A 57,671-nucleotide genomic window follows, 5' to 3' on the forward strand; every position below is an offset into this window, starting at 1 on the left:
AGAACGAATTACAGGGACACATATAGAAATTGGCAATGCATGTGTTCCATAGAAGAAAACAAGCATCTTCTTCTCGCTGAATACCAACGGTATATCCAAATCCGAATACTTCTCGTAGCTGAATGCCTGACATAATTCACTCGGTAAGTCAGTAATTCATTAAGTCAGTACGACAGACGCTCTGATTTTTTCTCCCGAAAAGCGTAATCCGACATTCGCTTTTCGGGAGTTTTCCGTTTGCACAACCCGTTTCCTGTCCCAAACCATTGAAAGTTTTTGTTTCGGGGGCTATTTGTCACCATTCTGCCGTGTTTTGCATAACAACCTATCCGATAATTGATTATATTTTTGCAGCTGGTAATTTTCAAACTTAAAACCATTTGATTATGTCAGCTATCGAACAACAGGACAGCCACAGACCGCCATCGGATGGCGGCATGGCAAAGGAAGAGTTTATCCGAGTGGGGACAACGCTCTATAAGATTGTGGAGCAGCCCAAACTGAACGGAGGGTATATAAGGAAACGCATCGCATGGAACAACGAGACCCTGCGACAGGATTACGGCAAGGATTACATCGGCAGAGTTCCCAAGTATGACGGCTTCTGCACAGTACCCGAACACATCGGCTACCGTTCCGTGGTCGGCAAGTTCCTTAACCTCTACGAACCGATAGACCACCGACCGCAGGAGGGCGATTTATCGCATATCCAATCTTTGGTACGGCACATCTTCGGGGAACAGTACGAGTTGGGGATGGACTATCTGCAACTGCTCTACCTGCAACCAATTCAGAAGTTGCCTATCCTGCTGTTGGTGTCGGAAGAACGCAACACGGGCAAAAGCACCTTCCTGAACTTTCTGAAAGCCCTTTTTCAGAACAATGTGACTTTCAACACCAACGAGGATTTCCGCAGCCAGTTCAATTCCGACTGGGCTGGCAAGCTCCTTATCGTGGTGGATGAGGTGCTGCTCAACCGCAGGGAGGATAGCGAGCGGTTGAAGAACCTCAGCACCACACTTTCCTATAAGGTGGAAGCCAAAGGCAAAGACCGTGATGAGATTGCGTTCTTCGCCAAATTCGTGCTGTGTTCCAACAACGAGCATCTGCCCGTAATCATAGACGCAGGGGAAACACGCTATTGGGTGCGCAAGATAGACCGCTTGCAGTCCGATGATACCGACTTCCTGCAAAAGCTGAAAGCGGAGATACCCGCCTTTCTCCATTTCCTGCAACACAGAAAACTGTCCACCGAAAAGGAAAGCCGGATGTGGTTCAACCCCACATTGCTGCATACAGAAGCCTTGCAGAAGATTATCCGTAGCAACCGCAATCGGCTGGAGATAGAGATGTCGGAACTGCTGCTTGACATTATGGTTGCAATGGATGTGGATAGCGTTTCATTCTGCCTTAACGACCTTGTCGTACTGCTGGTGCACTCGCAGGTAAAGGCGGAAAAGCACCAAGTGCGTAAGGTGGTGCAGGAGTGCTGGAAACTGACACCTGCACCAAACGGGCTTACCTACACCACCTATCAGGGCAATTACAACAGAAGTTGTCACTATGAGCCGATAAAGAGGGTGGGACGCTTCTACACCGTCACAAGGAAGCAACTCGAATCCCTGTAATACTATCATTTTTCTGTTGAATTGTTGAATATGGGTATAAATACACTGACAATAAACGATATACATTCTCAACAAAATCTCAACAAGCCAAAAGAGAAGTTGAGAGACCACCGACACCCGTTTGTGGATTTCTCTTTTGGCGAGCGGTTTGTTGAGAAGATGTTGAGAGGTTACGAGGCTGTATATAAACATATTACATTGACAATTCATCAAATCAACAAATTTTCATCAACTTCAAAACCGTATGTAATATGACAATCCAAGATGTAAAGCAAATCAAACTGGCAGACTATCTGCAAAGTCTGGGCTATACGCCTGTAAAGCAACAAGGCAGGAATCTGTGGTACAAATCACCGTTACGGGAAGAAACGGACGCATCGTTCAAGGTAAACACCGAGCTTGAAAAATGGTATGACTTCGGCATCGGCAAAGGCGGAAACATCCTCGCATTGGCAGCGGAACTCTACCGTTCGGAAGATGTAGCCTATCTGTTGAGACGCATAGAGGAGCGGACAGCATACATCCGCCCTGCATCGTTCTCTTTTGGCAGACAGCATTCCGACAATCGTACTTATCAGGGATTAAAGGTTGGAGAATTGTCCTCCCCTGCTCTTATAGCCTATCTGCAAGAAAGGGGAATAAACATCGGACTTGCCAAAAGAGAATGCAGGGAGCTTCGGTTTATGAATGCCGACAAACCCTATTTTGCCATCGGCTTTCCGAACATGGCAGGAGGATATGAAGTGCGCAACAGATACTTCAAGGGATGTGTCGCCCCGAAAGATATCACCCATATCCGACAGCAGGGCGGACAACGATGTATGTGTTACCTGTTCGAGGGGTTCATGGATTACCTTTCATTCCTTACCATCCGAGTAGAAAACAATCCGCAACACCCGCGATTGGACACACAGGACTATATCATATTGAACTCCGTTTCCAATCTTGCAAAAGCGGAAAGCATATTGGAGACCTACACCCAAGTCGGCTGTTTCCTTGACAACGACACGGCAGGACGGAACACTTGCAAGAAGCTGAAAGAGAAGTTTGGGGAACGGCTGCTTGACAAGTCAATGTACTATCGTGAGTATAAGGACTTGAACGACTACCTGTGCGGTAAGCCCTTGTCCCAATCGGCAGAGCCGATAAAGGAGAAGAAGCAAGTCCAATCCGCAAGGCGGATGATGCAGCCACCGAAAAAGAAAGGGGGATTTCATCTGTAATGTGCTCGTCTGCTTTCCGAAAGGTATTTAGACAGAAATACCATAGCTCAATAGGGCGTTTTCTTCACGCATTACTCCGTAACGCTAAAAACACCCTATCGAGCCAAAGGGAAATCCCTTTGGAAACCCTGTGCAAACGAGAGCAGAAGCCAAACTCGTTTGGATTATGCCGAGTGCAGCAAGGGTTCATTTGCATAATAAACCCTGTGAGCCGATGCCACAGGCAGAGAGAAGAAACATAACGATAACCGCAAAATAGAAATAAAATGGGATATTTTTCATTGGACATTAAGAAAGCAAAGGGTACATCGGACACCACTCAGTCCGACCATATAGAGAGAAAGATAATACCTAAAAACGCAGACCCGACAAGGACACATCTGAACAGGGTGCTTGTCGAATACCCCGATGGCGTTCACGGCAGGGATGAAGCGATTGCCCACAGACTGAACACGGCAGGCATCAGACGGAAAATCACACACGACCAAGTCCGTGTCGTTCGGGTGGTTTTGTCGGGTACGCACGAGGACATGATGAACATACAGGAAAAAGGAGAACTCGATGAATGGTGCAACGACAGCATCCAATGGCTGCAAGCCACATTCGGCAAAGACAATGTGGTTGCCGCACATCTGCACATGGACGAGAAGACTCCGCACATCCACGCAGCCGTTGTTCCCATCGTGACGGGTGAAAGGCGCAAAGCCAAGAAAGAGCAAACGGACGGTAAGCGCAAGTACCGCAAGAAAACAAATTCCGTCCGCTTGTGTGCCGATGACCTGTTCAACCGCCAGACCTTGGTCGCCTACCACGACAATTACGCAAGGGTGATGGCGAAATACGGATTGCAGCGTGGGGTACGGGGTTCGGAAGCACGGCACACCACCACCATGCAGTATTATAGGGACTTGAAAAAGAAGAATGAAGTCCTCGAAACTGAAACCAGACTGTTGCAGGAGAAGAAAGCCGAGGCGCAGGAGGAACTGAAGCAGGTGAAAGCGGAAATCCGTACCGACAAGCTCAAAAACGCAGCCACCGATACGGCAACCGCCCTTGCAAGCAGTGTGGGCTCTCTTTTCGGAAGTGGAAAGATGAAATCGTTGGAGCGCAGGAACGAGGATTTGCAAGACCGCATCCTTGAACTTGAAAACGAAGCCCGACAACGGGAACGGCAACAAGCCAAGCAGATACAGGAGATAAGAAACGCTTACGAGCAACAGCACCGCAAGCTGTCGGAGTTTGCGGATTTTGTCAGACGCTACTTTCCATATGTGGAGAAGCTGATGCCTATAATAAACTTCCTGCGTGACCGATTGAAGTTCAATGACGGAATAATCAGAAGACTGTGCGAGTTCAAGGAGGTCGGGATAAAAGGCGAACTCTATTCTTCCGAATTTAACCGAAGTTTTGATACCCGACACTCCGTCTGCTCTATCAAACAGGATGAAAACGGTAAATTCGATTTCAAGATAGACGGGGTTTCTCACGTGAACTGGTTCAGAAAGAAGATGAATGAGTTTAGAGAAGCCATCGGAATACCGAAGCCAAGACAGAATAGAAGTATGAAACTGTAAATCAAAAAAATCCGTGATAGTAGAATGGTATATCACGGATTTTTCATACTTTTGTATTGGATTGAGGCTACTCTTTCCAAAACATATTAGAATTAAGAAGAAGCGTTATGCTTATCTTGTACTTGAAAACGTAGGAAATTTTCAATTAGATGCAAGGATAGCATAGTGGTTCTCACGCATATAGCGTGGGCTACTATTGTTACATCTGCATCTATGGTTTCCTACGACCTTCAAGTAAGAGTGTGGCTTTGTAGTTCACGCTTTTTCGTAGGTTGGACTAAAATGTTTATTAAATATAATACAACAAATTATGAAGAAGTTGATTGTATCATTCGCATTTGTTTTAATTGCTTTGACATCGTATGCTCAAAGTAGTTCCGAACACCTTACCTTTAAGGGAATTCCCATTGAGGGAAGTATGACTGAATTTTGTCAGAAGTTAAAAGCTAAAGGATTCACTTCTATTGGCAGTGAAAACAATCTTGCATTGTTTATGGGAGACTTTACAGGTCGTAATGCAACTATAGGTGTAACAGCTACAGATGATGGGAAAAGTGTATTTGCCGTAGCTGTGTTGTTTGACCCAAGTGGTGAATGGAATACGCTTGTTAATACTTATAACTATTATAAAGATTTATACACCCGAAAATATGGCAATCCGACTATTTCAAAAGAGAAGAACCCTGCCCATTCGGATTCCAATACAGCTTTAATGGCAGAAGTTCATCAAGGAACTGTTGTTTGGGGTAGTGCTTGGGAGGTAACAGGAGGAAACATTGAATTATCGATAGAAAAAACTTCTGGTATTTATGAGGGTATGGTAATGATTCGTTATCGTGATTCTCAAAATGTAGAAACTAAAATTCAAAAAGATTTAGAGGATATTTAGTATCCAATGTATGCGACTTATTCAAAATGTATCTGGTACATGAATAAGAAATACAATCCGTTAATTGTCAAATAATAACATAACAGAATTATGAAAAAGCTTTTCGTATTATTCGCTTTAATGGTTATAGCTTTTACATCATATGCTCAAGTCTATAAAATGTATAAGACTCGGAACTATCATAATCAACTTCGCTTAAATACAATGACAGGCGAAGTACAACAAATTCAAGATGATGGTCAGTCTTGGGAAATTTGTAGTGCGAGAGAAATTTTAGGAGATAAAGAAGGACGATTTCGCCTTTATGAAACACAGAATATGTGGACATTCATAATGCTTGATACATATACAGGTAAGAATTGGCAAGTCCAGTTTAGTGTCAAGGGTGAGGATTACATGTTTGCTGCACCAATCAACATATTTTCTCTTGCATATCCTGAGAAGTCGTCAAATTGGACTAATAGATTTCAGATGTTTGCCACTGACAACATGTGGACATTTATATTGTTGGACTCATATAATGGACGACTATGGCAAGTTCAATATAGTACACAAGATTTAGACAACCTATTTTGTATTCCTATAAATAAATACGAATTAGTAGAAAATAACGAAAGGTGTATATTCTCTATTCAGCCACTGACAAGTATGTATCAATACTATCTTATAAACGATAATACAGGTGATATGTGGAAATTTCAGTGGAGTACTAAGGGGGATGATTATAGATGGATTGAAAGATTCAGATAAATATTACTTCCAATATGCAGCCATTGTTCATTTGGGTAATTTGTATAATTGCTATTTCGGTTATTGTAATAGCGATGGTACGAACATGCCTAAAAAACAAATCCAAAGAGCTTGCAGAAAAGCTAAACCATATATCTGCATATAGCGAGAAATCAAATTATGAGCAAGCAAAAGAGAGATTATCGGCTCTTAAGGAGGGGGCGTTTATAGATATTCCCTCAGACTTAAATAATGGCTTTTATGGCAGGGTAATCTCCGCAACGCAAGAAAAAGATTTCATCAATCATTATAAGGTACATTTCCAAGAGGCATATTCACTTCTGAAGAAACTTAAAGCCTTTAACATCACTCCATCAGAAACCATATCCAAATTCATTAACGACTTTGGAAGAATCAACAAACTTGTAAAACAACATAATGATGGTGTTATAACCTTTCTACTTGACACGCACAGGGACTTTTTCGACCATTGCCTAAAATACCCATTAGACAAGCAACAAAGACGCTCAATTGTTTCAGAAGAGGATAATTGTTTAGTAGTCAGCAGTGCAGGTAGTGGTAAAACCTCTTCAATTGTCGGTAAGGTTAAATATCTCACCGAAATCAAGGGTATAGCACCTGAAAGAATTTTACTTATCAGTTATACCAACAAAGCAGCAGCCGAACTAACCGAAAGAATGGCGACCAATGGATTGAAAGGTTACACATTCCATAAGTTAGCCATTGATATTATAGGCAAAACGACAGGTACAAAACCATCTATTTGCGACAATACAGATTCATTGTTTGTAGATATATATCACAAATTGTTAGATAAATCGTCTTTCAAGAAAAGTATAGTGGAATACTTTATTGATTACCAAACGAATGAAGCTGATTGGGAACAACGCAAGAATGAAAGACGGGAGCAATTATCAGGACTAAAGAATGTGCAGCTAAAGGCGATGTTCCCCGATATGGACGGCAGAGCCATATATGTGAGAAGTGAACAAGAACAAAAAATATGTTTTGCTTTGTCCTCGCTGGGAGTGAAATTCAGATATGAAGAACCATACGAACATCAATTAGCAGATGAGATGCACTCACAATATCGTCCCGACTTCTCAATATATTTTAAGCAAGGAGGAGTAACCAAACGCATCTATCTTGAACATTTCGGAGTTGATGAACACGGGCTTGTTCCTGCTTGGTTCGCAAAAGATAAGGGTATAACCTACGAAGAAGCCAATCAGAAATACAATGATGGTATAACTTGGAAGAAAACTGCTCACGAGAAATTTGGCACACAACTTTTAGTAACATCAAGTGCAGATTTCCATTATTCTGATATTAGGGATAAACTCCGTAAACTATTAGCTGAAGCAGGTGTACCAATTCAAGAAAAGACCGATGAGGAGTTATACGATTTAGTACTACCCAAAGGCAGCAAGCAGGAAAAGGCGTTTATACGACTTGTTGTTACTTTCGTTACATTGGTAAAATCAAGTTGTAAATCAGTTAAAGAGGTTTTAAAACAAGCCAAAAATGCAGATGATGAACGAAGTGTGTTTATCATCAAGAATATATTTCAACCTGTATATGAACGCTACATAAATGCGTTAAGCGATAGTAACCAAATTGATTTTACCGATGCTATTCTTCAAGCCACTGAGATATGTCGTACTTCACACCCTGTTGAATATGATTATATCATAGTGGATGAGTTTCAAGATATATCTGTTGACCGTTACAACTTCTTGAAAGTATTGCGAGAGGGTAATCCTCCTGCAAAGTTGTATTGTGTGGGTGATGATTGGCAGTCTATTTATCGTTTTTCGGGAAGTGATATGGCTCTATTCAATCAATTCCCCGAATATTTTGGAGCAACGGAGATAAACAAGATTGAAACTACATACAGGTTTGGAGAGCCTTTGGTTTCTTTATCGTCGAACTTTATACAACGCAATAAAGCCCAAATACAAAAGAATATCCATTCGTTCAGCTCAGAAATGAGAACCGAGTTGGAATTCTATGCTTATGATAGACGAGATTACTGCAATACGATAGGGCAACTTGTGGCTTCTATTCCATCGGATAAATCAATATTCCTATTGGGGCGTTACTCTTTTGATGATTACTACCTCTCTTTTATGTACCAATCAATTAAAGAGGGTAATAGATTCTACTATGTGATAGGAGGACGAAAAATAGAGTTTTTAACCGTACATAAGTCAAAAGGTCTTGAAGCGAATTATGTAATACTCTTACAATGCAATAAAGATACATACGGTTTCCCATCACAGGTGAGTGACGACCCTGTGCTTAACTATGTGCTCACTAAGAGCGACCAATTCCCATACGGAGAAGAAAGAAGATTATTCTATGTTGCAATAACAAGGGCTAAGATAAAAACGCTTGTATTATACGATAAGCGTTTCCCGTCTGTATTTGTGGATGAATTCTTGCACCCCGAAAAGGTGTCAGAAGAAAGCTATGTAAAGCACCCTAACGCCAATAAAAGATGGACAAGAAGTGCAGACCAATTTTTATTGAAACTGCACAATGAAGGTAAGAGTGTCAAATATATTGCAAACAAAATGGGTAGAAGTCAAACTTCGATTGTAATGCGATTAAACAAACTAAAAAAATAGTCGAACTTTTTCTTTGATGTACCTTGTGTACATCGGACTATTCTATTATTTTTGTACACAGAAACGAGTTACTTGAAAGCAATTCAAGGTAGAACGCAGCAGATTGTACCGTTGCCAAGTCATTACCTCAAAAACGGGTAATTATCCCAAAGTCCTTTGTATAAGGTACTAACAGAAGTTTTCCAGAATTACATAAATTAACGGAAGAACGCCGTATGTTCTCCCGTTTATCGGTAAGGTTACCGCCTCGCCCGTTCTTTCTCCTCATCGCGCTGCATGCGCAGGTTCAGCCGCTCACGCAGCTTGTCGAGGAAATAGGTGCGGCTCTCGCTCTTGCAGCGTTTGATGTCCGTATAGGCGTTATAGCAATGGCTGTCCTTTATTTCCAGCCCGAATATCTGACCGAAAAACGCAGCCAGCTCCTTGATGTCGTTCTCTCCGTCGTTGATACAGCCGATCTCGTCGAACGCATAGATGATCTCCACCAACTCGACGAGACTACCCGTCCAGCGGAAAGGCGTGTCCGGAATATCGGATTTTTGCGCCGACAGCGGAGGCGTCTGGGTTTGGAGGTATCGAAACATCCGACGCACGAACGTCAGGGCTTTGCGGATAGGAATTGTATGGGAAGATTCCGCCTTGTGAATCTCGTGCAGACAGCCCAGTTCCTTTTCGATATAGGCGAGCGTGAAGATAAGGTGATGCCGCTGGGATGGCGGAGCGCAGCATACGGTGCAAACCTCTTTGATGAACTCGTTATATACCGACGGCGTTATGGTGCGGGCGTCGGCTCCGTCATTGATCAGACGGAAAAATTCGTTTTTTGTAAGTATGAGGAAATCCATTCAGTTTCTGTTTTTCGGGTTGTTGTACTCCGTGACTAATTACGTGTTGCGCACGCTTCACATAAGAACAACCCCCTTTCCTGTGGAATGGATCGTATCGGATTGATAATTTATAAGTTATTGGATTGATTTTCGTATGACGAGCCGTTTCCACCCCGCAAGGGTCATAGGGTCATCCCTGCGATTGCGTATGCGAAAATACTATTATACCCCCTGCGGCTTGCAGCCGCAGGGGGTACAACGAAAACGGATAGCCCTGCCGCAGAGCGGCTATTCTTTCACGGGCCGGACGGAGAAGCCCCAGCTTTTCCCACTTGAAGGGCTCGGGCTGATTCCATTTTTGCTTATCATGAACTGACGCCCAGAATGGGTCGCAGTCGCTTGTCCCGTCCAGTAACCGTATGTATATCCGTCGTAATATATTACGTGGCCATCCGTATAGTACCGTATTCCTTGGCCTGGAATAAAGATCGTGCTTCGCCGTTGAGTGATACACGCTTGCGCGGCGAGAGTTTCGACGTCCGCCCCGTTCGAGAATAACAAGAGAGCGGAGCGGCCGGGCATCCGTTTCCGTTGTACCCCCTGCGGCTGCAAGCCGCAGGGGGTATAATAGTATTTTCGCATACGCAATCGCAGAGACGGCCCTATGACCCCTCATTTGTGTCCTTAACGGAGAAAAAAGAAAACACCCAAACTTACATTTTAGGGTGTAAATCTGGGTGCTATCCTTGTAATTCGCTGACAATCAGCCTTGTTTGCGGAGAGTTAGGGATTCGAACCCCAGGAACCACATAAGCGGTTCAACAGATTTCGAGTCTGCCCCGATCGACCACTCCGGCAACTCTCCTATTGCGGGTGCAAAGTTAATCAACAATTCTGATTATCGAAAATTTTTGGACTAAATCTTTTATATTAATAATATTTCCACTTATCCTTTCTTTGCAAAGTGGAGCGACCGATTGTTCTCCCAGGGAAACCGCTTGAAAAACGGGAGATATCGATTAATAATCCAAACAAGCACGGTAATGACAGCAGTTGCAATAACCGCAATTAAGAAATCGATCACGTAATAATGAGGAATGTTTATTTTATTCAGTATTTTTGACAGAATCAAAATCACGCCTCCATTTAGAAAATAATACAATATTGAGTTCCGACCGATATATTCAAGAACAGGTTGATTGCGGATAAATTCCGACAATTTTAAGATAAACACAATCCCGCTCCCTGACAAAACCAACGATTTAAAACTATCGATCATAATTCCATCGTATTCTGAAACGGGCGTGTATCGAAAAATTGCAAACAAGGCTATATAAAGCGAAGTAAAGGCCAACAGGCTGTATTTACCCGACAAAGTTTTCTGAATCACGTTGTAGTGCAGGCTCCAAATATATCCCAAACAAACAAATATCAGATTGACGAAAGCTTCTTTATAATACCAGAAAGAAGGTGCAGGATCCACACGTTTCAGATAAGTGCCCAAAATTAAGAGACTGAGCCCGCAAATCAACAGGATGTATTCATTTCGAAAGAGTTTGTAAAAAATGTAGAAAAGAATTTCGCAGACAATAAGGGCTGCAACAAACCAAGACGCTGTTCCTCCCAGAACATCATATAACATGCTTTTTATTGTCACGTCATTTCCGTGGGCAAATGCTTTCGGTAGCCAAATAAGGGTTGTAAATATCAAATAAGGCCAAACCAGAGTGGCAAATATTCGTTTTAATTTCCGAAGAAAAGAGAGCGGCGCAGTCTCTTTGACGATATATCTTCCTGTTATAAAGAAAAAAGTTGTTAGAAAAAACGGTGCAAAAAATGGTTGGATATGTATGCTCGTAGGAAAATAACATTCCGAGTGATAGAGCATCACGAGAAACATACAAATGCCTCTTGCTATATCAATGCTGTTATTTCTCTGGGGAACGGGCGATACGACAACCGTAGAGGAAACGGTATTCTTTATCAAATTGAAACTAAACATATTTTGCATAGGTTATATTGTAAAAGGTCTGTACACCACGTTTCGAACCCGGTCACTCTCTTTCCTGTAGGTCCGGTCCAAAGGTAACACTTTCCGGGATATATTTTCCATCGCGGACGTATTTTTCTGAAAAACAACCCAGGCAGTATGCCCACCGGAACGCACATTATTTTCATTATTAGGCCGCATCGTCCCGAAAAAAAACTATCTTTGCCGTGCAAAGGTTTCCGCATCGCGCTTTCGACCGCGATCAGGGAATTAAAAGGGAATGCCGTGCGAATCGGCAACAGTCCCCGCTGCTGTAAGTTTCAGTTCCGAAAGGAATAAAATGTTTCGACACTCTTGGCCACTGACATCGAGTCGGGAAGGCGCCGAAACGGAAACGAGTCAGAAGACCTACCTTTGCTTTACGGATTTTACAGTCTGCGGTGAACAGACGAAAATCGACGGAATTTCCGGCTGACCTATTTGCGCACGATGCCGCCCGCTGTAAAACCGAATTGGATTTTTTAACGATCAACGAGCGGCATGGAACGTATTCCTCCCATTTATCTCTTCCTGTTTATGTGTTGCCTGACACCGGCGGCGCTTTATTCGCAGAACGGCTCCGACAGCCTGACACGCAAAGCGTATCCGGACAGCCTACGCCATTACAGCATCGACGAGGTGACCGTATACGGACAGAACCAACCGTCCCGGATTATCCCCGCCCAGGAACTCTCCGGCAAAGAACTGCAGCGACTCAACGCCCTGTCGGTCGCCGATGCGGTACGCTATTTTTCCGGGGTGCAGATCAAGGATTACGGCGGAATCGGAGGACTCAAAACCATCAATATCCGTAGCATGGGCACCCAGCACGTCGGCGTTTTCTTCGACGGCATCCAACTCGGCAACGCACAGAACGGGCAGATCGACCTGGGACGCTTTTCGCTGGACAACATGGAATCCATTTCGCTGTACAACGGGCAGAAAAGCGCGGTATTCCAGCCGGCTAAAGATTTCGCATCGGCCGGTTCGATTTACATGCAGACGCGAACGCCCCGTTTCGACCGAGACGGAAAAAACAACCATTTCGGCGTGTCGATGAAAACCGGCTCTTTCGGCACGGCCAACCCGTCGATCCTGTGGGAACACCGGTTCAACGACCGGCTCAGCAGTTCGTTCAACGTCGAATACCTGTACACCACGGGCCGCTACAAGTTCAGCTACACGAAAAAAAACGGATACGACACGACTGAAGTGCGCCGCAACGGCGACGTGCGCGCCCTACGGGCCGAAGGCGGCCTTTTCGGCCTGGTACGCAACGGCGAATGGAAAGCGAAAGTCTACTTTTACAACTCGGAACGGGGCTACCCGGGCGCTTCGGTGCGACAGGAACCCGGACGGTTCCGGCACGAAGACCGGCAGTGGGACGACAACTTTTTCGTACAGGGTTCTTTCCGGAAAACCTTCAGTCCGTTTTACAGTCTGTTGCTGAACGGCAAGTACGCCTACGATTACCTGCACTACCTGTCCGATCCGCGCCTCGACGAGAGCACGATGTATGTCAACAACCACTACTACCAGCAGGAGACGTATTTCTCGGCAGCCAACGAATTTACGTTTTTCAAATGGTGGAAAGCCAACCTCGCCGCCGATTTCCAATGGAACACGCTGGACGCCGACTTGGTCGATTTCGTCTATCCGCAGCGCTATTCGGTACTGACGGCCGCGGCGACCTCGTTCGAATTTTCCCGGGTCAAAGTGCAGGCAAGCCTGCTGCACACTTATGTCCACGACCGGACGAAAGCCGTCGGGGGAAGCGCCGGCGACAAAAGCGAATTCACGCCCACCTTCGTAGTCTGGTACAAACCGTGGAGTCGGCCGGAGCTGAGTTTCCGCGCATTCTACAAACGGATTTTCCGGATGCCTACGCTGAACGACCTGTACTACACGTTCATCGGCAACAAATACCTGAACCCGGAATACACCACCCAATACAACATCGGCGTCACCTATGCGAAAAATTTCGACGGCGTCCTGCGGCGGATCGACTTCCAGGCGGACGCCTACTACAACGAAGTGGACGACAAGATCGTCGCCATGCCCACCAGCAACCAGTTCCAGTGGACGATGATCAACCTCGGTCGCGTGGAAATACGAGGGATCGAAACGACCGTGCAGACCAACTGGCTGTTCGGTCCGGTAACCTTCAACGCCCGGCTGAATTACACTTACCAGAAAGCCCAGGACGTCACCGACCGGACGAGCGAATGGTACGGCGGCCAAATCCCCTATATCCCGTGGCACAGCGGTTCCGCCGTACTGAATCTCGGCTACCGGGGATGGGATCTGAATTACAGCTTCCTTTACACCGGAGAACGCTACGAATCCGTCGCGAACATCCCCGAAAACTACGCGCGGCCGTGGTATACGCACGATATGGCGCTCTCGAAATACATCCCGTTCAAAAAAACGGCGCTGCGCATCACCGCCGAAGTGAACAACATCTTCAACCAGCAATACGAAGTCGTACAATGTTACCCGATGCCGGGCACGAATTTTAAAATCAAAATAAACTTTACGTTATGAAAAAACATTTGACAAAATCACTGCTGCTTTTGCTGCTCAGCGCAGCCGTCTGCAGCCTCAACTCCTGCCGGAAAGAAGAAACGGGCACCCCTTCGTCCGGTTCGGGCGGCGGAGAGGGAGAGACCGCCGGTACGGTGAAAGGATTCTTCCTGCTGAACGAAGGCAATCAAGGCAGCAACAAGGCCTCGCTCGACTATTTCGACTACGAAACGGGCGTCTACACAAAAAACATCTACCCCGAGCGGAACCCGGGCGTAGTCAAGGAATTGGGCGACCTGGGCAACGACCTGCAGGTTTACGGCGAAAAACTGTATGCCGTGATCGGCGGTTCGGGACTGGTCGAAGTAATGGATGTCAACACGGCCAAGCACGTGGGGCAGATCTCCGTTCCGAGCGGCCGCCGACTCGCATTCAAAGATCAGTACGTCTACATCAGCTCCTACGCGGGCCCGCTTAATTTCGATCCGAACGCCCGGAAGGGTTACGTGGCCCGGGTCGACACGGCGCAACTCGGGAAAGTCGATACCTGCGTGGTCGGCTATCAGCCCGAAGACATCGTCGTCTCCGGCAACAAACTTTACGTTGCCAACTCCGGCGGATACCGGGCTCCGGTCTACGACAGCACGGTTTCGGTGATCGACCTGAGCACATTCAAGGAGATTTACAAAATCAACGTAGCGATCAACATACAGAAGATGAGGCTCGACCGTTCGGGCAACCTCTGGGTGTCGACCCCGGGGAACTACTACGACATCCCGTCGCGGACTTTCGTGATCGACACGAAAACGGACAAAGTGACCGACACGCTCGAAGTGCCGAACGCCAACATGGCCCTGCGCGGCGACTCGCTGCTACTGTACAGCGCCACCTGGGACATGACCACCGGAAAAAGCGCCTATTCGTTCACCTTCATAGACACCCGGACGAAAAAAGACGCCGGGCAGAATTTCATCAAGGACGGAACGGATAAAAATTATACCGCAGCCTATGAAATCGCGGTCAACCCGGACAACGGAGACTTTTTCGTCACCGATGCGAAAGACTATATAACGCCCGGAAAGATCTATTGCTACGGCTCCGACGGACGTACCAAATGGTCGGCCACCACGGGCGACATTCCGGGGCACATCGCATTCACGCATAAAAAGCTGCAACCGCTGAAATAACGGCTCCCGCCGCAAAACGACAAGCTCCGGAACCTCCGTTCCGGGGCTTTTTTCCGTACCGTCCGCCGCTTTTCCCGCAATAAACCGTATTTTTGTAAAAACACGACGATCATGGGCAACAAAGGATACATCCATGTGTACACCGGGGACGGGAAAGGAAAAACGACGGCCGCTTTCGGGCTCGCGGTACGGGCGCTCTGCGCCGGAAAAAGCGTCTACGTCGGACAGTTCGTCAAAAGCATGGCCTATCACGAAACGAAAATAGCAGAAATGTTCGACAAACTCCGGATCGAGCAACTGGGTCGCGGCTGTTTTATTCGCGAGGAGCCGGAACAGACCGATATCCGGATGGCCCGCGAAGGACTGGACAAATGCGCCGCGCTGATGGCCGGCGGCGACTACGACGTAGTGATACTCGACGAACTGACCATCGCCCTGCACTACGGATTGCTGACCGTCCGGGAAGTGCTCGAAGCGTTGGACCGCCGCCATCCGTCCGCCGAGATCGTCATCACGGGCCGTTACGCCCCGCAGGAACTGATCGACCGGGCCGACCTGGTAACCGAAATGCGCGAAATAAAACACTATTACCGGCAGGGCGTACGCTCGCGCGACGGGATCGACAAATAGCGACTCCGCACGCACGGAAAAACGATTTTCAAATTGAAAACAACGCGGCAACCCGTAAGCGAAGCCGCGCGGGAATTTTACTCCTCGACCTGCTGCATCTCGATCAGCCGGGCATAGATGCCGTGCCGTTCCATCAGTTGTTGGTGAGTCCCCTGTTCGGCGATCCGGCCCTTTTCGATCACGATGATCCGGTCGGCGTTGTGGATCGTGCTCAGACGGTGGGCGATCACCAGCGAAGTGCGCCCTTTCAGTAAGGCGTTCAAAGCCTCCTGCACCAGTTTTTCGGACTCGGTATCCAATGCCGAGGTCGCTTCGTCGAGAATCAGTATTTCCGGATTTTTCAACACGGCCCGCGCGATGCTCAACCGCTGGCGCTGGCCGCCGGAAAGCTTCATGCCCCGGTCGCCGATGTTGGTCTGATAGCCGTGCTCGGTCTCCATGATGAAATTATGCGCATTGGCCACGACGGCCGCCTGGCGGATCTCTTCGTCGGTGGCGTCCTGCTTGCCGAGCCGCAGGTTGTTGGCGATCGTATCGTTGAACAGGATGGTCTCCTGCGACACGACGCCCATATACTCCCGCAAACTTTCGATGTCGTACTGACGAATATCCACCCCGTCGATCAGGATCGCGCCGCCCTGTATGTCGTAAAAGCGCGGGATCAGATCCGAAAGCGTCGATTTGCCTCCGCCGGACGGACCGACCAGCGCAACGGTCTCCCCTTTCCGTATTTTGAAGTTAACGCCGCAAATTACCTCCTTATTATCGTAGGAAAAACGCACGTCGCGGAACTCGATTTCGTCGTGCAGTCCGGTCATCCGGACTGCATCGGGCGCATTGGTGATCTTGCTTTTCTCATCGAGCAGCGCCAGCACGCGCTCCCCGGCCGCAATCCCCTGGTTGATGTTGGCGAACGAATCGGTAAACGAACGCAACGGCCGGGTGATCTGCGTAAAGATCGACAGGTAGGCGACGAACGCGCTCGCCTCCAGATCGCCCGACAACACCAGGCTGCCGCCGTAGACCATCAACACCGCCGCCGCGGAAATCCCGAGAAACTCGCTCGTCGGCGACGCCAATTGCTGCCGCCGCGCCATGCTCAGCGAGATCCGCGAGAAAAGACCGTTGATATCGTGAAACTTATTGCGGATATAGTCGGTCGCATTGTACCCTTTGAGGATTTTGATCCCGGTCAGCGATTCGTCCATCAGGCTGACCATATCGGCAAAACGTTCCTGCGCAGCCGTAGCCGACTTGCGCAGCCGCTTGACGATCGAACCGATCACCAGCGCCACGACCGGCAGGAAAATCACCGAAAAAATCGTCAGCTTCCACGAAATCATCACCAACGCGATCAGGAAACCGACGATCATGAACGGATCGCGGAACGCAACCAGCAGCGTATTGGTGATGCAGAACTGCACGACCTGCACATCGGACGAAATTTTCGAAATGATGTCCCCCTTGCGCTCGTTGTTGAAATAACCGACATGCAACCCCATCACGTTATCGTACACCCGGTTGCGGAGCCGCTGCAACGAACGCACGCGCATGGTCTCCATCACGCGCTGTCCGAGATAACGGAACAGGTTGCTCAGAAACGACATCAGGATGATGAATACGCTGAGGAAAATCAGCACGTCCATTTTCGAATAATCGGTTCCGAAGACACGGTATATCAAAAAGTTGACGAGGCTCCTGAAATAATCCGTATTCAACGCGAACGACGGCAGCGCGGTCACCGGCTCGAGCAGTTGGTCCTCAACGAACAACGTGTTGAGCAACGGCATGATCAGCATGAAGGTGAACGTATAGAATATCGTGTAAAAAAGCGTGTAGAAAAAATAAGGGATCGCGTACTTTTCGATGGGTTTCGCAAAGCCGAGCAGCCGCCAATAGGTATTCATTCGCTGGATTTCATTAGATTACTTCGGACAAAAGTAATCCATTTTCCGATATATCCTTTATCTATTTTGCCGGAAAGCTGCCTGTTTTAGGGTAAAATTCGTAAATTTGTCTGCTGAAATCTCCGGGATTCACCGATTCCCGGCATGTCGAATCCGGACAACACATTCGCATTCAACCGAATCTGTTGTCGATAAACGGCGCGTTGCGCCAAACGTTTAATTATGGAAACTGTTGTCAGTGGAATACGGTCTACCGGAAACTTGCACCTCGGAAACTATTTCGGGGCGCTCAGGAACTTTGTCAAAATGCAGCACACGGAACGGTGCTTTTTCTTCATCGCCGACTACCATTCGCTGACGACGCATCCGGATCCCAACATGCTGCACGTCAACGTCAAGAACGTGCTGTCGGAATACCTTGCCGCAGGGCTCGATCCGGAGGCTGCCACGATCTACGTGCAGAGCGACGTTCCCGAAGTAGCCGAACTGTCGCTGCTGCTGAGTATGCACGCCTATGTCGGCGAGCTGGAACGCACCGCTTCGTTCAAAGACAAGATCCGCAAGCACGCCGACAACGTCAACATCGGTCTGCTGAGTTACCCGGTATTGATGGCCGCCGACATCCTGCAGCATCGCGCCACCCGCGTACCGGTAGGCAAGGATCAGGAGCAACACCTCGAACTGACACGCCGGTTTGCACGCCGGTTCAACCAGCTTTACCAGGTCGAATTTTTCCCGGAATGCCAGCCTTACACGTTCGGCGGCAACCTGGTAAAAATCCCCGGACTGGACGGAAACGGCAAAATGGGCAAATCGGAGGGCAACGGTATTTTCCTATCCGACACGGACGAGGCGATTCGTAAAAAAGTAATGAAAGCCGTGACCGATTCGGGCCCGACCGCGCCGGACAGTCCGATGCCGGAGGTGATCGCCAACCTGTTCACGCTGCTGAAAGCCGTTTCGACCGAAGATACGGTACGGCATTTCACCAACCTGTGGAACCGCTGCGAGATCCGCTACGGCGACCTGAAAAAACAGCTCGCCGAAGACATGATCAAGGTCGTGGCCCCGATCCGCACCCGCATCCAAGACATTATCGGCGACGACGCCTACTTGAGCCGGGTCGTCAAACAGGGCGCCGAAAAGGCCCGCGAAAGTTCGAGCCGGACGCTGTCGGACGTTCGCCGGATCATGGGTATCAAACCGTTCTAAACCGCAATCCCTTAAACTCTGCGACGGCCATGCCTAAGCTGAGAAACAAAATAGCGCTGCTGTACCGCTACCTGATCATCGCTACCAAGCGGCTGACCGATAAACAGTTGATGATTCTGCTCGCGATCGTGGTCGGTCTGGCGGCGGGGTTCGCTACGTTCGTATTCGAACGGGCGCTGATGTTTTTCCGCTTCGTGCTGACCAGCTGGTTCGACATCGACACGGCCAGCGTTTTCTACCTGTTCTATCCGGTCATCGGAATCATCATCGCCACACTGTTCGTCAAGTACGTCGTGCGCGACAACATCAGCGAAGGAGTGACCCGCGTACTGTACGCGATGAGCAAAAAAGGGTCGCGCATCAAGCCGCACAACTGCTATTCGTCGATCGTCGCGAGTTCGGCGACGATCGGTTTCGGCGGTTCGGTCGGCCCGGAGGCGCCGATCGTACTGACCGGAGCGGCCGTCGGATCGAATATCGCCCGCTTCATGCGACTCAATTACAAGAACATCACGCTGCTGCTGAGTTGCGGCGCGGCGGCGGCCCTGTCGGCCGTATTCAAGGCGCCGATCACCGGAGTCGTCTTCGTGTTGGAGATACTGATGCTCGACATCACCGTCGCATCGATCATCCCGCTGCTGATTTCGGCCGTGACCGCCACGACGCTGATGTTTTTCCTGAACGGTTTCGATCCGGTTTTCAACCTCAATATCCTGCACTCGTTCGAACTGGAACACCTGCCGTACTACATCGTCCTGGGCCTGATATGCGGGCTGATGTCGTACTATTTCACACAGATCAACTCGAAAATCGGGCAATTGTTCGCCCGGATCAAAAGCATGTACCGCCGTTGGATCGCGGGCGGCCTGATCATCGGCGTCCTGATCTTCCTGTTCCCGCCGCTTTACGGCGAAGGGTACGAATCGCTGGCCGATCTGATGCACGGAAACGTCGATGCGCTGTTCAACAACTCGATGTTTTTCCAATACCGGGGCATCGGCTGGGTCGTCATGCTGTACCTGATCGCCACGCTGTTTTTCAAGGTGGTCGCGATGTCGGCCACCAACGGAGCCGGAGGGGTCGGCGGCTCGTTCGCCCCGTCGCTGTTCGTAGGCGCTTTCACCGGCGCGACGATGGTCTATGGGCTGAACTATTTTTTCGGACTCGAACTACCGATCATTCCGTTTACGCTGGTGGGCATGGCAGGAGTCATGTCGGGCGTAATGAACGCCCCGTTGACGTCGATCTTCCTGATCGCCGAACTGACCAACGGCTACGCGTTGTTCGTCCCGCTGATGCTGGTCGCCGCGCTCTCTTTCGCGCTGGACTACTACCTCGAACCCTATTCGATCTACACGAAAAAGCTGTCGCAAAGCGGCGAACTGCTGACCCACAACAAAGACCGTTCGGTACTGGTATTCCTCGATCTGCCCGCCTTGATGGAGACCGATTTCTACAAAATCTCGATGAACACGACGCTCGGCGACGTCGTGAACCTTATCTCTACCGTCCACCGGAACATTTTCCCGGTGGTCAGCAAAGACGGCACCCTGCTGGGCATCGTTCAACTGGACGACCTGCGGGCCGATATGTTCTCTCCGGAAAAATACGGGACGACGATCGACCGCTACATGATCGCGCCGCCCGACCTGATCTACCAGAACGAGCAGATCGGCAGCGTACTGGACGCTTTCGAAGATTCCAAAGCCTGGATGTTGCCGGTCGTTACGACCGATAAGAAATACCTCGGATTCATTTCCAAATCGCGCATTCTGGCCGCGTACCGCGAACAACTCCGCGCAATCAGCGAAGAATAACCCATCGGAAAACAAACAAAACCGATCCGTCCGCCTTACGGAAACGCCACGCGAACCGGCCCCGATCTAAATTAATCTCATTTTTTTTACATTCTCTTGTTCGTTTTATTTTTTTTATTTAATTTGGTCCGAAAGAAAATTTTCATTAATTATGTCTATTATCAATAACTATTTTATAGTTCGTAAACAGCACGGAACGAACACGTCGAAATAAAACCAATATCCTATTTTGTTTAACTAAAACACACTGATTATGAAAAATTACCTAAAACTGAGTGCATGGTTGTTTTTGATTCCGGCACTGATGTTTTCATCGTGCAAGGACGACGACAAATCGGACGGCGACCCGTTGCTGGCTCCGAGAAACCTTGTCGGACTGGCCGGCGACGGGCAGGTCATCCTGAACTGGGACGCTCCTTTGAGCGGCGAGGTGAAAGAGTACTCCGTAACCTGGACTCCGGGCAACGGCAGCGCTACGGTAAACGGCATGGCATACACGGCGACCGGACTGACCAACGACACCGAATACACTTTTTCGGTGAAAGCCGTCTACGCGTCAGGGTCGTCCGACGCCCTTACGGTCAAGAAAACGCCGAAAACCGAAGCGATCAACTACACGGCCTGCACGGACGTAGCAGCCCAGGCGGGCTATAAGGCGATCACGCTGACATGGGCCGTTCCGGAAATCGTTCCGAAAGCCGAATTGTCGGGTTATACGATTACCGTTGCGCCGGGTGAAATGGAACCGATCAAAGTTGCCGACCCGCAAGCCGTTTCAGCGGTTATCGACGAATTGGCCAACGGCACCGAATACACCGTAACGATCATCGCAGACTACAAAGACGGCGGCATGTCGGCAGGCGTATCGGTCAAAGCGACTCCTACCGAACTGATCTCAAAAGTCGAATCGGACAATGTCTCCAAAATAAGCTTCGACAAAGAGAATGCAGCCATCGAACTGTATTATACCAGACCGGTGGATGTAGAGGCCATTCCGGTAACCTTCACGCTGATCGAAGGCGCAACGATAGATAACGAGAGCGGCGCCGTAAGCAAAACGCTGAATCTGAAGGATCCCGCCACGGTCGATGTCGTTATGAACGATTTCACGATTCCGTATCAGGTAACCGCCGTAGTCGATACGCTCGTAAAATCGCTTCAGGCATCCTACGACGGCACGACGGTCAACGGAAAAGTCGATCAAGCGACCCGAAAGATCCTGATCGACTTCGGAACGACCCAGATCGACAAATCGGCCATCGAAGTAACGATCGACATCTCCGAAAACGCAACGTTGGTAAATCCGTCGGCATCGCCGGCCACGATGAATCTGTCGAGCGAAAACGCCGCGATCAAACTGTCGGATAAATACGGAAACGAGGTATCCTACGGCGTAACCTGCCTGGGCGCGGATCTTCCCGTTGTGGAAGGATTCAACCCGAAGGACATTACCGGAAAAGACATTCCGGCCGATTGGGTACGCCTCAACCGGTTTAACGGCAAAGATATTCCCGCTACGATCGCAGTCTATGAAATCCCCGAGACCAATTCTTACGTGGTCATGTGGAAAAAAGGGTCCGATTTCACGACCTACCACCTGGGAAAAGACGCCGTTCCCTTTGCGGATTACAAAGCGGATTATGCGGATGAAAACACTATCCTGGTTTCGGGAACGCCCAACCTCCAGAACGCATTCCACGCCTCTCAGGTCGTTGTAAAAGGCGGTCAGGGCCCGATGTTCGCCAAACAAACTAACGGCAACTGGGTACACTATACCGGCGACTGGGACGGCGACACGTTCTTTAACTTCGACACGAAAGAGAATCCCTGGCCTGTAGTTGAAGGATTCACCGGTAACGGATTCTACCTGAATCCGGGAGCGCCGAACGGATACACGTCGGCTGCGCCGCACACCACCACAAAGAAAACGCAGTGTTTCTTCGCATATCACGGGGAACCCTCCGATGCCGACCTGGCCGGATTCTTCGTCTCCGGCACTGCCTCTTTCACCCAAGACGAAGTCTGCGAAAAACTGATCAGCATCGGGCTTACCAGAGGATTCCCGATCAACTCGATCGACCAGACTACGGATAACATGAACGTAGGTCTCACCATCAATGGAGGAGATGCCGTCAACATCACCGTATCGGGAGGTCTTGATCCGGTATATGCCGTAGGAATCAGCGAAACGAAATAATCTTTCTATCCATTTTCAAAAAAGAGGAAGCGCAAGGCTTCCTCTTTTTTTAGATCCCATATTTCGCTTCATTCGCTGAAATCGGGAGCTCCGAAAACGTAACTTTCCCGGTACCGGTAGCCGACGACCGCCATCAACAGCACGATCGCAGCGTTCAGCACGAACGGGAAATCGGCCGAACCGGACTTCCCGAACAGCCCGGTCAGCAGATCGACGATAAAAGGGCACAGCAGGATCGCCAGGTAATTGACCGACATCACCAGCGCCAGCGCCAGCGTCGTATTTTTCGAATCGGCCGTCCGGACGCTCTTGTCGTAAACCAGCGGCTGGATAACCCCGTAGCCGATCCCCGCGACGAAACATCCCAACCCGATCGTCCACTCGTATTTGAACAGGTAGATTAGCAGCAGCCCGGCGCAAATCAGCAGCAGCGGCAGGAAAACGGTCGCATTCTTCAATTTGCGGATAATCCAGGTGATAAACAGACCGGGCAGCATGATCGCCAGGAAAAAAAGCGAAATCATCACGCCGGAAGCCGAACTGCTCAGCGTATAGTGCTGCATCAGGAAAGGCAGGTTGAACGTGACCACGAGTACGACGTAAGTAGCCAAAAAATAGAGCAGCATCAATCCTACGAGCCGCGGCACGTCGATCCCGGGCAACCATTTTACAGCCCCGATAGCCGCATCCGTCGGAGAAGCGGGAACCGCAGGTATCGTCGCGGCCTCCCCCCGATCCGGCTTGTATTTCCGCAACGAAAGCGTCATCAGCAGCGCGACTCCGGGCAGCAGGTAGACCAGAAACGGGTAATGCCAGTCGACCGTCGCCAGCCAGCCGGTCAGCGACGTGGCGAGCACCAGCGTAACGTTGCTGATCGACGAACTGATCCCTAGCTGACGGGTACGGTAGGCTCCGGTGAAATGGTCTGCGATCAGTCCGGTCGACAGCGGGATCACCATCCCGGCTCCCACCCCGAGCACGCAGTTGATAAAAATCAACAGCACGATGTTCTTTGCGAACAGGCTGAAAAAACCGCTGATGCAGAACAACGCGAGTCCCGTGTAAAGAATCAGCAGCTTGTTCCTGCTCACCGACAGCTTACCGGCCAGCAGGACGAACGGAATGATCAGCAACGACGGCAGCGAGGTAAGCATCTGGATTTCGAGATCGGTCGCGTGTTTGAAAATTTTATCCAGATCGCCCAGAATCGGCGATATGGCCAACCCCGGCAGGGAAACCACCGCCGAAACCGACCAGATTGCCACCAGTACATTCAGGGGAATCGTACCCCGTCCCGTTTGTATTTTCAGCATAACCTTCGTCGCTAATTAAATAAGATTTAAAAATTGTACTGCACGATCGCCTGAACGCGGTTGGCGTGCCCCTGCTCCTTGTCCATGTTCCGGCGCGTTCCGTAAAGGTAAGCGGCTCCCAATTGACAACTTTCGGTCAGGTTATAGAACAGATTCACCGACAAGTAATTGGCTATCTGATAAGTATTCGCGTCGCGGTAGTCGTTCCGACTGAAAACCTTCACGCCGCTGTAAGCCGCGGTGGCCAACCATTTCGAAGAGAACATGTACTGGGCCCCGGCGATCCAGCTCATCATCGGCAGCGCCTGCAGACTGTTCGGCCGTTTGGGATTGACCACCAGGTCGAGTCCCGTGCCGGCTATATCCTGAATATAAGCCGCGATCCCCTCGCCGTAGAGGAACTGCATGTAGGTCGTCAGTCGTTTGCCGGCCTGGATCGAGCCGCTCAACTGGGTTCCCCATCCGAAAACCGATTTGGTGGCATCCGACTGGTCGTCGTAATAGAACATATCGCGGAAAATGGCCGATGCGCGCAAGTGGCTCCGCCCTTTGTTCCAGCTATACTGGAAATAGAGCGGGAAATCGGGCATCCGCTGCGGGATCGAACTCATATCGCTCGCCAGCGACGCGCTGAGATTCGGCATTTCGGCGGCGACCGCCATCGACCAGTGATCGTTGAATTTCCGGGTATAACGGATCATCGTGTTATACACCATCGGATAGCCGTTCGGCCCTTCGAAGTCTACCGTCGAAGGCGATGCCCCGAGGTCGCAGAACGTCGTGAAACGGCGTCCGATCGAGAATCCGGCCAGTTCGATATAAGCCATATTCAGACTGAACCCCAGGTTATTCGATTCCCGGAAATCGGCCTGAATGTAACCGACGATCGGTCCGAGCCTGCCGGCATGGGCGATCGCCTTGAAATACAGGGTAGAAGTCGACGGATCGAGCTGGAACTGCTGACGTTGTTTCGGCGAATTCGGCACGGGAATGGCCGACGTTACGAAATCGAGATCGTTGGCGATCCCGTCGAAATCGTACGAAAGACGCGTGTTCACGTTACCGCCGATACCGAAGATCATCTTCTGGTCTTTACCCGAAATGATGAACTTGGGCAGACCGGTCTGGCGAAACCCCTTTTCGATCGTCGAATAGTACAGATCGATCACCTGGGTCGCCGACATCGTGTCCACTTCGGCCCCCCGGCGGTTGATAAAAAGCACATCGGGTTTCGCATTGTTCTTCAGCACCTGGGCCTGCAGGCCCTCCGAAAAGAAACATGCGATGATCGCTGCTGCAAAAAGTATACAATGTTTCATAATTATGGAATTTAAATTGGTTTCGGGCATACGCGTCCTCGGACGGTCTCCGTAAACTCAATTATTGTGCCGATCCCCGCCCCGCAAATACGAAACAGGGCGTCCCGACAAGAACGCCCCGGATAATAAATTATTAAAGAATTACCGCTGTACGGCAACTCCGGCCGACAGCAACGCTTCGTCGGGAGCAAAAGGAATCGTCTCGAACTCCCGGCGGTCGCCGAACCCGAAACGCAGGTAGGTGATCGGCAGCCCTTCCTGCAAAAAACGCTGTTCGTAAGTGGTTTTGATCGACAGCACCTCGTCGGCGAATCCCGTCCCGTAAATATCGTCGCAGCAGGCGGCGACCGGAAGTCCGTTGCCCCGGGCCAGATTTTTCGTATATTCGTGCAGGTGAACCGAATCGGTCTTCAGATTGATCATGCCGCCCTCGCGCAGAAAGCGGGCGTACATAGCCAGAAATTGCGGGGCGGTCAACCGTTTTTTGATCCGGTTTTTGTTCAGTTGCGGATCGGGAAACGTGATCCAGATCTCATCGACTTCGCCGGGAGCGAAACACGAATCGATGAATTCGATCCGCGTACGCAGGAAAGCCACGTTCTTCATTCCGTTCTCCGTCGCGGTCTTGGCCCCGCGCCACAAGCGGGCGCCTTTGACGTCCACCCCGATAAAATTCCGTTCCGGGAAACGTTCGCCCAACGCCACGGTATATTCGCCGCGCCCGCACCCCAATTCCAAAACGATCGGTCGGTCGTTCCCGAAAAAATCGCGGTTCCACTTCCCTTTTAACGCATAATCTTTCCGGAAAACCTCCTCGAACCCAGGCTGAACGACACAACGGAACGTGGCATTCTCCGCAAAACGTCTGATCTTATCTTTTCCCATTCGATCCTCTTCGACTGATCCGGAAACCGATCCGGTATTCCGGGAATCTCTACTCAATAAATATCCATTCCGACGGCAGCAACGCCCTCCACCTCTTCGCCGGGCATCAACGGCTCGAACTGAAACAGGTAACTGCCCGGCCGCGACAGGCACACCCCGCTGCGGTAAGCCTGGCTGACGTCCCGGTAAAGCCCCAACCCCGGATGCCCGTCCGGCACGTGCACCACCACCGTATCGCGCCAGCGATACCCGGCAGGCGTTACGGTGGTCACGGCCAATACCAACCGGTCGTAACTGAAATTACTGCCGTACCGCACGACGACATCCATCGTCCGCAGCGACGCGGTATCGGTATTCTCGAAACTGACGGCGACCCGCTCCGACCGGTTCCATCCGTACTGATCGGTTTCCGCCACCGAAGCCTGCTGCGGCGCGAGGCATGACACCATAGTCGCCAGGCAAACCAGTCCCGGCAACCTCCGGACAATCTTACTCGCCGGCGCCACCTTTTTCCTGTTTTCCGCCGCCGGACTGCTGTCCGTCGCGGTTCTGTCCTCCGTTCGGATTGCGACGGCGATTACGGCCGTTGTTGCGACGCGGCGCATCCTCGCGGGCCGCCGGAGCACCCCCGGCCGCATCGGCCGGAACGCGCTGTTTGCGGGCAGGTTGCTGACCTGGCGCCGGTTTATCGGAACGCCGGTTTTCCGGTTTCCCCGAAGCCGGCTTCTGCTCCCTCGCCCCTTTCGGCGATCCGGAACGGGTATCGCCGCTCTGACTCGCTCCGGCCGGCGCTTTCCGCTTTTTACGGTTTTTGCGCCGTCCTTGCTGCTTATCGAAACGGGTCAGGCTCTCTTCGCCCACCACGTTGGCAAACGTCGGTTCGATATCGACCGATACGGGCGAAGCGTCGCTCAACCGTTCCGGCTTGTTTCCTTTCTGGTTCATCCGGATCACCTCGCGCACCCGTTCGACCGGCAGCGCAACCAGATTCGCCTGCGATCCCGGATCCGTCGCAAACCACATCGTGCGCTCCAGAATATCGCTTTTCACCAGGAAGTAATCGCCTTCGATCGTCTGCAACGGCTGGTTGACGCGCGGGAAATCCTTGCGGGCGTCCAGGTACGTATCCAGTTCGTACACCAGACAGCACTTCAGCTTGCCGCACTGTCCGGCCAGTTTCTGCGGGTTCAGCGAAATCTCCTGATGCCGCGCCGAGTTGGTCGTCACCGATACGAAATTCGAGATCCACGACGCGCAACACAGCTCCCGGCCGCAGGACCCCAGCCCGCCGATGCGCCCGGCCTCCTGCCGCGCCCCGATCTGCTTCATCTCGACCCGGATGCGGAACTGCTCGGCGAAGACCTTGATCAACTCGCGGAAATCGACCCGTTCGTCGGCGATGTAATAGAAAATAGCCTTGATCTTATCGCCCTGGTATTCGACGTCGCCGATCTTCATATTCAGGTTCAGGCTGGCCGCGATCTGGCGCGAACGGATCATCGTTTCGTGCTCGAGACCGATCGCCTCCTGCCACTTTTCGATGTCGTAAGGTTTCGCCTTGCGGTAAATTTTCTTGAATTCGCCGTTCTGCGGATTGAACCCCACGCGCTTCATCTGCCGGGCTACCATATCGCCGGTCAGCGACACGATCCCGATGTCGTGTCCGGGCGAGGCCTCGACGGCCACGATGTCGCCGCGCTTGAGCGGCAGGCCGTTGACATTCCGGTAATAACTCTTCCGCGTATTCTTAAAGCGCACCTCGAAAATATCGTCCGGAAAAACTTCCGGCATGCCCTCGAGCCAGTCGTAGGCATGCAACTTAAAACAGCCCGAACAGGGCGACGCCGAAACCTCTCCGCCGCACCGGCAGAACTCGCAGCCCCGTCCGATGTCGAGCGTCGATTTCGCATCTTTATTTTTACACTCTTTGCAATCCATCCGAATATATGTTGTTAGGCTCTTCCCGGATCATTTCCGGCCGGGAACGTCTTTCGTAAAAAGACCGGCCGGAGCACCGAAAGCGCCGGTAATTTGCACCTTCTGCCCGCAATAGCACAAAAGTAATAAATTTTTCCGGATTGCCGTTTTCCCGGCGATCCGGAAAACGGAGAACCGTTTGCGAAAACCCGATTTTCGCTTATCTTTGGGAAAGCGGCACACCGTTTGCCGCGACGACTTTAAAAACTGCGCTTATGGAGATCATTCACGACACACAGCGCCGCCGGTTCGAAATCGACGGCGAAGGACACCGGGCCTACCTCGAGTACGTCCCGGTCGAAGGAGGGATCGACATCGTCCACACGATCGTATCGCCGATGCTCGGAGGCCGCGGCTACGGCTCCCGGTTGGTACGCAACGCGCTCGACTACGCCCGCGACAACGGGCTGAAAGTAATCCCGTCCTGCTCGTTCGTCGGAGTCTATCTGGAAAGACACCCGGAGTACAAGGCACTGCTGTTTAAATAGGCTCTCCCGACCGGTTCTGTTGCGTATCGAAAAAACGCCGGAAAAAAAATAGATGGTACTCGACCGCGCTGCGCCAGTAATCGTGCGTATGTTGTCCGGGCCGCACGATGTAGTCGTGGGAAATGTGATAATACAGCATCTGCTCGTGGAGTTGCCGGTTGACCTCGAAAAAATAGTCTTCCGTTCCGCAGTCGATCACGATCGCCAATTGTCCCGGCTGCAAGCCGTAATCGACCGGCCGGGCTTTCGTCGAGGCCACCTCCCGGTTCGCATCGGTAAACGGCACCACGCGGTACAGTTGACTGAGTACGGTATGTTCGTCCCACACCGCCCGGTTTTCGGCATACGGACCGAGTTGCTCGCTGATTTTCCAATTGTTCGGGAAAGGCCGGATATCGACTCCGCCGCTCATCGACCCGCACGCGCCGAAAACGTCCGGATGCCGGAAAGCGAGCCATAGAGCGCCATGCCCGCCCATACTGTACCCCGTAATCGCCCGCCCGCGGCGGTCGGGCAACGTCCGGTAATGCGCATCCACATAAGCCACCAGTTCCGTCCCGACATAAGTCTCGTAACGGCTGCGGGGATTGACCGGACTGTCCCAATACCAGCTCGACTCGCCGTCCGGACACACGACAATCACCCCGAAAGCGGAAGCCGTCTGCGGCAGTTCGGGCTTCGTTTTACGCAACCAGCTGTCGTACCGATTATTATACCCGTGCAATAGATACACCACCGGGTAACGGCCGACGGCGTTCCGACCGTACCCGGCCGGCAGGATCACGACGTTTTTGATCTTCTTGTCCATCGAAGGACTGTAAACCTCCACCGTATCGACCGTCTGCGCCCGCACGGACGCCGCGGCCAACAATACCGCCGCAAACAGGACGGCGCATTTTCGCATACTTTTCATACCGATCATTCCGATTTTGTCGGCAAAAATAAGAATTTACCCTCGAACGGCATCGGATCGAAACGAAAAACCCGCTTCTGATGAAGCGGGTTTTTCGAAAACGGAACGCACAAACGTTACCACATATAGATCGCCACATCGCCCGGATCGACGTTCATCGCCGGAGTATAATCTCCGGCCGATACGATCGAACCGTCTTTCAGAATACGTTTTACGGACGGATCGGCCGAGAAGATCAGCCTCATCGGCTGCTGATAATCGCGGTTGACGATCACCAGGAACGTGCGACCGTCGTTTTCCAGCAGCGAAATCACGGCTCCCAACCCTTCCGTTTCGAGAACGTCGACCGGTTCGGGCAACTTGGTCAGCCGCTGCGTACCGCGCGGAATCGTTTTGCCGGTATGGCGCACCCATTTGACCTTCGCCCCGGCGAAAACGCCCGACAGCGCCTTGATCTCCCCGTTCACCTGCCGCACCAGATCATAGGCGACCGTCCGCCTGCCGTCCAGGCCGATCGGTCCGAACTCGTAGTCGAAACCCTCCGAATTCACGGGCGTCCAGTAAGTGAAATACTGCAGGCCTTGTGCGCCGTAAGCCAAGTCGCTGAACATCTGCAGCCGCAGCGTGGCGAGGGTCGGATGCGGGTATTTCCAATGCTTGGTAGCCATGGCGAACGCCCAGAAATCCTTGCCGGCCTTTTTCGATTCGTCCGAAAACTCCTCGAGGTTCTCGTACCATTCCGGCTTCATGCCGTCGTACGTGATCGGATAGTGGTCGAACGACAGGAACTGCATCGGCACCTCCCGATCGAACCGCGACACGTACTCGCGGTAACTTTGAACGCCCAGCGCATCGAGATGCTCCTTGCCGCCGTTCGGGAACAGGTTCAAATAACAAAAATGCTTGTCATCGACCGCCTGCACCTTCCGGGCCCATTCGCCCAATGCGGGGAAATCGCTGCTGAGCGGTTCGTCGCGCAGGAAATATCCGGCCAACGCCGGATGTTTCATAAAGCGTTTCACGGTAGCCTCCGTATCGTTGCGTAATTCGGGACAGGCGGCGATTATCTTAACCCCTACTTTTTGGGCCGCATCGAGCGCCTTCACGACCTCGTCCGCATTGGAATACCCCCTGAAATTGAGGGTAAATCCGGCGTCCTTGAGCTCCTGGAACCGTTCCACCTTAGCTTCGTCGGCCGGAATGCCGTACCAGGCCAAGATCGGAATCTCCTTCTGCGGCAGCTTCGGCTGGGCGCCGAGGATTCCGGCCCCCAGCAGCGTCGCGGCACAACACAGCAACAGCGTATTTATCCGTACTCTTTTCATCCTATTGCAGCATATAAATTACGGCATCCCCCGGCTCGACCATCAACGTCGAAGAGTAGAGCGACGCCGGAACGATCGAACCGTCTTTCAGAATCCGCTTCGCCGACGGATCGAGTTCGATATCCAATTGCATCCGGTCGTTGAAATCGCGGTTGACGATTACCAGGAACCGGTTGTCTCCGTTCTGCAATTCGGAAACGACGGCGCCGGTTCCGGTCGTTTGCAGCTTCTTGACCGACGCGGGCAGCTCCGCCAACGGAGTAGTTCCCTGCGGAATCGTATCGCCGGTATGACGTACGGACAGCACTTTCGCACCGAGGAACACGCCGGTAAGCGCCTTGATCTCACGGTTCAATTCCGTCACCTTGTCATAGACGTCGGTACGCTTGCCGTCCAGACCGATCGGCCCGTGGTGGAAATTCCAATTCGGGTTCTTTCCCGGAGTCCAGTAAGTAAAATACTGCAACCCCTGGGCCCCATAAGCCAGGTTGCTGAACATCTGCAACCGCATCTGGGCCAGATCCGGGATCGGATACGGATCGTGCGCGGTCGCCAGCGAGAAGGCCCAGAACGGTTTCCCGGCCAGGCGCGCTTCGTCCGAGAAGATCTCCAGATTCTCGTAATAATCCGGACGCAGCGTCCGGCCTACGACCGGATAATGGTCGAACGACAGCAACTGCAACGGCACCTCCTGATCGAAGCGGTGCACGTAATCGCGGTAGCTGTCGGCTTTCAACGCCTCCAGGGAAGCGTACGTGGGCAGCAGGTTCAGGTAGCAGAAATGCGCGTCGTCGGTGGCGCGGATCCGTTTCGCCCACTGGCCCAGCTCGGCGAACGACTCGGTGTTCGGCTCGTCGCGCAGGAAATAACCCGCCGTCGCCGGATGGTTCATAAAGCGTTTCACGGTCGCTTCGGGTTCCTTTTCGAGCTCCGGGCACGAAACGATCAGTTTGACGCCGGCCGCCTGCGCCGTATCCAGCGCCCGCTGCATCGCATCGGCATCGGGGTAACTGGTAAAACTGTGTGTGATCCCGGTTTCCTTCATTTCGCGGAAACGTTCGAGCGTCGTACAGTCGGACGGGATGCTGTGCCAAGCCAGGATCGGCATTTCGCCGGTCGCCTGCAGTTTCGGCCAGACAGCCTGTTCCGCCACCTGCTTCTGTCCGGAATTACAACATCCGGCCAGACCGGCAGCCAATAGAGACAGCAAGAAGATTTTTTTCATCGGTCTAAGTTTTAGTATTTTATGAATATTCTGATTTCAAATTTAATAAAATTTCCGCAATCGACGGAATAAACGCCTCATTTTTATCTCCATACAAAAACGGAGGCGTTTACATGCCTCCGTTTCCGTCGATCGCGACCGTCCGGGCTATTCCACCGTAAAGGTATATTTGCCCGAACGCACCGTATATTCGGCGTAATCGTCCTTCATGCCGTTATAAACGATATTCCCGTCTTTCTTACCGGTTCCGTCCGTGCGAACGGCCGAAGGGGCTTTCGCATCCGGTACGCACACCGTAGCCGTACAGCCTACCGGCACTTCGACCGTCATCGTAAACCGACCGCCCCGTTTGCTCCAGTCGACCGACGCTTGCCCGTAAGGAGTCGCCGTGGCGTACTTCGCCCAGTCGATCTGCGATACCGGCTGCGGGCGAAACACGATATGACGGTAACCGGGCTGCGACGGGTCGGCGTTCAGGCCGGCCAGTTTGCGGTAGAACCAGGTCAGTGAACCGCCGAACATCGGATGGTTGCGCGAATTTTCGCCGTTCCACTGTTCCCAAGTCGTCGTGGCGCCCTGGTCGATCCAGTGACCGAAACTCGGATAGTCCCGTTTGTTCATCGCTTCGTAAGCCAATTCGCCCAATCCGTTCTCGGCCAGCACCTCGAAGAAGAACTGGGTGCCGAAAATGCCGGTATCCAGATGACCTCCGTTATCGAGAATATCCTGCCTGAGCGACGCCACTACCCGGTCGCGGTATTCGTCGGGAACCCCGATCCGCAATGCGAAAATATTTCCTCCGTAACGGCCGTAAGTTCCTTTCTGCGGATCGTAGAAACGCTTGTGGAAAGCGGCAGCCGTCCGGTCGGCCAGCTCACGGTAGGCCTTTGCATCGTCCGTCTTGCCGAGCGCTTCGGCTGCGCGGGCCGTGTAATCGGCGCAACGCCACAGGTAGAACGTATGCACCATTTCCGCAGGCGGAAAATCGAAGGCCGGACACCAGTCGCCGAGGTTCATCCACTGGTTCGGCGTTTGCATCAGCATGACGCCGTCGTCGCCCACCCAGTTCTGCATGAAACGGATCTGCTCCTTCATCGCGTCGTAATTGCCGGCCAGCAGGTCGCGGTCGCCGTAGTGCACGTAGAATTCCCACGGCATGATATTCATCGCGGCTCCCCACGCCACGCCGCCGCCGCAGCCGGGCTGCCACGGCGCGCCGTTGGGCACGTAACCCGTCTCCGGATTCTGCGCCCCCCACATGTCGCGAATCCACTTGTTGTAAAATGCCGCGGCATCAAGGTTATGCATCACCGTCACACACGCGACCTGCCCGTCGCCCGTATAGGCCGAACGTTCGCGGTGCGGGCAATCGCTGGCCACGCCGCCGTGCATGTTATCGGTCTGACTGCGCCACCAGATTCGGTTAATCGTATTGAACAGCGGGTTGGAACATTCGAAACGTCCGGTAGTAGCCACGTTCGAATAGACCGCTTCGGCTGTCACCTGTTCGGGGGTCAGTTCGCCGGGCCAGCCGCTGAGCTCCACCTCGCGAAATACGTACCAGGTAAAACGGGTGTGGTACGACTCGGGGCCGCCGCCCTTCATCGTATAACTGTTCGAACCGACCGGCGATTCGCAGATATAACGGATATCGATCTTCTGCCCGGATTCGCCCCGGACATCTTTCAAATGCAGCCAACCCGAAATTTCCTGGCCGAAATCCACTTTATAACGGCCATCGCCGAGTTTTTCGATCTTCACCGGTTCAAGCCGTTCCATCACCCGGTCGGGCGGACCGTTCTGCGCGACGAGCTTCCCTTCCGGCGCTTTGCGCAACGCGACCGGCTGCCAGGCCGAGTCGTCGAATCCCGGAGCGCACCACCCCGGTTGTTCGCGGCGGGCGTCGTACTGTTCGCCGGAATAGACCCCGTCGGAGACGATCGCGCTTTCGGACGCTTTCCACGACCCGTCGCTCAATACCACGTCCTGCGTTCCGTCCGCATAGGTTATATGCAGTTCCCCGAAAAAGCGGGGCGACCCGAACGCCATTACCCAATGGATCTTCGCATTGTAGAAACCGTTGCCGAGAATCGCTCCGAGCACGTTTTCGCCGCGGCGCACCCGGTCGGTCACGTCGTATCCGACGTACATCACCCGGTACTCCCTGAAATTATCCTCGACCGGGATTCCGCGCTTTTCGAGCCCGGGACGCTTGCCGTAATTGGTCTGGTTCGGAGCCAACACGTCGTCGCCGACCTTTTCGCCGTTCATATACAACTCGAAATAACCGAGGCCGGTTCCGTAGAAGTAAGCCGAAGCGACCTCCTTATCCACGCCGAACGACTTGCGCAGCAACGGGGCCGGGGGCGGCACATCCTTGCCCAGGGCCTCCAGCGACTCCTCGCCCTGCCACGGCGCGCCGATCCAGCGGCATTTCCACTCCGACGGATCGAGGATACCCATATTCCAGCGGGCCGGTTCGCTCCACGCCGATACGTTGCCCTTCCCGTCCCACACGCGCACCCGCCACCAGCAGGTCTCGCGCGACTGCAACGGCTTTCCCGCATATTTCACCAGCGTGGACTGCGGACTTTTTACTTTCCCGCTGTTCCACAGATCGGCCGTCCCGTCCCGCAACGCTTTTTCGGTAGAGGCCACCTCGATCTGGTATGCCCGCTGCTCCTGGCCGCGAAGGCCTGCGGCAGCGGTATTGATCCACGACAAGCGGGGATGCCGCGCGTCTACGACCGACGGGTCGGTCTGGTATTCGCAGGTCAGCTTTCCGGGAACGATTCCGGCGCTTCCGCGCGCCGCGGACGACGCGCCGGAAACGACCAGACAGGCCGCCAATAGCAGGCCCGCAACTTTTGCACTCGGTTTTTTCATAAATTCGGTTATTTAGGTTTTCCGCATCCTCCCGCGGTCATAAAATCGGGGAGTTCGACAAAATTACCATTTTTCGCGGATTTTCCGAACGATTTCGACAGGCATAAAAAAACGGAGGGAAAAATTTCCCTCCGACAAACATTATTTTCGAAAACAGCGACGAAGCTTTCGAAATACCCTACCACTCTTCGCCGTCCGGCTCGGGCTTTCCCGGCAATCCGTCGCGAAACCCCATCGAAGCGTGCGTCCCGTCGCAGTACGGCTTGTTGGACGACTGGCCGCAACGGCACAATGTCACCCGGTTGCGGATCTCGTAGACAAACCCGTCTTCGCGTTGAATCGGAATGCCGCCGCGCACCCACAACGCGCCGCTGCACCCGCGCTGCGGATCTTCCAACAGGCCGAGCGAAGGTTCGAAATGCGGTTCGTGCGGATGGCTGGCGTCGAGCCACGCCGAAAGACGTCCGGCCGGACAACGGTCCGCCTCGCGGATCGTCAGGTCGCGGGCGCGTTCGCCCTCCTCCTCTACCAGATTCCACACCTGCCCCTTCGCATCGCAGAAACGGGCGAAAGCGCAATACTCGCGGTTATCGGTCAACGCCACTTCCGGACCGCCGAACGACTCGGCTTCATCCAGCAGCGGTTCTTCCGATGCGGTAAGCGACGGGTCCCAGTCGGTATGCACGTGCGAACCGTCGCAGTACGGCTTGGTCTTCGACGCGCCGCAACGGCACAGCGCCGTCGGTTCGTCTTGGGTAGCATACTCTTTGCCCGCCTTGTAATACCAGATTTCGCCTTCGCGGTTCGGCAACATGAATTGTTGTTTCAGTGGCGGCTGTCCGTAAACCAGATAGGGCCCTTCCTCCATAACGGTGATATGAAACCGGTCGGGGGCCACTTTCGTGCCCGGTTGTACATTGAACTTTTCCATGTGATTGATGTGTTTAAAAATCGTTTACGGATTTTCGAACGTGCAACAATCATACCCGTCGGCCGGAAGAAGGATAAAATACGCGTCTTTCGCTGCGCAGGAACAGAATCGCCACAACGGCCGCCAGCAGGTCGGCGGCCGGGATCGATAGCCACACTCCGGTCAGGCCGAACCAGCGCGAAAAGAAATAGAGCGCCGGGATCAGGAAAATCACCTGTCGGGACAACCCCATGAAAACGGCCTTCTGAGCCTTGCTGATCGACTGCAGGAATACCGAAACGACGATCTGAAAACCGTCCAGAAACAGCAGGCAGTACCCCAGCCGCATCCCGTGCACGGCCATAGCCGTCAGATCGGGATCGTCGGTAAAAGCCCTGACGAGCCAGCGGGGAAACAGTTCGGAAGCGAGGAAACCGACCGTAACGATCAGCGTGGCGATCCGGATCGTCAGCAGCAGCACATCTTTGACCCGTTTGTGTTTTCCGGCGCCGTAATTGAAGCCGACGATCGGCTGCATCCCCTGGCAAAGCCCGAGCACGCACATCACGATCAGCATACCGAAGCTGTTGATGATGCCGAATGCTCCGATCGCCAGGTCGCCCCCTTCGCGCACCAGTTGGTTGTTCATAATGATGTTGACGACGCTCGCCGCCAGGTTCATCAGGAACGGGGCCATGCCGATCGAAACGATGTTGCGGATGATCCGGGCTTTCGGCCGGAAGCAGCCGACCCGGAAATGCACCTGGTGTTTGGTGTTGAAAAAGTGACTCATCACGAACAGCATGCTGACAAACATCGAGATGACCGTCGCGACGGCCGCCCCCTCGATCCCCATATTCAATCCGAAAATGAAGATCGGATCGAGGATCACGTTCAGCCCAACGCCGATCAGAATCGTGTACATCGACTTGCGCGGATAACCGGTGGCCCGCATCACCCCGCTGAAACTGTAACTGAGGTTCGACAGGACGCTCCCCGGAATCACGATCCGCAGGTAATCCTTCGCATACGGGATCGTCTGCGCGCTGCCGCCGAACGCCAACAGGATATCGTCCAAGTAGAGCATCGAAAAAGTAATCAGCACCGCCGAAAACAAAAACGTCAGCACGAAAGCGTTCCCCAGGATATTACGCGCCCAACGCACATCATTCATTCCCAGCACGATGGATATCCGAGCCGACGCGCCAACGCCGACCAGCGTACCGATCGCCATCACGAGCGTCATCAGCGGGAAAGTCAACGCCAGCCCCGAAATCGCCAACGGGCCCACGCCCTGCCCGATAAAAATTCTGTCGACGATGTTGTACAACGACGCCATCACCATCCCGATCACCGCCGGAATGGAATAATCGAGTAATAACTTCCCTACGCGCTCCGACCCGAGCCGGGCCGTCGCTTGATCCATCTGCACTGCCATATTTCGTTTTTTTCTGATACGCCGTTCCGGAGAGGACGGCCGAGACAGGACAAAGATACCGAATTTCAACCGAAAAATCCGCAATCTCACCTATAATATATTGCATATTCCACAGAAATGATTAGTTTTGTATGCGTAGGGCCGTATCATACAAGTACTAACGAATTCTATTCGGAAATCATGAAATCCGTAAAAGTCCTGCCGACGCTGTCGATCCTGTTGCCGGCGGTTTCCGTTGCGCAGGCGGCGCGTCCGCTGCGGGGAATCCGCATCGTCAGTCCGGCAAATCCCGTAACGATCTACCTGAACGGCGAGCGGGTCTTGTCCGTCACCAACAGTTGTTTCATCGCCAACCTGAAAAGCGGCGACTGCCGGATCGAGGCCTACGACGGGTACGGCGACAATAAACGCGACGGCAGTCCCGTTTTTTCAGAAATCGTACGTCATTCGGGCCGCGAGGTCACCGAAATCAGCGTCGAAAACCGTAGCCGGGCCTGTTCGAACGTTCCGGCGATCGGCCGGGCGCAGTTCGGCCGGCTTGCTGAACATGATCCGGGAAGAGGCGTTCGACGCCAACAGGAACACGCTGCTGTCGACGCTGAAATTTTCGGGAAGCAAAAGCGAACTGAAAAATTTTATCGGCGGTCTATAAAATCCGGCGCGGCTCACCGGCCCAGATCGACCTCGCCGACCATGTTCATCAGGGTACGCACGCGGGCGGCGCGGCGCACCATGTAGTTCGAAGGATTCTGCAGCCGCATCCGCAGCGGATTCGGCAGCACGGTGGCGATCATCGACGCCTCGTAACGGTTCAGTTCTTTGGCACTCTTACCATACACCTCGCGGGCGGGAGCTTCAACCCCGTACATGTTCCGGCCGGTCTCGATGACATTCAGGTAGGTTTCCATGATACGGCGTTTGCTCCAGCAGCACTCGATCAGCACGGTGTAATAAGCCTCGAACCCCTTTCGCAGCCAGGTGCGCGAAGGAAAGCAGAAAACGTTCTTGGCCGTTTGCTGCGAAATGGTGCTTCCGCCGCGGAGGCGCTTACCCTCGCGGTTCTCGTCGAGCGCCTGGTTGATCGCCTCCCAGTCGAAACCGTTGTGCGTAGCGAAATTATTATCCTCGGTGGCGATTACCGCCTGTACGACCGACGGATTGATCCGGTCGAATGGCACCCAATTTGAATGCACTGAAAAACCGTCCTGCGTGAAATTCTCGAAGAAACGGAGCACCTTCAGCGGCGTGACCGTTACCGGCACCGCCCGAAGCAACAGCACCGAGCAAACCGAATAGGTCACGAAAAACAGCGACAGATAAACTACCAACCGCAGCAAGTAGCGCATAATCAAGATTTACAGACAATTAATTTTCAAGAAAACACATCCGAAACGAGAAAACGCTCTGGAGCATTCGGGCAAAAATAATATAATTTTTCACATTTCATAGTGAAAAAATGAGCAAATTATTCAATTTAAAATAATCGCTGTATATTTGCACGAAATTACAGAGAAGGGAAAAACTTTTAGGAAAATTATTCCAACAAATCGTTTTTAAAAATGGCACAAAAAAAATTTATCACCTGTGACGGAAACTACGCAGCCGCCCACATCGCTTATATGTTCAGCGAGGTAGCGGCGATCTATCCGATCACTCCGTCGTCCACGATGGCAGAATATGTCGACGAATGGGCGGCAAGCGGACGTAAAAACATTTTTGGGGAGACAGTCAAAGTCGTTGAGATGCAGTCCGAGGCAGGAGCCGCCGGCGCAGTGCACGGTTCGCTCCAGGGAGGTGCTTTGACCACTACGTTCACCGCTTCTCAGGGGTTGCTGCTGATGATTCCGAACATGTACAAAATAGCCGGGGAGCTGCTTCCCTGCGTATTCCACGTATCGGCGCGGGCGCTCGCAGCACAGGCCCTGTCCATTTTCGGCGACCACCAGGACGTAATGGCCGCCCGTCAGACCGGCTTTGCCATGCTGGCTTCGGGCAGCGTGCAGGAAGTGATGGATCTGGCCGGCATCGCCCACCTGATCGCCATTAAATCGCGGGTTCCGTTCATGCACTTTTTCGACGGATTCCGCACCTCGCACGAAATCCAGAAAATCGAGCTGATCGACGAGGAAGCGCTCATCAAACTACTCGACACCAAAGCGTTGGCCGAGTTCCGCAAACGGGCGTTGAATCCGGAGAACCCGGTAACGCGCGGCACGGCCCAGAACTCCGACATCTATTTCCAAACCCGCGAAGCGTCGAACCGCTTCTACGACGCCATCCCCGATCTGGTGGCCGAGGCCATGGAGAACATCAGCAAAATCACCGGCCGGGAATACAAACCGTTCACTTATTACGGCGATCCGGACGCCGAAAACGTCGTAATCGCGATGGGTTCGATCACCGAAACGATCAAGGAGACGATCGACTACATGCAGGCGAAAGGCGAAAAGGCCGGCTTGATCTCGGTACATCTCTACCGTCCGTTCTCGCCGAAATACCTGATGAACGTACTGCCGAAATCGGTAAAACGAATCTGCGTGCTCGACCGTACCAAGGAACCGGGCGCCAACGGCGAACCGCTCTACCTCGACATCAAAGACGTGCTGTACGGCACCGCAAACGCGCCGATCGTCGTAGGCGGCCGCTACGGGCTGTCGTCGAAAGACACCACCCCGGCGCAGATGCTGGCCGTTTACGAAAACCTGAAGGCCAACGAGCCGAAGGATCACTTCACGGTAGGCATCGTGGACGACGTAACGTTCACCTCGTTGCCGGTAGGCCCGGAACTGCACCTCGAAAACAAAGATACGTTCGAGGCCCGTTTCATCGGCCTGGGCGCCGACGGTACCGTTGGAGCCAACAAGAACTCGATTAAAATCATCGGCAACACGACCGACAAATACTGCCAGGCCTACTTCGCCTACGACTCGAAAAAGTCGGGCGGCTATACGGCATCGCACCTGCGTTTCGGCGACAAGCCGATCCGTTCGCCCTACCTGGTCAATACGCCGGATTTCGTAGCCTGCCACGTTCCTTCGTACCTCGGCAAGTACGACCTGCTGAAAGGGCTGAAGGACGGCGGCACATTCCTGCTGAACAGCGTTTGGGACGCGGAAACCACCAAGAAGCACCTGCCGGACGCTATGAAAAAGTACATGGCCGAGCACAAAATCAACTTCTACATCATCAACGCGACGAAAATCGCATCGGAAATCGGCCTCGGAAGCCGCACCAACACGATCATGCAGAGCGCATTCTTCAAGGTGTCGGGCGTCATTCCGTACGACAAGGCCAAGGAGGAGATGAAGAAAGCCATCTACAAATCCTACGGCAAGAAAGGCGAGGACGTGGTCAACATGAACTACGCCGCCGTAGAACGCGGGGGCAACGTGACCAAAGTGAAGATCCCGGCCGAATGGGCTTCGATCGAAGTCGTTCCGACCGAACCGGAAAACGCACCCGAATTCATCCGGAAAATCGTCCGCCCGATCGAAAGCCTCGAAGGAGACAACCTGCCGGTCAGCGCGTTCGTCGGCCGTGAAGACGGTTCGTGGGATCCGGGCACGTCGCAGTACGAGAAACGCGGCATCGCCGTAAAAATTCCGGAATGGCAGCCCGACAACTGTATCCAGTGTAACCAGTGCGCTTATGTTTGCCCGCACGCAGCGATCCGTCCGTTCCTGCTGACCGAAGAGGAAGCCGAAGCCGCTCCCGAAGGAACGAAAACGATCCAGGGCGCCGGCGCGACGAAAGCCTACAAATTTAAGATCCAGATCTCTCCGCTCGACTGTACCGGTTGCAGCAACTGCGCGAACGTCTGCCCGGCTCCGAACAAGGCCCTCGTGATGAAGCCGCTCGAAGAACAGCTCCAGAACGGCGAGGAAGCCCGCTGGGAATACATGCACCGCAAAGTCGGCTACAAAGATACCGTCGTAGACAAGACCAAGACCGTGAAGAACAGCCAGTTCTCGCGTCCGCTATTCGAATTCTCGGGCGCCTGCGCAGGCTGCGGCGAAACGCCTTATATCAAAGCGATCACCCAGTTGTTCGGTCACCGGATGATTATCGCCAACGCGACCGGCTGCTCGTCGATCTACGGAGGCTCCGCACCGTCGTCCCCTTACTGCTCCAACGACAAAGGTTTCGGGCCGGCCTGGGCTAACTCGCTGTTCGAGGACAACGCCGAATTCGGACTCGGGATCCTGTCGGGCGTCGCCAAACAGCGCGAGCGCCTTTGCATCCTGATGCGCGAAGCGATCGAAAACGGATCGACCTGCTCGGCCGAACTGAAAAGCGTAATGACCGAATGGATCGACAACCGCAAAGACGCGACCAAAAGCGAAGAGATCGCCGAACGCCTGATCCCGATGATGGAAGCCTGCAACTGCCCGATCTGCCAGCAGATCCTCGAACTGAAACACTACCTGATCAAAAAGTCGATCTGGATCATCGGCGGCGACGGCTGGGCCTACGACATCGGATTCGGCGGTCTGGACCACGTCATCGCATCGGGCAAGAACGTAAACATCCTGGTTCTCGACACCGAAGTCTATTCGAACACCGGCGGACAGTCGTCGAAGAGCACCCCGATCGGCGCCGTCGCCAAATTCGCGTCGGCCGGCAAGCGCGTCCGCAAGAAAGACCTCGGAGCGATGGCAATGACCTATAGCTACGTCTATGTCGCTCAGGTCGCCATGGGAGCCAATCACAACCAATACTTCCAGGCCATTAAAGAAGCCGAAGCTTACAACGGCCCGTCGTTGATCATCGCCTATGCGCCCTGTATCAACCACGGTATCAAAGGCGGCATGGGGCTGTCTCAGATGACCGAGAAGCAAGCCGTCGAATCGGGCTACTGGCACCTATGGCGCTACAACCCGACCCTTCCGGAACAAGGCAAGAATCCGTTCATCCTCGACTCGAAGGAACCGGACTGGTCGAAATTCCAGGAATTCATCCACAAGGAAGTGCGCTACACTTCGTTGCTGAAAACGTTCCCGAAAGAGGCCGAAGAGTTGTTCGCAGCCTCCGAGTCCGACGCCAAATGGCGTTACGACACCTACAAACGTTACGTAGCGATGGACTACTCGAACGAAAAGAAAGAGTAGCGCCTACCGTATAACGACAAAGGCGAAGGGCCGTCCCGCAATCGGGACGGCCCTTTGTTTTCGGAACGGTTCCCGGACGGCGCGGAGACGATCCGGGAACGGCGCGGAAAGGCCCGCCGCCGGGGAATTATTCGTTTGCAGGATTTTGAAGAATCGGTTTTTTTACCTAAATTTGTTTCGTTTAATTTTTCCGGAAACGAATTCACTTGAAACCAAAAATACTAACTGAATTAACAAAATGAAAGACTTGACGACAAGAGCTGCGGATAACATCCGTATCCTCGCAGCCTCCATGGTGGAGAAAGCGAAGTCGGGACATCCCGGCGGCGCAATGGGCGGTGCCGATTTCGTAAACATTCTCTATTCGGAATACCTGAACTACAATCCCGAAGACCCGCGTTACCCGTTCCGCGACCGTTTTTTCCTCGATCCGGGCCACATGTCCGCGATGCTGTATTCGGTGCTGTCGCTGGCGGGTTATTTCAAAATGGACGAACTGGCCGCTTTCCGTCAATGGGGCAGCCCGACGCCGGGACACCCCGAGGTGGACGTCGCCCGCGGTATCGAAAACACGTCGGGTCCGCTGGGCCAGGGACATGCGATGGCGCTGGGCGCAGCGATCGCCGAACGCTTTCTGGTAGCCCGCTTCGGCGAATGGATGGCGCATAAAACCTACGTGTTCATCTCCGACGGCGGTATTCAGGAAGAGGTGTCGCAGGGCGTGGGCCGTATCGCCGGCCATCTGGGTCTGAGCAACATGATCATGTTCTACGACTCGAACAACATCCAGCTTTCGACGAAAGTGGACGAAGTTTCGACCGAAGACATCGTGGCCAAATACGAAGCGTGGGGCTGGAACGTCATCAGCATCGACGGCAACGACGCCGCCGAAATCCGCCAGGCGCTGAACCGCGCGATCGCCGAAACCGAAAAACCGACGCTGATCGTAGGCCATACGCTGATGGGCAAAGGCGCCGTCGGCAAAGAAGGCGAAGACTTCTCGAACAAGGTTTCGACGCACGGACAGCCGTTGTCGGCAGCCGGCGGCGACACGGCCAAAACGATCGCCAACCTCGGCGGGGACCCGGAAAAACCGTTCCAGATCTTCAAAGACGTCGAAGAGCTGTACGCCCGCCGTCGCGAAGAGCTGAAAAAATGGTACGCGCTGCGTAAAGAAGAAGAATCGATCTGGCGCGCCGCCAACAAAGAACTGGCCGCGAAACTCGACCAGTTCCTGTCGGGCAAGGCTCCGGATATCGACTATGCGAAGATCAACTGCGGCGACAACGTGGCTACTCGCGCCGCATCGGCCGCCGTACTGTCGTACCTGGCCGAGCATGTGGAAAACATGATCGTTGCATCGGCCGACCTGAGCAACTCGGACAAAACCGACGGATTTTTGAAAAAGACGCATGCGATGGTCAAAGGCGACTTTACCGGCCGTTTCCTGCAACCGGGCGTAGCCGAGTTCACGATGGCCTGCATCATGAACGGCATGGCGCTGCACGGCGGCGTAATTCCGGCCTGCGGAACGTTCTTCGTATTCTCGGATTATATGAAACCCGCGCTGCGTATCGCCGCGCTGCAACGCCTGCCGGTCAAATACGTCTGGACGCACGACTCGTTCCGCGTGGGCGAGGACGGTCCGACGCACCAACCGATCGAACACGAAGCACAGTTGCGCCTGATGGAACAACTGCGCAACCACAAAGGCGAACGTTCGGTCGTCGTACTCCGTCCGGCCGACAGCTACGAAACCGTCGCCGCCTGGAAAATCGCGATGGAAAACGAACGTCCGACCGCGCTGATCCTGTCGCGTCAGAATATCAAGAATCTGCCCGCAGCGAGCGGCGACCGCGCCAAGGAAGCCATGCAGGCCGTCAAGGGCGCTTATATCGTCGAAGACTGCGCCGGAACCCCGGACGTAATCTTGCTGGCGAGCGGTTCGGAAGTGGCTACGCTGATAGACGGCGCCGAAAAGCTGAAAGCCGACGGCGTGAAAGTACGCGTAGTATCGGTTCCGTCCGAAGGACTATTCCGCGACCAGAGCAAGGAGTACCAGAAGAGCGTGCTGCCGTGCGGCGTGCCGAAGTTCGGTCTGACCTCGGGTCTGCCCGTGACGCTGGCCGGCCTGGTCGCCTGCGACGGCGAAGTGTACGGTCTCGATCACTTCGGATATTCCGCTCCTGCGAGCGTCCTGGACAAGGAGTTCGGCTTCTCGGGCGAGAACGTTTACAACCAGGTGAAAGCGATGCTGAAAAAATAAGGCGACTTTTTCATAAACAAGGCAGAGAGGCCGGGTTCCGCAAGGATCCGGTCTCTCTCTTTTCGGCCGACGGGCGGCGGACAGCTTACGGCAAAACAACGCGGATGGCAAACCAAGCGATTCCGATCCGTTTTCCGAATTTGTCGTAAAATAACTACCTTTGAATGACAGATACCCGAAAACCATGGCACAACCGCACAAAACCGATACTACCTCGCTGCCCGAAAACGCATACGGCGAACTCGCCCCCGGCGAAACCTACCGCCCCGTCATGCCCGACACGCCCGCACCGCGCGAAGTAACCCCTTACTCGGTCACATTCGGCATCCTGATGGCCGTCGTCTTCTCCGCCGCCGCCGCGTACCTCGGTCTGCGCGTCGGTCAGGTCTTCGAAGCCGCCATCCCGATCGCCATCATCGCCGTCGGCGTCGGCAACCTCACCGGCCGCCGCAACATGCTCGGACAGAACGTCATTATCCAGTCGATCGGCGCAAGTTCCGGGGTCGTCGTCGCCGGAGCCATCTTCACGCTGCCCGCCCTCTACATTCTGGGGCTCGAAGCGCAGTTCTACCAGATCTTCCTGTCTTCGCTGTTCGGCGGTATGCTCGGCATCCTGCTGCTGATCCCGTTCCGCAAATATTTCGTGCGCGACATGCACGGTAAACTCCCGTTCCCCGAAGCCACCGCCACGACCGAAGTGCTCGTCTCCGGCGAAAAAAAGGGAAACCAAGCCAAACTGCTCGCCGTCAGCGGACTCGTCGGAGGAGTCTACGACTTTATCATCAGTACTTTCGGCTGGTGTACCGAAGAAATATCGACCCGCATGACCGGCTGGGGCGAAGCGCTGGCCGACAAGATGAAAGTCGTTTTCAAGATCAACACCGGCGCCGCCGTCCTCGGTCTCGGCTACATCGTGGGCCTGCGGTATGCGGCCTATATTTGCGCCGGATCGTTCACCGTATGGTTCGTACTGATCCCGTTTCTCAGCCATTTCGCCGACGGGCAGACCCTCGCCGTGGGCGAAGGGATCACCATGCTGCTGCGCGACATGACGCCCGAAATGATTTTTAAAAATTATGCCCGGCATATTGGGATCGGTGGGATTGCAATGGCAGGGGTCATCGGCATCGTCCGCTCGTCGAACATCATCCGGCAGGCGCTCGGGCTGGCCGTCACCGAACTGCGCGGCCGACGCGCCGGAGCCGAAACCGCCGAACGCACCCAGCGAGACATTCCGATGAAACTGATCCTCTCGGTGCTGATCGCCGTACTGGCCACGACGTTCATCTTTTTCCGCTTCGGACTGCTGGACAACTGGCTCCACGCGGGCATCGCGATCGCCATTGTTTTTGTCATCTCGTTCCTGTTCACGACCGTCGCGGCCAACGCCATCGCAATCGTCGGCACGAACCCGGTATCGGGCATGACGCTGATGACACTAATCCTCAGCTCGCTGATACTGGTCAGCGCCGGACTCAGCGGCACGGCCGGCATGACCGCCGCACTGATCATCGGCGGCGTGGTCTGCACGGCGCTCGCCATGGCCGGCGCTTTCATCTCCGACCTGAAAATCGGCTACTGGCTCGGCTCGACGCCCGCTAAACAGGAGGGCTGGAAGTTTCTCGGAACGGCGGTCTCGGCCGCAACGGTCGCCGGCGTGATGATGGTGCTGAACAAAACCTACGGCTTCACCGGCGACGGCGCGCTGGTCGCACCGCAGGCCAACGCGATGGCCGCGGTCATCAAACCGCTGATGGAAGGCGGCGCAACGCCGTGGCTGCTCTATTTCGCCGGCGCGGCGCTGGCGCTGGTGCTGACGATGATCGGCGTTCCGGCGCTGGCTTTCGCGCTCGGCATGTTTATTCCGCTGGAACTGAACGCCCCGCTGCTGGTCGGAGGTCTCGTCAGTTGGTATGTCGGCAGCCGCAGCCGAAACGCCGAAACGAACAAGACCCGCCGCGAACGCGGAACGCTTATTGCATCGGGATTCATCGCCGGAGGCGCGCTGATGGGCGTCGTGAGCGCCCTGCTGAAATATTTCGGAGCCGACTGGTTCGCTACGGAATGGAACGGCACGACGGGAGCCGAAGTGTTGTCGCTTGCAATGTACATCCTGCTGATCGCCTATTTCGTCCGCGACAGTTTAAGAGATTCGGCCCGTAAGAACAACGGAAGTTAATACGAAAGAGATAAAAATATGACCCTCGAACAACGATTCTTAAAATACGTCGCTTTCGACACGCAGAGCGACCCGAAAAGCGAAACCTATCCGTCGACGGCCAAACAACTGGCCCTGCTGAACCACTTGCTCGAAGAGATGACGACCCTCGGACTGCACGATGTCGAGATCGATCCGAACGGCTATGTCACCGGTACGATCCCGGCGACGCCGGGCTGCGAGTCGGCCCCGGTCGTCGGCTTCATTTCGCACGTCGATACCAGTCCCGATATGAAAGGGTCGGACATCCGCCCCGGCATTATCGAACGCTACGACGGCGGCGATATCGCGCTGAACGACAAACTCACGATGCGCGCCGCCGATTTCCCGGAACTGGCGTTCTACAAAGGGCACCGGCTGATTGTGACCGACGGCACGACACTGCTCGGCGCCGACGACAAAGCCGGCATCGCCGAAATCATGACCGCAGCCGAATACCTGACGACCCACCCCGAAGCGAAACACGGCACGATCCGGATCGGGTTCACGCCGGACGAAGAGATCGGCCGCGGAGTGGATTTCTTCGACGTAGAGCGGTTCGGGGCGAAATTCGCCTACACGATGGACGGCGGCTTCGAAGGCGAGATCGAATACGAAAACTTCAACGCGGCCGCCGCCGAAATCGCCGTGCAGGGACGCAACATCCATCCCGGATACGCCAAAGACAAAATGATCAACGCTTTGCAGGTAGCCTGCGAAATCAACGCGCTGCTGCCCGCCGCCCAGCGTCCGGAACACACCGAGGGCTACGAAGGTTTTTATCATCTGGTCGGATTGGAAGGAACGGTCGAACGGGCTTCGCTGGAATACATCATCCGCGACCATTCGCACAAAAAGTTCAAAGCGAAAAAACGCTATCTCGCCGACGCCGTGGCGCTGCTCGGCGAGAAATACGGGGAAGGCGTCATCCGCCTGACGCTGAAGGACCAGTACTACAACATGCGCGAAAAAATCGAACCGTATCCCGAAGTGATCGAAAAGGCGATGGAAGCGATGCGGCAGGCAGGCGTCGCGCCGATCGTGCGTCCGATCCGCGGCGGCACGGACGGGGCGAGGCTATCGTACATGGGCCTGCCGTGCCCGAACCTGTTTACCGGCGGCATGAATTTCCACGGCAAATTCGAGTACTGTTCGGTCGACACGATGCAACGAGCCGTGCAAACCATTATAAACCTGGCCCGTATCTGGTCCGAATCCTGACAGACGCGCAGCCTTTCGTTTGCAGAAACTAAAAAAAATTAAAAAAATTTGCGGAAAACGCACCAACTTTACGGGAAATGCATATATTTGCCGCAGGAACATGAATGAAATGACAAACAACAGCGCATACGAACGTTTCGCAGCACTCCGGGCTTCCTGCCGGATGACGATGGGTATGTGCATGTCTTCCTGCTTACGCCGGATGTGATTCTGTTTGTCTGCCCCGCACCGATTCAAAACGACACAATCATAACGATCCGGCCTTCGAGCCGGATTTTTTTGTATCCCGAATTCACAAACCAATCAAAAAAATAAAACCATGAGCAAAAGAAATTATCACTTCGACACCCTGCAGGTTCACGCAGGACAGGCGCCCGACCCCACGACCGGTTCGCGCGCCGTTCCCATTTACCAGACCACGTCGTATGTCTTTTCGGACGCGCAGGAAGGCGCCGACCGGTTCGCTCTGAAGAAGTTCGGCAACATCTACACGCGACTGACCAATCCGACGACGGCCGTATTCGAAGACCGCATTGCGGCGCTCGAAGGCGGCACGGCGGCCGTAGCGACCGCATCGGGCCTGTCGGCGCAATTTTTGGCCATCAGCAACCTCGCCGAAGCCGGCGACAACATCGTCAGCACCTCGTACATCTACGGCGGCACGCACAATCAGTTCAAAGTCGCCCTGCGCCGTTTCGGTATCGAGGTACGGTTCGCCGACGGCGACGACGTACGGAGCATCGCTTCGCTGATCGATCCGAGAACGAAGGCGATCTATCTGGAAACCATCGGCAACCCGGAGTTCAACGTGCCCGACTTCGAACCGATCGTCGAACTGGCGCGTAAGCACGACATCGCCGTAATCACCGACAACACGTTCGGGGCCGGCGGTTACTTGTTCCGCCCGATCGAATGGGGCGTCAACGTCGTGACGCATTCGGCGACCAAATGGATCGGCGGACACGGCACCAGCCTCGGCGGCGTAGTGGTCGACGGCGGCAACTTCGACTGGGGCAACGGCAAATACCCGGCCTTCAGCGAACCGACCGAAAGCTACAACGGGCTGAAAATATGGGAGGTATTCGGCAGCGACGGCCCCTTCGGCAACATCGCGTTCGCAATCCGCACGCGTGCCGAAGGACTGCGCGATCTGGGACCGTGCCTGAGCCCGTTCAATGCCTTTCAACTGCTGCAAGGCCTCGAAACGCTGTCGCTGCGAGTACAACGCAGCGTCGACAACACGCTGGAAATCGCGCAATGGCTCGAAAAACACCCGAAGGTCGAAAGCGTCAATTATCCCGGCCTCAAAAACAGTCCGCACCACGCGCTGGCAAAAAAATACCTGCGCCACGGCTTCGGCGGCGTACTGTCGTTCCGCGTCAAAGGCAACGCCGAACAGACGGCTCAGGTCATCAACCACCTGGAATTGATTAGCCACCTGGCCAACGTCGGCGACACGAAGTCGCTGATCATCCACCCGACATCGACGACACATGCCCAGCTCAGCGAAGCCGAACAGCGCAAAGCCGGCGTCTTCCCGAACCTGCTGCGGCTATCGCTCGGCATCGAGGCGGTCGAAGACCTCAAAACCGACCTGGACGAAGCGTTACGGACCCTATAACCGCCTCCGGTTTCGGAAACCGATGTTCGAAAGGCCGTTCCCGGTTCGGGGACGGCCTTTCGCTTCTATCCGATATTCAACGCCGGAACCGACGATTCCGCACAGGCAATTTTACCCGACTCCGGCGTAAAACGGAAAACCCGCGAAATCCTTTCGTCCCCCACCGAACGGAATCCGACGGAAACCGTCTCGTAATCTGCCGTTTTTTCTAAAATAGTTCGTACCTTTGGGATACCAAACCGATCCGGAATATGACCCCTGCTTTAGTCCTCGTTACCGTCGCGGCTTATTTTACCGTGCTGTTCGCAGTCGCCTACGTGACCGGACGGAAGGCCGATAACCAGGGATTTTTCGTCGGCAACCGGAAATCGCCCTGGTTCGTCGTGGCTTTCGCGATGATCGGGTCGAGCATTTCGGGGGTTACGTTCATCTCGGTACCGGGTTGGGTGGCGACCAGCCATTTCTCGTACATGCAGATGGTATTGGGGTTCCTCTCCGGACAACTGATCATCGCGTTCGTGCTGATCCCGCTGTTTTACCGGATGCGGCTCGTATCGATCTACGAATACCTCGAAAACCGCTTCGGAGCCTCCTCCTACAAAACCGGGGCATGGTTCTTCTTCATCTCGAAAATGCTCGGGGCGGCCGTGCGGATTTTCCTGGTCTGTATCGTCATGCAACTACTGGTTTTCGAACCGCTCGGCATCGGATTCGTCTGGAACGTCGCCGCCACGATGGCGCTCGTATGGCTCTACACGTTCCGCGGCGGCGTCAAATCGCTGATTTGGACCGATTCGCTCAAAACGTTCTGCCTCGTAGTAAGCGTCGTACTGTGCATCTGTTACATCGCGTCCGACCTGCAGCTCGGCTTCGGGCAGATGGTGCGGACGATCGCCGTCCACGACTATTCGCAGGTCTTCTTTTTCGACGATATAAACGACAAACGCTACTTTTTCAAGCAGTTCCTTGCGGGCGTTTTCACGGTGATCGCAATGAGCGGCCTCGACCAGGACATGATGCAGCGCAACCTGAGCTGCAAGAATTTCCGGGATTCGCAGAAAAACATCGTAACCAGCGGCATCCTGCAACTGTTCGTGATCCTGCTGTTCCTGATGCTCGGAGTGTTGCTCTACACGTTCGCCGAACGCAACGGCCTGCAGGTTCCGCAGAAAAGCGACGAATTGTTCCCGATGATCGCGACGCAGGGCTACTTCCCGGTGATCGTCGGTATTCTGTTCGTGCTCGGACTGATTTCGGCAGCCTATTCGGCGGCGGGGTCGGCGCTAACCTCGCTGACAACCTCGTTCACGGTCGATATTCTCGGAAGCACGAAAAAACACGACGAAACCCGGACGGCCCGCATCCGCAAGCGGGTGCACGTCGGCATGGCCGTCACGATGGGCGTCGTAATCCTGATCTTCAACGTACTGAACAACACGAGCGTCATCGACGCCGTCTACGTCCTGGCCAGCTACACTTACGGTCCGATCCTCGGCATGTTCGCGTTCGGCATTTTCACCAAACGCCCGGTTCGGGACCGTTGGGTTCCGCTCGTCGCGCTGCTGTCTCCGGTGCTCTGTTTCGTACTGGACAGTCACTCGGAAACCTGGTTCAACGGTTATTCGTTCAGTTACGAACTTTTGATATTCAACGCATTATTTACATTTGCAGGCCTTTGCCTGCTAATCAGAAAAAAATGAAAATCATAAAAAAAACGCACGCAGTCCGTCTTGCGTTCCTGTTGTCGGGGTTCTTCGCGGCAACTCTGCCGCTGCAAGCCCAGCCGCTCCCGCAGGATGTCCGCGACCGGATCGGGGACCTGCTCACCGAAACGGCCCGCACGACGATCCGCTCGGGCCGGATTACGATCGACTCGGTGGCCGCAGACAAAAAAACGCTGGAACTCTATGCCGGCGACAACTGCGCCTACATCCCGTTCCGCGAAGACAACGTCCGGAGAATTTACGACGGTATCCGAGAATTGCTGCCGGCCGGGTTCAAACGCAAGGAGATCGTCCTGTTCTCCGACGGAAAACGGATCGAGGAACTGATCCCCGCCCCGTTGCGCAGCAAAGCCGACCGCAGCCGAAAACGCTTCGTCACGAAATCGCCCGAGCCGCTGGTCACGCGGGCGGATCGGCCCTACCGGCCGACCGCCGGACTCGACGGACGCCACATCGCCCTGTGGCAAAGTCACGGATACTATTTCGAACCGAAACTGAACCGCTGGGAGTGGCAGCGGGCACGTATTTTCGAGATCGTCGAAGACCTCTACACGCAGAGCTACGTGCTGCCCTACCTGGTTCCGATGCTGGAAAACGCCGGGGCCTACGTCCTGATGCCGCGCGAACGCGACGTACAGACCGAAGAGGCGATCGCAGACAACGACCCGGCGATAGCGGGCGCGTCGCGTTACGAAGAGCGAAACGGGACGAAACCCTGGACGACCGGCGAGGAGCCCGGCTTCGCCTACAAACAATCCAGCTACAAGGATGCCGAGAACCCGTTCCGCGACGGAACGTTCCGGCAGGCCGTGACCGTAGGTCATCCGGACGACGTCAGCACGGCACGTTGGACGCCCGACATTCCGAAAGGCGGCCGGTATGCCGTTTACGTCTCCTATAAAACATTGCCGAACAGCACGGACGATGCGGTCTACACGGTTCGCCACAAAGGTGGAACGACCCGTTTCCGCGTCAACCAAACGATGGGCGGCGGCACATGGATCTACCTCGGGCACTTCGATTTCGATGCGGGATGTTCCGAATCGGGCTGCGTTACGCTGAGCAATCTGTCGCATAAGATAGGTCGGATCGTCACGGCCGACGCCGTCAAAATCGGCGGCGGGCAGGGCAACATCGCCCGGATCATGCCGGCCGAACAACGCAATCCGGAAATCGACTACGCATACGAGACCAGCGGCTATCCCCGTTTCACCGAAGGTGCGCGCTACTGGCTGCAATGGGCGGGATTTCCGGATTCGGTCTATTCGGCCACGAGGCATACGAACGACTACCGCGACGACTACCTGTGCCGCGGCCTGTGGGTGAACTACCTGATTGGCGGGACGAAGAACGCCCCCGACCGCGAAGGGCTGCACATTCCGGTCGACCTATCGCTGGCATTCCATTCCGACGCCGGAACGACGATGAACGACTCGATCATCGGCACGCTGGGCATCTATTATACGCACAAAGACGACGGACTCTACCCGAACGGCGCCTCCCGCGACCTGTCGCGCGACCTGACCGACCTGGTGCAATCGCAGATCGTATCGGATATACAGGCGTTGTACGAACCCGAATGGTCGCGTCGCGGCATGTGGGACAAAGCCTATTTCGAAGCGCACGTCCCGGAAGTGCCGGCCATGCTGCTCGAACTGCTGTCGCACCAGAATTTCGCCGACATGCGTTACGGCCTCGACCCGCGTTTCCGCTTTACGGTCAGCCGGGCGATTTATAAAGGCATCCTGCGGTTCCTGGCATTCCAGTACAAGCAGGATTGCGTCGTACAACCGCTGCCGGTCGACCATTTCCGGATCGCATTCGCGGGGCGGGACAGCGTCGAACTGAACTGGCAGCCGGTCGCCGACCCGCTGGAGCCGACCGCCCAGGCAGGACGATACGTGCTCTACACCCGGATCGGCGACGGCGGCTTCGACAACGGGGTTCCGGTCGCGGAAAACCGTATCAAGCTGTACCAGCAGCCCGGCAAAATATACAGTTACAAAGTGACAGCGCTGAACCGGGGCGGCGAAAGTTTCCCGTCCGAAATCCTTTCGGCCTGCCGAGTTCCCGACGAGAAAGGGACGGTGCTGGTCATCAACGGATTCGACCGGATCAGCGCGCCGTACAGTTTCGTATGCGACTCGCTGGCCGGTTTTTACGATGAAATCGACCACGGCGTGCCAGATGGGCAGGACATCAGCTTTATCGGCAGCCAGTACGAATTCCGTCGTCCGGCGCCGTATGCCGACGACGATGCCGCCGGTTTCGGGGCCAGTCGCGCGGATTACGAGAAAGAGGTCATCGCCGGCAATACGTTCGATTATCCGGCCCTGCACGGCCGCTCGATCGTCAGCGCCGGATATTCGTTCGTGTCGTGCAGCAACGAATCGGTCATCGACGACGAGGTGAACCTCGGCGACTACCGAGCGGTCGATCTGATCCTCGGCAAGCAGCGCGAAACCGTCCTGGCGCGCGGAGCCTGTCCGCCGGAATTCCGGGCTTTCCCGCCCGAACTGCAACTGGCCCTCGCGGACTACTGCAACGGCGGGGGCAACCTGCTGGTCAGCGGCGCTTACGTGGGTTCCGACCTGTGGGAAAGCGACACGACCGGGGCATCGAAGGAATTCGCCGCCAACACGTTGAAATTCAAATTGCGTACCGGACGGGCGGCCGTTCGCGGCAGTGTCCGGAGCGTCGCCTCGCCGTACAAAACGCTGAAAGGAGATTACGACTACAACCACGAACTCAACGGCGATTGTTACGTCGTCGAATCGCCCGACGCTATCGAACCGGCTGCCGACGGCGCCTTCACGGTATTCCGTTATACGGAAAACAACCTCAGCGCGGGAGTGGCTTATAAAGGCGCCTACAAGGTCTGCACGCTCGGATTCCCGTTCGAGACCGTCCTTACGGACGAACGGCGCGACAGCCTGATGCGCGGGATTCTGGAATTTTTCGAACAACCATAACCCTTCGGACGAATGAACGCCGCTGAAAACAAACGCCTGCTGGCCCTCGATATCCTGCGCGGGATCACGATCGCAGGGATGATCCTGGTCAACAACCCGGGCAGTTGGAGCGCGATCTACGCTCCGCTGGAACACGCCTCGTGGAACGGACTGACGCCGACCGACCTGGTCTTTCCGTTCTTCATGTTCATCATGGGGGCATCGACCTACTTGTCGCTGAAAAAATTCGATTTCCGGTGCAGCCGCGCCACGGTCCGGAAAATCTTGCGGCGAGTACTGGTGATCTTCCTGATAGGCGTCGGGATCGGGTGGTTCTCAAGATTCTGCGGCACGTTCAACGCGCTGTCGGACGAAGGAGTTCCGTTTTGGGAACGGATCGGACGTTCGTGCTGGACGTTCGACCGGATGCGGATCCTCGGCGTGATGCAACGCCTGGCGCTGAGTTACGGCGCGGCGGCGCTGATCGCCGTAACGGTTCGCCACCGGCGCATCCCGTGGATCGCCGCGGGACTGCTCGCCGGTTATTTCGCGATCCTGCTGTCGGGACACGGATTCGAAATTTCCGAACAAAACGTCGTCGGTATCGTCGACCGAGCAATACTCGGCCCGGCGCACATGTACCGTCAGGGCGATCTCGCCTTCGACCCGGAAGGATTGCTGAGTACGATCCCGTCGATCGCCCACGTGCTGATCGGATTCTGCTGCGGAGGACTGCTCGTCGGCGCACGGAACCTGACGGATAAAATCCAAAACCTATTCCTCGTCGGATCGGCGCTGATGCTGTGCGGCTGGCTGCTGAGCTACGGCTGTCCGATCAACAAGAAAATCTGGTCGCCCACGTTCGTACTGGTCACCTGCGGCATGGCCTCGTCGCTGCTGGCGCTGTTGATCTGGACGATCGATGTCAAAGGTTACAGGCGCTGGAGCCGTTTTTTCGAATCGTTCGGCATCAATCCGCTGTTCCTGTATGTCTCGGCGGCCGTGCTCTCGATCCTGCTGAACAACATTCGCCTGCCGCACGGAAACGGCCTGCTGAGCCTGCACGGGTTCGCCTACTCGCTGTGCCTGAAACCCGCGCTGGGCGACTACTTCGGTTCGCTGGTCTACGCGCTGCTGTTCGTCGCGCTGAACTGGGGAATCGGTTATACATTGTATAAACGGAAAATCTACATCAAAATATGATACTGCTTGCAGACAGCGGCTCGACCAAAACGGACTGGTGCGTAGCCGACGGCGCCGCGGAAATATGCCGGATCGCCACCCACGGAACCAACCCGTTTTTCCAGAGCGCCGACGAAATCGCCCGGGAAGTGGACGGCGGCCTACTCCCGCAGCTTGGAAATCGTCCGATCGAACAAATCCGCTTTTACGGAGCCGGCTGCGCTTTCCCCGATAAGATCGCCGTGATCCGCGACGTCCTGGCCGCCCGTTTCACGGCGGCGGACATCGAAGTGGGCAGCGACATGCTGGCAGCCGCCCGCGCGCTGTGCGGCCGCAACGCCGGCATCGCCTGTATCCTCGGAACCGGCTCGAACTCCTGCCTGTACGACGGAACCGAAATTACGGCCAACGTCTCGCCGCTCGGATTCATCCTCGGCGACGAAGGCAGCGGGGCCGTTCTCGGCCGGACGCTGGTCGGCGATTGCCTGAAAAACCAGCTCCCGACGGGACTCAGAGAGAAATTTCTCTCGCGTTTCGGCTTGACGCCGGCCGATATTCTCGAACAGATTTACAAAAAACCGTTCCCGAACCGTTTCCTCGCCGGCCTGTCGCCGTTTCTCGCGGAAAACCTCGACGTACCGGAAATCCGGGCGCTGGTCAAAAACGGTTTCGCGAGCTTCCTGCGCCGGAACGTACTGCAATACCCCGACTGCCGCGAGCTTCCCGTGCATTTCACCGGATCGGTCGCCTATTATTATAAGGAAATCTTGGAAGAGACCGCCGTCGAATCCGGTCTGCGGATCGGGTCGATCGTCCGCACGCCGATGGAAGGACTCGTCCGTTACCATGCGAATCAATAACGATAACATATGACTTTCGTAAAAATTACCGAACAGGCGTCGCTGCACGACAACCTGGAACAAAAATCCGTCCGCGAGCTGCTGGAAGAGATCAACGAAGAAGACCGGAAAGTCCCGGAAGCGGTCGGCAAGGCGATCCCGCAGATCGAAAAACTGGTAACCGCCATCGTCGAGCGGATGCAGAAAGGAGGCCGCATCTTTTACCTGGGAGCCGGCACGAGCGGCCGGCTCGGCGTGCTGGACGCCTCGGAGATCCCGCCGACCTTCGGGATGCCGCCGACGCTGGTCGTCGGCCTGATCGCCGGCGGCGACACGGCGTTGCGGAATCCGGTGGAACACGCCGAAGACGATCCGCAGCGGGGCTGGCAAGAACTGCTGGAACGGAATATCTCGCCGCTCGACACGGTGATCGGCATCGCGGCATCGGGCACGACCCCGTACGTGATCGGGGCGCTGCACCGCGCCCGCGAACACGGCATCCTGACCGCCTGTATCTGTAGCAACCCGGACTCCCCGCTGGCCGCCGAAGCCGATATTCCGATCGAAATGATCGTCGGGCCGGAACTGGTCACCGGCAGTTCGCGGATGAAATCGGGAACCGGGCAGAAGCTGATCTGCAACATGATTACGACCGCCACGATGATCAAGCTGGGCCGCGTCAAAGGCAACCGGATGGTCAACATGCAACTGACCAACGACAAACTGGTAGACCGCGGAACGCGGATGGTCGCCGACGAACTGGGGCTCGGTTACGAACAGGCCAAACGCCTGCTGCTGCTGCACGGATCGGCCCGCAAAGCGATCGACGCCTACCGCGAATCGCAAAGCTGACCCGCCGG

General features: G+C 54.3%; 39 protein-coding genes, 1 tRNA gene and 1 riboswitch. Of the genes, 24 read left to right on the forward strand and 16 right to left on the reverse strand.

Annotated features, from left to right (window positions below; all coding sequences use genetic code 11):
• The first annotated feature begins 386 nt into the window (after positions 1–386).
• The 6 genes from PGR91_RS09455 (at position 387) to PGR91_RS09480 (ending at position 8,694) form a co-directional block, all read left to right on the forward strand.
• Positions 387–1,628, forward strand: a complete 1,242-nt coding sequence (locus tag PGR91_RS09455) for a primase-helicase family protein (RefSeq protein ID WP_007855986.1) — start codon at positions 387–389, stop codon at positions 1,626–1,628.
• 251 nt (positions 1,629–1,879) lie between these two features.
• Positions 1,880–2,851 carry a toprim domain-containing protein gene (locus PGR91_RS09460; protein WP_007855988.1) on the forward strand — a complete coding sequence of 324 codons (972 nt, stop codon included), beginning with the start codon at positions 1,880–1,882 and terminating at the stop codon, positions 2,849–2,851.
• Between the two features lie 266 nt (positions 2,852–3,117).
• Positions 3,118–4,425, forward strand: a complete 1,308-nt coding sequence (gene mobV / locus PGR91_RS09465; RefSeq protein ID WP_007855989.1) for a MobV family relaxase — start codon at positions 3,118–3,120, stop codon at positions 4,423–4,425.
• 310 nt (positions 4,426–4,735) lie between these two features.
• Positions 4,736–5,314, forward strand: coding sequence for a hypothetical protein (locus tag PGR91_RS09470; RefSeq protein ID WP_007855990.1), 579 nt, complete (start codon positions 4,736–4,738; stop codon positions 5,312–5,314).
• A gap of 90 nt (positions 5,315–5,404) precedes the next feature.
• Complete coding sequence (locus PGR91_RS09475; protein WP_007855991.1) at positions 5,405–6,064, forward strand: hypothetical protein; 660 nt, start codon at positions 5,405–5,407, stop codon at positions 6,062–6,064.
• A gap of 14 nt (positions 6,065–6,078) precedes the next feature.
• Positions 6,079–8,694, forward strand: coding sequence for a UvrD-helicase domain-containing protein (locus tag PGR91_RS09480; RefSeq protein ID WP_270399331.1), 2,616 nt, complete (start codon positions 6,079–6,081; stop codon positions 8,692–8,694).
• A 239-nt stretch (positions 8,695–8,933) separates the two neighbouring features.
• Here the strand turns inward: PGR91_RS09480 and PGR91_RS09485 are convergent, their stop codons facing one another.
• The 3 genes from PGR91_RS09485 to PGR91_RS09495 form a co-directional block, all read right to left on the reverse strand.
• Entirely contained in the window at positions 8,934–9,539 is a 606-nt protein-coding gene (locus tag PGR91_RS09485; protein ID WP_118656753.1) for an RteC domain-containing protein, read from the reverse strand.
• A 758-nt stretch (positions 9,540–10,297) separates the two neighbouring features.
• A tRNA-Ser gene (locus tag PGR91_RS09490) sits at positions 10,298–10,386 on the reverse strand.
• A gap of 81 nt (positions 10,387–10,467) precedes the next feature.
• Positions 10,468–11,523, reverse strand: coding sequence for an acyltransferase family protein (locus PGR91_RS09495; protein ID WP_182424247.1), 1,056 nt, complete (start codon positions 11,521–11,523; stop codon positions 10,468–10,470).
• Positions 11,524–11,727: 204 nt separating this feature from the next.
• Positions 11,728–11,942, forward strand: a riboswitch (cobalamin riboswitch).
• A 145-nt stretch (positions 11,943–12,087) separates the two neighbouring features.
• Between PGR91_RS09495 and PGR91_RS09500 the strand changes: the two genes are divergently transcribed.
• The 3 genes from PGR91_RS09500 to cobO all read left to right on the forward strand — a co-directional run bounded on the left by PGR91_RS09500 (position 12,088) and on the right by cobO (position 15,890).
• A complete protein-coding gene (locus tag PGR91_RS09500; RefSeq protein ID WP_118656836.1) occupies positions 12,088–14,094 on the forward strand; it encodes a TonB-dependent receptor in 2,007 nt (668 codons plus the stop codon).
• Positions 14,091–15,260 carry a DUF5074 domain-containing protein gene (locus PGR91_RS09505; RefSeq protein ID WP_101572221.1) on the forward strand — a complete coding sequence of 390 codons (1,170 nt, stop codon included), beginning with the start codon at positions 14,091–14,093 and terminating at the stop codon, positions 15,258–15,260. The genes PGR91_RS09500 and PGR91_RS09505 overlap by 4 nt, the downstream gene beginning before the upstream one ends.
• A 111-nt stretch (positions 15,261–15,371) precedes the next feature.
• On the forward strand, positions 15,372–15,890 hold the full coding sequence (gene cobO / locus PGR91_RS09510) for a cob(I)yrinic acid a,c-diamide adenosyltransferase (protein WP_101572219.1): 519 nt from the start codon (positions 15,372–15,374) through the stop codon (positions 15,888–15,890).
• Positions 15,891–15,967: 77 nt separating this feature from the next.
• Here cobO and PGR91_RS09515 read toward each other — a convergent pair whose 3' ends face one another.
• Positions 15,968–17,797, reverse strand: coding sequence for an ABC transporter ATP-binding protein (locus PGR91_RS09515; protein ID WP_101572217.1), 1,830 nt, complete (start codon positions 17,795–17,797; stop codon positions 15,968–15,970).
• 222 nt (positions 17,798–18,019) lie between these two features.
• Here PGR91_RS09515 and trpS point away from each other — a divergent pair, with 222 nt between their 5' ends.
• The 3 genes from trpS (at position 18,020) to PGR91_RS09530 (ending at position 23,023) form a co-directional block, all read left to right on the forward strand.
• The gene (gene trpS, locus PGR91_RS09520; protein WP_118456897.1) at positions 18,020–19,009 is read left to right on the forward strand and encodes a tryptophan--tRNA ligase; all 990 of its coding nucleotides are present in this window, start codon (positions 18,020–18,022) and stop codon (positions 19,007–19,009) included.
• Between the two features lie 29 nt (positions 19,010–19,038).
• Positions 19,039–20,826 (forward strand): chloride channel protein, encoded by a 1,788-nt coding sequence (locus tag PGR91_RS09525; RefSeq protein ID WP_101572215.1) that lies wholly within the window; start codon positions 19,039–19,041, stop codon positions 20,824–20,826.
• A 253-nt stretch (positions 20,827–21,079) separates the two neighbouring features.
• Entirely contained in the window at positions 21,080–23,023 is a 1,944-nt protein-coding gene (locus PGR91_RS09530) for a fibronectin type III domain-containing protein (RefSeq protein ID WP_118656751.1), read from the forward strand.
• A 68-nt stretch (positions 23,024–23,091) separates the two neighbouring features.
• Here PGR91_RS09530 and PGR91_RS09535 read toward each other — a convergent pair whose 3' ends face one another.
• The 5 genes from PGR91_RS09535 to PGR91_RS09555 all read right to left on the reverse strand — a co-directional run bounded on the left by PGR91_RS09535 (position 23,092) and on the right by PGR91_RS09555 (position 28,478).
• Positions 23,092–24,333, reverse strand: coding sequence for an MFS transporter (locus PGR91_RS09535; RefSeq protein WP_101572418.1), 1,242 nt, complete (start codon positions 24,331–24,333; stop codon positions 23,092–23,094).
• A gap of 29 nt (positions 24,334–24,362) precedes the next feature.
• Positions 24,363–25,655, reverse strand: a complete 1,293-nt coding sequence (locus tag PGR91_RS09540; RefSeq protein WP_118656749.1) for a DcaP family trimeric outer membrane transporter — start codon at positions 25,653–25,655, stop codon at positions 24,363–24,365.
• A 141-nt stretch (positions 25,656–25,796) separates the two neighbouring features.
• Positions 25,797–26,540 carry a tRNA (guanosine(46)-N7)-methyltransferase TrmB gene (gene trmB / locus PGR91_RS09545; RefSeq protein ID WP_055205755.1) on the reverse strand — a complete coding sequence of 248 codons (744 nt, stop codon included), beginning with the start codon at positions 26,538–26,540 and terminating at the stop codon, positions 25,797–25,799.
• 53 nt (positions 26,541–26,593) lie between these two features.
• The gene (locus tag PGR91_RS09550; protein WP_145996528.1) at positions 26,594–27,046 is read right to left on the reverse strand and encodes a hypothetical protein; all 453 of its coding nucleotides are present in this window, start codon (positions 27,044–27,046) and stop codon (positions 26,594–26,596) included.
• Positions 27,030–28,478, reverse strand: coding sequence for a PSP1 domain-containing protein (locus PGR91_RS09555; protein ID WP_101572207.1), 1,449 nt, complete (start codon positions 28,476–28,478; stop codon positions 27,030–27,032). Before PGR91_RS09555 ends, PGR91_RS09550 begins: the two co-directional genes overlap by 17 nt.
• Positions 28,479–28,732: 254 nt before the next feature.
• Between PGR91_RS09555 and PGR91_RS09560 the strand changes: the two genes are divergently transcribed.
• Positions 28,733–29,005: a GNAT family N-acetyltransferase gene (locus PGR91_RS09560; RefSeq protein WP_101572205.1), complete on the forward strand. Its 273-nt coding sequence runs from the start codon at positions 28,733–28,735 to the stop codon at positions 29,003–29,005.
• Here the strand turns inward: PGR91_RS09560 and PGR91_RS09565 are convergent.
• From PGR91_RS09565 to PGR91_RS09590, 6 genes are all read right to left on the reverse strand, one after another.
• Positions 28,998–29,918 carry an alpha/beta hydrolase gene (locus PGR91_RS09565; protein ID WP_310790211.1) on the reverse strand — a complete coding sequence of 307 codons (921 nt, stop codon included), beginning with the start codon at positions 29,916–29,918 and terminating at the stop codon, positions 28,998–29,000. The genes PGR91_RS09560 and PGR91_RS09565 overlap by 8 nt on opposite strands.
• Positions 29,919–30,034: 116 nt before the next feature.
• Positions 30,035–31,243, reverse strand: a complete 1,209-nt coding sequence (locus tag PGR91_RS09570; RefSeq protein ID WP_101572203.1) for a hypothetical protein — start codon at positions 31,241–31,243, stop codon at positions 30,035–30,037.
• A 1-nt stretch (position 31,244) separates the two neighbouring features.
• Positions 31,245–32,468, reverse strand: a complete 1,224-nt coding sequence (locus PGR91_RS09575; RefSeq protein WP_257937058.1) for a beta-galactosidase — start codon at positions 32,466–32,468, stop codon at positions 31,245–31,247.
• A gap of 147 nt (positions 32,469–32,615) precedes the next feature.
• Positions 32,616–35,354, reverse strand: a complete 2,739-nt coding sequence (locus tag PGR91_RS09580) for a family 78 glycoside hydrolase catalytic domain (protein ID WP_118656745.1) — start codon at positions 35,352–35,354, stop codon at positions 32,616–32,618.
• A gap of 178 nt (positions 35,355–35,532) precedes the next feature.
• The gene (locus tag PGR91_RS09585; RefSeq protein ID WP_101572199.1) at positions 35,533–36,285 is read right to left on the reverse strand and encodes a CDGSH iron-sulfur domain-containing protein; all 753 of its coding nucleotides are present in this window, start codon (positions 36,283–36,285) and stop codon (positions 35,533–35,535) included.
• Positions 36,286–36,334: 49 nt separating this feature from the next.
• Complete coding sequence (locus PGR91_RS09590) at positions 36,335–37,702, reverse strand: MATE family efflux transporter (protein ID WP_118656743.1); 1,368 nt, start codon at positions 37,700–37,702, stop codon at positions 36,335–36,337.
• 180 nt (positions 37,703–37,882) lie between these two features.
• On the opposite strand from PGR91_RS09590, the gene PGR91_RS09595 reads away from it, so the two are divergent.
• Positions 37,883–38,440, forward strand: coding sequence for a hypothetical protein (locus tag PGR91_RS09595; RefSeq protein WP_055205744.1), 558 nt, complete (start codon positions 37,883–37,885; stop codon positions 38,438–38,440).
• On the opposite strand, the gene mtgA is transcribed toward PGR91_RS09595, so the two are convergent.
• Positions 38,368–39,048 (reverse strand): monofunctional biosynthetic peptidoglycan transglycosylase, encoded by a 681-nt coding sequence (mtgA, locus tag PGR91_RS09600; protein ID WP_055205742.1) that lies wholly within the window; start codon positions 39,046–39,048, stop codon positions 38,368–38,370. The genes PGR91_RS09595 and mtgA overlap by 73 nt on opposite strands.
• 213 nt (positions 39,049–39,261) lie before the next feature.
• On the opposite strand from mtgA, the gene nifJ reads away from it, so the two are divergent.
• The 10 genes from nifJ (at position 39,262) to murQ (ending at position 57,663) form a co-directional block, all read left to right on the forward strand.
• Positions 39,262–42,810 (forward strand): pyruvate:ferredoxin (flavodoxin) oxidoreductase, encoded by a 3,549-nt coding sequence (nifJ, locus tag PGR91_RS09605; protein WP_055205740.1) that lies wholly within the window; start codon positions 39,262–39,264, stop codon positions 42,808–42,810.
• Between the two features lie 238 nt (positions 42,811–43,048).
• Positions 43,049–45,076 (forward strand): transketolase family protein, encoded by a 2,028-nt coding sequence (locus PGR91_RS09610; protein WP_055205737.1) that lies wholly within the window; start codon positions 43,049–43,051, stop codon positions 45,074–45,076.
• A gap of 184 nt (positions 45,077–45,260) precedes the next feature.
• On the forward strand, positions 45,261–47,255 hold the full coding sequence (locus PGR91_RS09615) for an OPT family oligopeptide transporter (RefSeq protein ID WP_118656741.1): 1,995 nt from the start codon (positions 45,261–45,263) through the stop codon (positions 47,253–47,255).
• An 18-nt stretch (positions 47,256–47,273) separates the two neighbouring features.
• Positions 47,274–48,494, forward strand: a complete 1,221-nt coding sequence (gene pepT / locus PGR91_RS09620) for a peptidase T (protein ID WP_055205734.1) — start codon at positions 47,274–47,276, stop codon at positions 48,492–48,494.
• A 319-nt stretch (positions 48,495–48,813) separates the two neighbouring features.
• Complete coding sequence (locus tag PGR91_RS09625) at positions 48,814–50,115, forward strand: O-acetylhomoserine aminocarboxypropyltransferase/cysteine synthase family protein (protein WP_101572187.1); 1,302 nt, start codon at positions 48,814–48,816, stop codon at positions 50,113–50,115.
• Positions 50,116–50,366: 251 nt separating this feature from the next.
• Positions 50,367–51,815, forward strand: coding sequence for a sodium:solute symporter (locus PGR91_RS09630; RefSeq protein ID WP_118656739.1), 1,449 nt, complete (start codon positions 50,367–50,369; stop codon positions 51,813–51,815).
• Complete coding sequence (locus PGR91_RS09635; protein ID WP_118656737.1) at positions 51,812–54,811, forward strand: xanthan lyase; 3,000 nt, start codon at positions 51,812–51,814, stop codon at positions 54,809–54,811. The genes PGR91_RS09630 and PGR91_RS09635 overlap by 4 nt, the downstream gene beginning before the upstream one ends.
• A gap of 12 nt (positions 54,812–54,823) precedes the next feature.
• Positions 54,824–55,993: an acyltransferase family protein gene (locus PGR91_RS09640; protein ID WP_101572180.1), complete on the forward strand. Its 1,170-nt coding sequence runs from the start codon at positions 54,824–54,826 to the stop codon at positions 55,991–55,993.
• A complete protein-coding gene (locus tag PGR91_RS09645; protein WP_118656735.1) occupies positions 55,990–56,832 on the forward strand; it encodes an ATPase in 843 nt (280 codons plus the stop codon). The genes PGR91_RS09640 and PGR91_RS09645 overlap by 4 nt, the downstream gene beginning before the upstream one ends.
• Positions 56,833–56,841: 9 nt before the next feature.
• Complete coding sequence (gene murQ, locus PGR91_RS09650) at positions 56,842–57,663, forward strand: N-acetylmuramic acid 6-phosphate etherase (RefSeq protein ID WP_055205729.1); 822 nt, start codon at positions 56,842–56,844, stop codon at positions 57,661–57,663.
• The last annotated feature ends 8 nt before the right edge of the window (positions 57,664–57,671 follow it).

The organism is Candidatus Alistipes pullistercoris (assembly GCF_027665465.1).
In the GTDB taxonomy this organism is placed as follows: Bacteria; Bacteroidota; Bacteroidia; order Bacteroidales; family Rikenellaceae; genus Alistipes_A; species Alistipes_A hominis.

Coding starts and splice junctions, on each gene's coding strand:
- PGR91_RS09455 (WP_007855986.1), top strand. CDS start 387: ATGTCAGCTATCGAACAACAGGACAGCCACAGACCGCCATCGGATGGC.
- PGR91_RS09460 (WP_007855988.1), top strand. CDS start 1,880: ATGACAATCCAAGATGTAAAGCAAATCAAACTGGCAGACTATCTGCAA.
- mobV (WP_007855989.1), top strand. CDS start 3,118: ATGGGATATTTTTCATTGGACATTAAGAAAGCAAAGGGTACATCGGAC.
- PGR91_RS09470 (WP_007855990.1), top strand. CDS start 4,736: ATGAAGAAGTTGATTGTATCATTCGCATTTGTTTTAATTGCTTTGACA.
- PGR91_RS09475 (WP_007855991.1), top strand. CDS start 5,405: ATGAAAAAGCTTTTCGTATTATTCGCTTTAATGGTTATAGCTTTTACA.
- PGR91_RS09480 (WP_270399331.1), top strand. CDS start 6,079: ATGCAGCCATTGTTCATTTGGGTAATTTGTATAATTGCTATTTCGGTT.
- PGR91_RS09485 (WP_118656753.1), bottom strand. CDS start 9,539: ATGGATTTCCTCATACTTACAAAAAACGAATTTTTCCGTCTGATCAAT.
- PGR91_RS09495 (WP_182424247.1), bottom strand. CDS start 11,523: ATGTTTAGTTTCAATTTGATAAAGAATACCGTTTCCTCTACGGTTGTC.
- PGR91_RS09500 (WP_118656836.1), top strand. CDS start 12,088: ATGTGTTGCCTGACACCGGCGGCGCTTTATTCGCAGAACGGCTCCGAC.
- PGR91_RS09505 (WP_101572221.1), top strand. CDS start 14,091: ATGAAAAAACATTTGACAAAATCACTGCTGCTTTTGCTGCTCAGCGCA.
- cobO (WP_101572219.1), top strand. CDS start 15,372: ATGGGCAACAAAGGATACATCCATGTGTACACCGGGGACGGGAAAGGA.
- PGR91_RS09515 (WP_101572217.1), bottom strand. CDS start 17,797: ATGAATACCTATTGGCGGCTGCTCGGCTTTGCGAAACCCATCGAAAAG.
- trpS (WP_118456897.1), top strand. CDS start 18,020: ATGGAAACTGTTGTCAGTGGAATACGGTCTACCGGAAACTTGCACCTC.
- PGR91_RS09525 (WP_101572215.1), top strand. CDS start 19,039: ATGCCTAAGCTGAGAAACAAAATAGCGCTGCTGTACCGCTACCTGATC.
- PGR91_RS09530 (WP_118656751.1), top strand. CDS start 21,080: ATGAAAAATTACCTAAAACTGAGTGCATGGTTGTTTTTGATTCCGGCA.
- PGR91_RS09540 (WP_118656749.1), bottom strand. CDS start 25,655: ATGAAACATTGTATACTTTTTGCAGCAGCGATCATCGCATGTTTCTTT.
- trmB (WP_055205755.1), bottom strand. CDS start 26,540: ATGGGAAAAGATAAGATCAGACGTTTTGCGGAGAATGCCACGTTCCGT.
- PGR91_RS09555 (WP_101572207.1), bottom strand. CDS start 28,478: ATGGATTGCAAAGAGTGTAAAAATAAAGATGCGAAATCGACGCTCGAC.
- PGR91_RS09560 (WP_101572205.1), top strand. CDS start 28,733: ATGGAGATCATTCACGACACACAGCGCCGCCGGTTCGAAATCGACGGC.
- PGR91_RS09565 (WP_310790211.1), bottom strand. CDS start 29,918: ATGAAAAGTATGCGAAAATGCGCCGTCCTGTTTGCGGCGGTATTGTTG.
- PGR91_RS09570 (WP_101572203.1), bottom strand. CDS start 31,243: ATGAAAAGAGTACGGATAAATACGCTGTTGCTGTGTTGTGCCGCGACG.
- PGR91_RS09575 (WP_257937058.1), bottom strand. CDS start 32,468: ATGAAAAAAATCTTCTTGCTGTCTCTATTGGCTGCCGGTCTGGCCGGA.
- PGR91_RS09580 (WP_118656745.1), bottom strand. CDS start 35,354: ATGAAAAAACCGAGTGCAAAAGTTGCGGGCCTGCTATTGGCGGCCTGT.
- PGR91_RS09585 (WP_101572199.1), bottom strand. CDS start 36,285: ATGGAAAAGTTCAATGTACAACCGGGCACGAAAGTGGCCCCCGACCGG.
- PGR91_RS09590 (WP_118656743.1), bottom strand. CDS start 37,702: ATGGCAGTGCAGATGGATCAAGCGACGGCCCGGCTCGGGTCGGAGCGC.
- PGR91_RS09595 (WP_055205744.1), top strand. CDS start 37,883: ATGAAATCCGTAAAAGTCCTGCCGACGCTGTCGATCCTGTTGCCGGCG.
- mtgA (WP_055205742.1), bottom strand. CDS start 39,048: ATGCGCTACTTGCTGCGGTTGGTAGTTTATCTGTCGCTGTTTTTCGTG.
- nifJ (WP_055205740.1), top strand. CDS start 39,262: ATGGCACAAAAAAAATTTATCACCTGTGACGGAAACTACGCAGCCGCC.
- PGR91_RS09610 (WP_055205737.1), top strand. CDS start 43,049: ATGAAAGACTTGACGACAAGAGCTGCGGATAACATCCGTATCCTCGCA.
- PGR91_RS09615 (WP_118656741.1), top strand. CDS start 45,261: ATGGCACAACCGCACAAAACCGATACTACCTCGCTGCCCGAAAACGCA.
- pepT (WP_055205734.1), top strand. CDS start 47,274: ATGACCCTCGAACAACGATTCTTAAAATACGTCGCTTTCGACACGCAG.
- PGR91_RS09625 (WP_101572187.1), top strand. CDS start 48,814: ATGAGCAAAAGAAATTATCACTTCGACACCCTGCAGGTTCACGCAGGA.
- PGR91_RS09630 (WP_118656739.1), top strand. CDS start 50,367: ATGACCCCTGCTTTAGTCCTCGTTACCGTCGCGGCTTATTTTACCGTG.
- PGR91_RS09635 (WP_118656737.1), top strand. CDS start 51,812: ATGAAAATCATAAAAAAAACGCACGCAGTCCGTCTTGCGTTCCTGTTG.
- PGR91_RS09640 (WP_101572180.1), top strand. CDS start 54,824: ATGAACGCCGCTGAAAACAAACGCCTGCTGGCCCTCGATATCCTGCGC.
- PGR91_RS09645 (WP_118656735.1), top strand. CDS start 55,990: ATGATACTGCTTGCAGACAGCGGCTCGACCAAAACGGACTGGTGCGTA.
- murQ (WP_055205729.1), top strand. CDS start 56,842: ATGACTTTCGTAAAAATTACCGAACAGGCGTCGCTGCACGACAACCTG.